Source organism: Pseudoalteromonas nanhaiensis, assembly GCF_051235485.1.
GTDB lineage: Bacteria > Pseudomonadota > Gammaproteobacteria > Enterobacterales > Alteromonadaceae > Pseudoalteromonas > Pseudoalteromonas lipolytica_C.
In genome coordinates this window covers 115,343-171,459 of sequence record NZ_JBPNYQ010000007.1, presented here as the reverse complement: position 1 = coordinate 171,459, position 56,117 = coordinate 115,343, and the positions used below count along the sequence as shown (strand labels likewise).

Annotated in this window: 49 protein-coding genes; 11 read left to right on the top strand and 38 right to left on the bottom strand. The window is 40.6% G+C overall.

Translation table 11 applies throughout. The features are described 5' to 3' along the window. Nucleotides 1–136 precede the first annotated feature (136 nt). Both ACSFVZ_RS09150 and ACSFVZ_RS09145 read left to right on the top strand, forming a co-directional pair. Nucleotides 137–1,342: an EAL domain-containing response regulator gene (locus ACSFVZ_RS09150; protein ID WP_199526961.1), complete on the top strand. Its 1,206-nt coding sequence runs from the start codon at nucleotides 137–139 to the stop codon at nucleotides 1,340–1,342. Between the two features lie 26 nt (nucleotides 1,343–1,368). Beyond that, the gene (locus ACSFVZ_RS09145; protein WP_435558663.1) at nucleotides 1,369–2,592 is read left to right on the top strand and encodes a response regulator; all 1,224 of its coding nucleotides are present in this window, start codon (nucleotides 1,369–1,371) and stop codon (nucleotides 2,590–2,592) included. 49 nt (nucleotides 2,593–2,641) lie between these two features. Here ACSFVZ_RS09145 and hutU read toward each other — a convergent pair whose 3' ends face one another. Then, nucleotides 2,642–4,642: a urocanate hydratase gene (gene hutU, locus ACSFVZ_RS09140; protein ID WP_435558662.1), complete on the bottom strand. Its 2,001-nt coding sequence runs from the start codon at nucleotides 4,640–4,642 to the stop codon at nucleotides 2,642–2,644. Then, a complete protein-coding gene (gene hutH / locus ACSFVZ_RS09135) occupies nucleotides 4,642–6,147 on the bottom strand; it encodes a histidine ammonia-lyase (RefSeq protein WP_199527693.1) in 1,506 nt (501 codons plus the stop codon). The genes hutU and hutH overlap by 1 nt, the downstream gene beginning before the upstream one ends. Before the next feature lie 119 nt (nucleotides 6,148–6,266). Here hutH and ACSFVZ_RS09130 point away from each other — a divergent pair, with 119 nt between their 5' ends. Continuing rightward, on the top strand, nucleotides 6,267–7,163 hold the full coding sequence (locus ACSFVZ_RS09130) for a LysR family transcriptional regulator (RefSeq protein ID WP_435558661.1): 897 nt from the start codon (nucleotides 6,267–6,269) through the stop codon (nucleotides 7,161–7,163). Nucleotide 7,164: 1 nt separating this feature from the next. Here the strand turns inward: ACSFVZ_RS09130 and ACSFVZ_RS09125 are convergent, their stop codons facing one another. From ACSFVZ_RS09125 to ACSFVZ_RS09095, 7 genes are all read right to left on the bottom strand, one after another. Beyond that, complete coding sequence (locus ACSFVZ_RS09125; protein ID WP_235384009.1) at nucleotides 7,165–7,557, bottom strand: DoxX-like family protein; 393 nt, start codon at nucleotides 7,555–7,557, stop codon at nucleotides 7,165–7,167. Nucleotides 7,558–7,612: 55 nt separating this feature from the next. Beyond that, complete coding sequence (locus tag ACSFVZ_RS09120; RefSeq protein WP_199527695.1) at nucleotides 7,613–8,026, bottom strand: DUF805 domain-containing protein; 414 nt, start codon at nucleotides 8,024–8,026, stop codon at nucleotides 7,613–7,615. A gap of 213 nt (nucleotides 8,027–8,239) precedes the next feature. Continuing rightward, nucleotides 8,240–8,767, bottom strand: a complete 528-nt coding sequence (locus ACSFVZ_RS09115; protein ID WP_235384008.1) for a DUF4240 domain-containing protein — start codon at nucleotides 8,765–8,767, stop codon at nucleotides 8,240–8,242. Continuing rightward, complete coding sequence (locus ACSFVZ_RS09110) at nucleotides 8,764–8,958, bottom strand: YwbE family protein (RefSeq protein WP_036971837.1); 195 nt, start codon at nucleotides 8,956–8,958, stop codon at nucleotides 8,764–8,766. The genes ACSFVZ_RS09115 and ACSFVZ_RS09110 overlap by 4 nt, the downstream gene beginning before the upstream one ends. A 59-nt stretch (nucleotides 8,959–9,017) precedes the next feature. Next, nucleotides 9,018–9,458 (bottom strand): hypothetical protein, encoded by a 441-nt coding sequence (locus ACSFVZ_RS09105; RefSeq protein ID WP_135926473.1) that lies wholly within the window; start codon nucleotides 9,456–9,458, stop codon nucleotides 9,018–9,020. A 2-nt stretch (nucleotides 9,459–9,460) separates the two neighbouring features. Continuing rightward, a complete protein-coding gene (locus tag ACSFVZ_RS09100; RefSeq protein ID WP_135926472.1) occupies nucleotides 9,461–9,733 on the bottom strand; it encodes a hypothetical protein in 273 nt (90 codons plus the stop codon). Beyond that, nucleotides 9,726–9,932: a hypothetical protein gene (locus tag ACSFVZ_RS09095; RefSeq protein WP_135926471.1), complete on the bottom strand. Its 207-nt coding sequence runs from the start codon at nucleotides 9,930–9,932 to the stop codon at nucleotides 9,726–9,728. Before ACSFVZ_RS09095 ends, ACSFVZ_RS09100 begins: the two co-directional genes overlap by 8 nt. Nucleotides 9,933–10,020: 88 nt before the next feature. On the opposite strand from ACSFVZ_RS09095, the gene ACSFVZ_RS09090 reads away from it, so the two are divergent. Beyond that, nucleotides 10,021–10,827, top strand: a complete 807-nt coding sequence (locus ACSFVZ_RS09090) for an ion transporter (protein WP_171040467.1) — start codon at nucleotides 10,021–10,023, stop codon at nucleotides 10,825–10,827. Between the two features lie 73 nt (nucleotides 10,828–10,900). Here ACSFVZ_RS09090 and ACSFVZ_RS09085 read toward each other — a convergent pair whose 3' ends face one another. The 17 genes from ACSFVZ_RS09085 to ACSFVZ_RS09005 form a co-directional block, all read right to left on the bottom strand. Further along, nucleotides 10,901–11,281: a VOC family protein gene (locus ACSFVZ_RS09085; protein ID WP_199527702.1), complete on the bottom strand. Its 381-nt coding sequence runs from the start codon at nucleotides 11,279–11,281 to the stop codon at nucleotides 10,901–10,903. A gap of 152 nt (nucleotides 11,282–11,433) precedes the next feature. Further along, nucleotides 11,434–11,637: a hypothetical protein gene (locus ACSFVZ_RS09080; RefSeq protein ID WP_199527703.1), complete on the bottom strand. Its 204-nt coding sequence runs from the start codon at nucleotides 11,635–11,637 to the stop codon at nucleotides 11,434–11,436. 14 nt (nucleotides 11,638–11,651) lie between these two features. Further along, nucleotides 11,652–12,086: a GNAT family N-acetyltransferase gene (locus tag ACSFVZ_RS09075; RefSeq protein ID WP_435558660.1), complete on the bottom strand. Its 435-nt coding sequence runs from the start codon at nucleotides 12,084–12,086 to the stop codon at nucleotides 11,652–11,654. Next, nucleotides 12,083–13,621 (bottom strand): EAL domain-containing protein, encoded by a 1,539-nt coding sequence (locus tag ACSFVZ_RS09070; protein WP_435558659.1) that lies wholly within the window; start codon nucleotides 13,619–13,621, stop codon nucleotides 12,083–12,085. The genes ACSFVZ_RS09075 and ACSFVZ_RS09070 overlap by 4 nt, the downstream gene beginning before the upstream one ends. A 130-nt stretch (nucleotides 13,622–13,751) precedes the next feature. After that, nucleotides 13,752–15,710, bottom strand: coding sequence for a methyl-accepting chemotaxis protein (locus ACSFVZ_RS09065; protein WP_138558685.1), 1,959 nt, complete (start codon nucleotides 15,708–15,710; stop codon nucleotides 13,752–13,754). 349 nt (nucleotides 15,711–16,059) lie between these two features. Further along, the gene (locus ACSFVZ_RS09060; protein WP_138558686.1) at nucleotides 16,060–16,683 is read right to left on the bottom strand and encodes an FMN-binding negative transcriptional regulator; all 624 of its coding nucleotides are present in this window, start codon (nucleotides 16,681–16,683) and stop codon (nucleotides 16,060–16,062) included. Nucleotides 16,684–16,744: 61 nt separating this feature from the next. Next, entirely contained in the window at nucleotides 16,745–17,887 is a 1,143-nt protein-coding gene (gene asd / locus ACSFVZ_RS09055) for an aspartate-semialdehyde dehydrogenase (protein WP_138558687.1), read from the bottom strand. A gap of 122 nt (nucleotides 17,888–18,009) precedes the next feature. Beyond that, nucleotides 18,010–18,906, bottom strand: coding sequence for a lipid kinase YegS (gene yegS / locus ACSFVZ_RS09050; RefSeq protein ID WP_138558688.1), 897 nt, complete (start codon nucleotides 18,904–18,906; stop codon nucleotides 18,010–18,012). Between the two features lie 137 nt (nucleotides 18,907–19,043). After that, a complete protein-coding gene (locus tag ACSFVZ_RS09045; RefSeq protein WP_435558657.1) occupies nucleotides 19,044–21,734 on the bottom strand; it encodes a TonB-dependent receptor plug domain-containing protein in 2,691 nt (896 codons plus the stop codon). Between the two features lie 65 nt (nucleotides 21,735–21,799). After that, nucleotides 21,800–25,900 carry a beta-helix domain-containing protein gene (locus ACSFVZ_RS09040; protein WP_435558656.1) on the bottom strand — a complete coding sequence of 1,367 codons (4,101 nt, stop codon included), beginning with the start codon at nucleotides 25,898–25,900 and terminating at the stop codon, nucleotides 21,800–21,802. A 290-nt stretch (nucleotides 25,901–26,190) separates the two neighbouring features. Beyond that, on the bottom strand, nucleotides 26,191–27,498 hold the full coding sequence (locus ACSFVZ_RS09035) for a tetratricopeptide repeat protein (RefSeq protein WP_235383876.1): 1,308 nt from the start codon (nucleotides 27,496–27,498) through the stop codon (nucleotides 26,191–26,193). Between the two features lie 17 nt (nucleotides 27,499–27,515). Then, entirely contained in the window at nucleotides 27,516–28,121 is a 606-nt protein-coding gene (locus tag ACSFVZ_RS09030; protein WP_065979085.1) for an energy transducer TonB, read from the bottom strand. 12 nt (nucleotides 28,122–28,133) lie between these two features. After that, nucleotides 28,134–28,547, bottom strand: a complete 414-nt coding sequence (locus tag ACSFVZ_RS09025) for an ExbD/TolR family protein (protein WP_036971869.1) — start codon at nucleotides 28,545–28,547, stop codon at nucleotides 28,134–28,136. A gap of 45 nt (nucleotides 28,548–28,592) precedes the next feature. Continuing rightward, entirely contained in the window at nucleotides 28,593–29,120 is a 528-nt protein-coding gene (locus tag ACSFVZ_RS09020; protein ID WP_054552070.1) for a MotA/TolQ/ExbB proton channel family protein, read from the bottom strand. A 3-nt stretch (nucleotides 29,121–29,123) separates the two neighbouring features. After that, nucleotides 29,124–30,491 (bottom strand): MotA/TolQ/ExbB proton channel family protein, encoded by a 1,368-nt coding sequence (locus tag ACSFVZ_RS09015; protein ID WP_199527713.1) that lies wholly within the window; start codon nucleotides 30,489–30,491, stop codon nucleotides 29,124–29,126. A 10-nt stretch (nucleotides 30,492–30,501) separates the two neighbouring features. Beyond that, nucleotides 30,502–31,254, bottom strand: coding sequence for a DUF3450 domain-containing protein (locus tag ACSFVZ_RS09010; protein ID WP_062565605.1), 753 nt, complete (start codon nucleotides 31,252–31,254; stop codon nucleotides 30,502–30,504). Between the two features lie 176 nt (nucleotides 31,255–31,430). Continuing rightward, complete coding sequence (locus ACSFVZ_RS09005; RefSeq protein WP_435558654.1) at nucleotides 31,431–31,634, bottom strand: hypothetical protein; 204 nt, start codon at nucleotides 31,632–31,634, stop codon at nucleotides 31,431–31,433. A 105-nt stretch (nucleotides 31,635–31,739) separates the two neighbouring features. On the opposite strand from ACSFVZ_RS09005, the gene ACSFVZ_RS09000 reads away from it, so the two are divergent. Beyond that, nucleotides 31,740–32,549, top strand: coding sequence for an alpha/beta fold hydrolase (locus ACSFVZ_RS09000; protein ID WP_435558653.1), 810 nt, complete (start codon nucleotides 31,740–31,742; stop codon nucleotides 32,547–32,549). 98 nt (nucleotides 32,550–32,647) lie between these two features. On the opposite strand, the gene ACSFVZ_RS08995 is transcribed toward ACSFVZ_RS09000, so the two are convergent. From ACSFVZ_RS08995 to ACSFVZ_RS08970, 6 genes are all read right to left on the bottom strand, one after another. Further along, nucleotides 32,648–33,118, bottom strand: coding sequence for an RES family NAD+ phosphorylase (locus tag ACSFVZ_RS08995; RefSeq protein WP_435558652.1), 471 nt, complete (start codon nucleotides 33,116–33,118; stop codon nucleotides 32,648–32,650). Next, entirely contained in the window at nucleotides 33,118–33,570 is a 453-nt protein-coding gene (locus ACSFVZ_RS08990) for an Xre family toxin-antitoxin system antitoxin (RefSeq protein WP_135926452.1), read from the bottom strand. Before ACSFVZ_RS08990 ends, ACSFVZ_RS08995 begins: the two co-directional genes overlap by 1 nt. A 102-nt stretch (nucleotides 33,571–33,672) precedes the next feature. Further along, nucleotides 33,673–34,278, bottom strand: coding sequence for a DsbA family protein (locus tag ACSFVZ_RS08985; RefSeq protein WP_435558651.1), 606 nt, complete (start codon nucleotides 34,276–34,278; stop codon nucleotides 33,673–33,675). Continuing rightward, entirely contained in the window at nucleotides 34,279–35,358 is a 1,080-nt protein-coding gene (locus tag ACSFVZ_RS08980; RefSeq protein ID WP_435558650.1) for a GGDEF domain-containing protein, read from the bottom strand. Between the two features lie 21 nt (nucleotides 35,359–35,379). Beyond that, complete coding sequence (locus ACSFVZ_RS08975; protein ID WP_138558693.1) at nucleotides 35,380–37,269, bottom strand: methyl-accepting chemotaxis protein; 1,890 nt, start codon at nucleotides 37,267–37,269, stop codon at nucleotides 35,380–35,382. Nucleotides 37,270–37,619: 350 nt separating this feature from the next. After that, entirely contained in the window at nucleotides 37,620–38,891 is a 1,272-nt protein-coding gene (locus tag ACSFVZ_RS08970) for a sugar MFS transporter (protein ID WP_138558694.1), read from the bottom strand. Between the two features lie 137 nt (nucleotides 38,892–39,028). On the opposite strand from ACSFVZ_RS08970, the gene ACSFVZ_RS08965 reads away from it, so the two are divergent. Further along, nucleotides 39,029–40,246, top strand: a complete 1,218-nt coding sequence (locus ACSFVZ_RS08965) for an AGE family epimerase/isomerase (RefSeq protein ID WP_138558695.1) — start codon at nucleotides 39,029–39,031, stop codon at nucleotides 40,244–40,246. Then, nucleotides 40,246–41,199, top strand: coding sequence for a carbohydrate kinase family protein (locus ACSFVZ_RS08960; protein WP_435558649.1), 954 nt, complete (start codon nucleotides 40,246–40,248; stop codon nucleotides 41,197–41,199). The genes ACSFVZ_RS08965 and ACSFVZ_RS08960 overlap by 1 nt, the downstream gene beginning before the upstream one ends. Nucleotides 41,200–41,250: 51 nt before the next feature. Here the strand turns inward: ACSFVZ_RS08960 and ACSFVZ_RS08955 are convergent, their stop codons facing one another. Continuing rightward, nucleotides 41,251–42,936, bottom strand: a complete 1,686-nt coding sequence (locus ACSFVZ_RS08955; RefSeq protein ID WP_435558648.1) for a M1 family metallopeptidase — start codon at nucleotides 42,934–42,936, stop codon at nucleotides 41,251–41,253. 199 nt (nucleotides 42,937–43,135) lie between these two features. Between ACSFVZ_RS08955 and ACSFVZ_RS08950 the strand changes: the two genes are divergently transcribed. Further along, nucleotides 43,136–44,872: a hypothetical protein gene (locus ACSFVZ_RS08950; protein ID WP_435558647.1), complete on the top strand. Its 1,737-nt coding sequence runs from the start codon at nucleotides 43,136–43,138 to the stop codon at nucleotides 44,870–44,872. A gap of 26 nt (nucleotides 44,873–44,898) precedes the next feature. Here the strand turns inward: ACSFVZ_RS08950 and ACSFVZ_RS08945 are convergent, their stop codons facing one another. The 3 genes from ACSFVZ_RS08945 to ACSFVZ_RS08935 all read right to left on the bottom strand — a co-directional run bounded on the left by ACSFVZ_RS08945 (nucleotide 44,899) and on the right by ACSFVZ_RS08935 (nucleotide 47,808). Then, nucleotides 44,899–45,423, bottom strand: a complete 525-nt coding sequence (locus tag ACSFVZ_RS08945; protein WP_435558646.1) for an RNA methyltransferase — start codon at nucleotides 45,421–45,423, stop codon at nucleotides 44,899–44,901. Further along, nucleotides 45,423–45,920 (bottom strand): YcgN family cysteine cluster protein, encoded by a 498-nt coding sequence (locus tag ACSFVZ_RS08940; protein WP_054552059.1) that lies wholly within the window; start codon nucleotides 45,918–45,920, stop codon nucleotides 45,423–45,425. Before ACSFVZ_RS08940 ends, ACSFVZ_RS08945 begins: the two co-directional genes overlap by 1 nt. A gap of 64 nt (nucleotides 45,921–45,984) precedes the next feature. Beyond that, a complete protein-coding gene (locus ACSFVZ_RS08935) occupies nucleotides 45,985–47,808 on the bottom strand; it encodes a DUF885 domain-containing protein (protein ID WP_435558645.1) in 1,824 nt (607 codons plus the stop codon). Between the two features lie 147 nt (nucleotides 47,809–47,955). Between ACSFVZ_RS08935 and ACSFVZ_RS08930 the strand changes: the two genes are divergently transcribed. Together ACSFVZ_RS08930 and ACSFVZ_RS08925 are read left to right on the top strand one after the other, a co-directional pair. Next, nucleotides 47,956–49,224 carry a Xaa-Pro dipeptidase gene (locus tag ACSFVZ_RS08930; protein ID WP_435558644.1) on the top strand — a complete coding sequence of 423 codons (1,269 nt, stop codon included), beginning with the start codon at nucleotides 47,956–47,958 and terminating at the stop codon, nucleotides 49,222–49,224. 195 nt (nucleotides 49,225–49,419) lie between these two features. Continuing rightward, nucleotides 49,420–51,831 carry a TonB-dependent receptor gene (locus ACSFVZ_RS08925; RefSeq protein WP_435558643.1) on the top strand — a complete coding sequence of 804 codons (2,412 nt, stop codon included), beginning with the start codon at nucleotides 49,420–49,422 and terminating at the stop codon, nucleotides 51,829–51,831. Between the two features lie 234 nt (nucleotides 51,832–52,065). Here ACSFVZ_RS08925 and ACSFVZ_RS08920 read toward each other — a convergent pair whose 3' ends face one another. Then, nucleotides 52,066–53,886: an ATP-dependent nuclease gene (locus ACSFVZ_RS08920; RefSeq protein WP_435558642.1), complete on the bottom strand. Its 1,821-nt coding sequence runs from the start codon at nucleotides 53,884–53,886 to the stop codon at nucleotides 52,066–52,068. A gap of 402 nt (nucleotides 53,887–54,288) precedes the next feature. Next, the gene (gene adhP / locus ACSFVZ_RS08915; RefSeq protein WP_435558641.1) at nucleotides 54,289–55,299 is read right to left on the bottom strand and encodes an alcohol dehydrogenase AdhP; all 1,011 of its coding nucleotides are present in this window, start codon (nucleotides 55,297–55,299) and stop codon (nucleotides 54,289–54,291) included. A gap of 250 nt (nucleotides 55,300–55,549) precedes the next feature. Here adhP and ACSFVZ_RS08910 point away from each other — a divergent pair, with 250 nt between their 5' ends. Beyond that, a complete protein-coding gene (locus tag ACSFVZ_RS08910) occupies nucleotides 55,550–56,107 on the top strand; it encodes a GbsR/MarR family transcriptional regulator (RefSeq protein ID WP_135926439.1) in 558 nt (185 codons plus the stop codon). Nucleotides 56,108–56,117 lie beyond the last annotated feature (10 nt).

The following is a 56,117-nucleotide window of genomic DNA, read 5'->3' as shown; positions in this document are numbered from 1 at the left end:
TTTACACCCAAATTTGTATGCTTATTAGCATAACATTTCTTTCTTAATGGGTGGCCAAATTAACTATGCCACTACAACAAGATGAAATTACATCTATACTAATTAATACTGATCAAGACACCCAAGGGTAGAACGTATGTTGGAGCAACCTCCTTTGATTCTAGCCATCGACGATAGTCAACTTGTATTAACGCAATTAGAGTTTCTAATTTCTAATCAAACACCGTGTAAATTCATTGGTTTTGATTGCGGTTATAAGGCTTTATCAAGCCCCGAGATCCATCAAGCTTCTCTAATCTTATTAGACATGAATATGCCTTCTATTGATGGTGTAGAAATGCTAAGAAAGCTAAGCGAGTTAAACCTTCAGCAACCGTTAGCTCTATTAAGTGGTGAGAACAGCCTTTTTCTTAAAAATGCCGCTTCACTCGCCTCCCTGCACGGCTTGAATATTATATCATGCATTGAAAAACCATTATCAGTTAGTAAGTTGGCAGAGTTATATAAAGCACTATGTCAGTTTAATAAAGCTCCCCCTTCACAAAAGAAAGATATCACTTACCCTAATGAAGAGATAATCAACGCACTTTATAAACACGAATATATCGCTTACTTCCAGCCTAAAGTATGTAGTAGAACTGAGAAGATTATTGGTGTTGAGACGCTTGCAAGATGGAATCACCCACAAAATGGTATTGTTTCACCATTCTACTTTATTGAGACACTAGAAAGTGCAAATCATACAGCTGAGCTCACCAAGCAACTCTTAAAACAAACTGTAGAATTTTGGTCTATCAACAGAACCTTATTATCGAACCTTCAATTTAGTATTAATATTAGTGCCAATGAACTCAGTGATGTTAGTCTTCCTGAAAAACTTGAGCGCATATGCACCGATGCTTCCATGCCCACTTCACAGATCACCCTAGAGCTAACGGAAAGTAATATTATTAACAATATACGTTCTTCGTTAGATGTTCTTTTACGGTTTAAACTAAAAGGCTTTAAATTATCAATTGATGATTTTGGAACAGGCTATTCTTCAATGAAGCAACTTAATGAGCTTCCCTTTGATGAACTCAAAATTGATCGCTGTTTTGTCAACGGAAGTGCCGAAGATCCCAGTAAAAAAGCGATAGTAGTAAGTACCTGTGAAATCGCCCATAAACTCGGTTTAGATATTGTAGCCGAAGGTGTTGAGAAGTTTGAAGATCTTCTATTGATAAAAAACCTTGGTGTTAAGTCAATTCAGGGGTTTTATTACTTTAAGCCATGCACTCAAACTGAGTTTTTACAACTATTTCAGCAAAATAAAGAAGTTACTTACTCAAATTCTTTATAAAACGACTAGTAAATGAGCCACTATCAATGCAAATAAAAGTCGACCACGCGCAAAGAAGACCAAAAGTTATCATTTTATGTGACAAACCTACAGAGTTAGCAGGTGCAGTAGAAGTACTTTCTTCTCAAGTTGATGAATTTAGAACACTAACAAGCCATAAAGATGCTGAAGAGGTTATCGCTACCACAGAGCCAAAGCTCATTATTCTTGCCAGAGAGAGTGTCTCAAGAAGCATTGAAAGTTATAAATTACTTGCTGAGTCAGGATTATTAAATTATCCGCACGAAAATATTCTACTATGCGAAAATAAAGAGTCAGGGATCGCTTTTAAATGTTGTATTAAGGGTATTTTTTCTGATTACTTTGTTTATAAACCTATGTACGAAAATTATCGCTTTAAGATGATTTTACATAACGCACTAAAACGAACTCAAAGCCAAACTGAAGTCAATAAACTCAGAGATGAACACTTTGGTAAAATTGACGACGATTTAAAAAACTTAATTGATGAAGCTGCTAGTTATCGCAGTCAAGCCACTGAGACTTTAAATAATGCCCGTGAAAAGCTGAATAATCATAAGGGTATAAATGTCTTACAAGACCAATTACTACAAGACCTACAAAAAGAGCACCTGTCACCGTTAATCGACTCTTTAGAGTCTCAGCTTGAAAAAGTAGCTGAGGAGCTTAAAAAGCGGTTACAAGAAAGACGCTTTTCTCTTGCTGAACTTGCTGCGTTATTAAATGAAAAAGATAATTCTGACACAGCTGAAACCGTTCAAGAAACAAAAAATAAAACTGCTGAAATGAAAGATAAACCTTCTCCCATTCCATCAGAACAGCATAGTACCCTCTCTGAGACGCCACAAAAAAAGAGCGATATAAAAATTATGGTGGTAGAAGACAACGAATTTTACAGGGAAATGGTATCGAGGATTTTGATTGGAGAGGGATATCAGGTCGTCAGTGTTGAAAGCGGGCTAGATGCAATAAAAAAACTGAAAAAACAGCGCTTTTCACTCGTGTTACTAGATTTATTCATGCCTAATTTAGATGGGTATAACACAACTAAAAACTTACGCAGTATCCCAAATTGCAAAAACCTTCCAATTGTTGCAATTAGTGCCAACAAAAATAAAGAGATCATTCGCAAGTGGGCAACCCTTGGCTTAACTGCCTACATTACCAAACCTTCCACAAAGTCTTCTTTGTTAAAGGCAGTTGATAAAGCATTACTGCAAACAATATAACCAGCCCGTTTTTAATCAAAAACGAGCTGGTTTAGTTTTTTATGCAAAATTAGAAATCTAAGTTTGCTAAAATTTCATCATCAACGTTATTCGATAAGGTCACTTTAAGTTTAGGTGTACGAGCCATTTCACGTTTAATCGCAAAATTAGCTTCTTCGTTACGCGCCCAACTACGACGAGCAATACCGTTATTTACGTCAAATAATAGCATAGATTTCAAACGGCGCTCGGCAGCTTCACTACCGTCTAGTAGCATACCAAAACCACCGTTGATCACTTCGCCCCAACCTACACCGCCACCATTGTGGATAGATACCCAAGTAGCACCACGGAAACCATCACCAATTACGTTATGAATAGCCATGTCTGCTGTGAAGCGGCTACCATCATAAATGTTTGATGTTTCACGGAAAGGTGAGTCCGTACCACTTACGTCATGGTGGTCACGCCCAAGTACAACTGGCCCTATCTCGCCACGATTAATGGCATCATTAAAGGCTTTAGCGATTTCAGCGCGGCCTTGTGCGTCAGCATAAAGAATACGAGCTTGCGAGCCAACAACGAGTTTGTTTTGCTTCGCATCTTTGATCCAAGTGATGTTGTCTTGCATTTGCTGTTGGATCTCTTCAGGCGACTCCGCCATGATTTTATTTAAAACATCTGCAGCAATGGCATCTGTTTTATCAAGATCTTCTGGTTTACCTGAGGTACATACCCAGCGGAACGGGCCAAAGCCGTAGTCAAAACACATTGGGCCAAGAATATCTTGTACGTACGATGGGTATTTAAAATCAATACTATTGTCGGCCATTACATCGCCACCAGCGCGTGATGCTTCTAACAAGAACGCATTACCGTAATCAAAGAAGTAAGTACCTTTTGCAGTGTGCTTGTTAACAGCATCAGCGTGGCGTTTAAGTGTCGCTTGTACTTTTTCTTTAAATACTTCTGGCTCTTCACGAATTAAACGATTTGACTCTTCATAGCTGATATCAACCGGGTAGTAACCGCCTGACCATGGGTTATGAAGTGAAGTTTGGTCTGAACCTAAGTGAATGAAAATATCTTCTGCTAAGAAGCTTTCCCATACATCAACCACGTTACCGATAAAGGCAATTGAAACCACTTCTTCATTTTGCTGAGCAGTACGTACACGCTCAACAAGCTCTGGCATGTTATCGATTAGCTCATCAACCCAACCTTGTTGGTGACGCTTAATAGCCGCCTTAGGGTTAACCTCAGCACATACGGTTATACAGTTAGCAATGTTACCCGCTTTAGGCTGCGCACCACTCATACCACCTAAACCAGCAGTTAAGAAGATCTTACCTTTTGGTGACTCGCCTTTTTCAAGCACTTTACGGAATGCATTCATTACCGTAATAGTTGTTCCGTGAACAATACCCTGTGGGCCAATATACATAAATGAACCCGCAGTCATTTGACCGTATTGAGTTACACCCAGTGCATTGAATTTTTCCCAATCATCCGGTTTTGAATAGTTCGGGATCATCATACCATTTGTTACAACCACGCGCGGTGCTTCAACTGATGATGGAAATAACCCCATAGGGTGACCCGAGTACATGTGTAGCGTTTGGTCTTCTTCCATTTCGCTTAAGTACTTCATGGTTAATAAGTACTGCGCCCAGTTTTGGAATACCGCACCGTTACCACCGTAAGTGATAAGCTCTTCTGGGTGCTGTGCTACTGCGGGATCAAGGTTGTTGTCGATCATTAACATGATAGCGGCAGCTTGCTCACATTTAGCCGGATAATCGCTAATAGAACGCGCTTTAAGTTCATAGTTAGGCTTAAAACGATACATGTAAATACGGCCAAATTGCTTAAGCTCAGCTGCAAACTCAGCGGCTAAGTCGGTGTGCCATTCTTTAGGGAAATAACGCAATGCGTTACGAATCGCTAATTGCTTTTCGTCAGCCGATAAAATGTCTTTACGTTTTGGAGCACGGTTTGCATCACTTGGATACGGTTTTGGCTCTGGCAATACGCTTGGGATACCTTGCTTAATTTGTTCTTGAAAAGTCATTATTTGCTCCCTAAATTTACTGTGAACGCTTGCGATTTAACAAGTGCAACCATGGCATCAATGTCTGGTTTAAGTAAGCGGTCTTCTTCTAGTTTGGCAACTTTACTGCGGATTAATGCAAAGTTTTCTTCAATAATGTCTGAACACTTGTTAGGACGTCTAAATTCGATTGCTTGTGCGGCATACATCAACTCAATAGCAAAGATTTTATCTAGGTTACCTAAAATCTGGTTTAACTTACGACCAGAGATACTTCCCATAGATACGTGATCTTCTTGGCCCATTGATGTCGGTACGCTGTCTGCTGATGGCGGGAAACACAATGACTTATTTTCTGTTACCAGTGCTGCGGTTACATATTGCGGGATCATCATGCCTGAGTTTAAGCCACCCGATGTGGTTAATAAGCGTGGTAAGCCGTGTAAACCTTCAAGCAATAAATAACAACGACGATCAGCAATGTTACCAAGCTCAGCCGCAGCTATAGATGCATAATCTAAAGCCATAGCTAATGGTTGACCATGAAAACCACCACCCGAAATCGCTTCTTCCTCACTAATAACAATTGGGTTATCAGTCACTGAGTTCATTTCTATCTCTGCAAGCTCTTTTAAGTGGTAATACGCATTGCGTGACGCACCATGAACTTGAGGAATACAACGCAGTGAATAAGGGTCTTGTACACGATCACAATTGGTATGTGAGGCCATATTCTCAGAATTGGCAAAAAAGCTACGCATACGCGCGGCAACTTCAACGTTACCTTTAAAAGCACGAATAGCGTGTAATTCTTCACGGAACGGTGATTGGCTACCTTGCATACCTTCAATGCTCATAGCGCCTGCAATATCTGCAAGGTCTAATAAGTAGCGCATTTTAGTAAGCGCTGTAATGGCGTGCGATAAAATAAACTGAGTACCGTTGATTAACGCAAGACCTTCTTTAGCATGCAGATCAAGCGGCTCTAAGCCATGCTCTTTTAATACCTCTGCCGCGGGTTTGATTGTGTCGTTTACCCAGAACTCGCCTTCACCTAAAAGAGGTAAAAATAGGTGTGATAATGGTGCTAAGTCACCCGATGCGCCAACTGAGCCTTGCTCTGGTACAACCGGGATAATATCTAGTTCAATAAACTTAAGCATACGCTCAACAACAGTTAAACGAATACCTGAAAAACCTTGGCTTAATGCATGTACTTTGGTGATTAGCATTAACTTTGAAATAGGCTTAGCAATTGGCTCACCCACACCAACAGCATGTGTGATCAATAAGTTCTTTTGTAATAGGTTTGTTTCTTGTGGAGAAATTTGTGTATCACACAGTGGACCAAAGCCCGTATTGATACCATAAATGGCTTTATCTGAGGCAGCCATTTTATCTACGTTTTGGCGGCTTTTATTTATTTTATCAATGGCTTCTTGGCAAAGCTCTGCCTGTAACGTACCGGCTGCAATCGCATTAACGTTATCTATCGTTAATTGGTCAACACCATACTTAAATGTCATTTATAACTCCTAAAAACAGGATTAAGTTTTAATTAGTGGCAGTCTAGCTTGCTCTAGTTGTTTTACAAATGCATAATTATCGTTATTCATTCCAGATTTATCGAACTAAAAGAGCCACTATGCAAGTTCATGATGTAGACCTACGATTATTGCGTGTTTTTGTAGCAATTGTTGAGTGTGGCGGGCTTTCAGCCGCAGAGTCACGTTTGAATATTGGCCGCTCAACGATCAGTGCGCATTTATCAGATTTAGAAGTAAGGCTTGGTATTAAATTATGTAAACGTGGCCGCAGTGGTTTTGAAATTACAGATGCAGGTGCTATTACCTACCAAGCATCAATTGAACTGCTTCAGCAATGCGAAGCCTTTGCTAATACCGTCGCAAGCTCTAAAAACGAGCTATCGGGGCGTTTAAGTATTGCTATGATAGATACCATGGTAAGTGACCCTCGCTGCGCCATTCCCCGCGCAATTGCAAGGTTAAAAGGCAAAGGTAAAAACATTCAGTTTGATATTAACGTCTGTGAAGCCCGTGAGGTAGAAACCGCAGTAGCCAATGGCCGCTCGTTGGTGGGTATTGGTGTTAGCCGTCATCATATTCGCGGATTAGATTACACTGCCCTACATAACGAAACTAACTTTTTGTATTGTGCAAAAGGTCACCCACTGTTTGAGTGTGAAGACAAACAAATCAATGAGCTTATTAAAGAAGCCGAAGTTATTACCAGTAACTACATGCGCGATAAAGAAAGTAGAAACGATGGCTTAAACTACCAAAACAGTGCGGTAGCCTACCATGATGAAGGTATCGCACATTTGATTTTATCGGGTGAGTTTATTGGTTATTTACCCGACCACTATGCTCAGTTCTGGGTTGATAAAGGCATTTTTAAAGCTATTCAACCAAACAAATATCACTACGATATTCCTGTTGTATTAATAACCTCTAAAACAAATGCCAATTCACCACTCGCAAGCGCCATGATCAAAGAAATCAAAGACTGCTATGGTGTTTAATTCACTTATTGCTAGTTTCGCTATTCTTGAGCTCGATTATTAGTACAGTACTAAACGCGATCAGTGCAAGATTTGTAGTCACCGGATTGAATGCTTCTATCAATAGTGCTGGTTGTAAAAAAGCTACAAACAGTATTAAACCTATTAACGATAAAATATTGACTATATTGATTAAAATTGAACGATAGAAAATAAAAAACAACACCGCAAAGACGATTTCACCAACCCCAGCAGCTCGTGTTATGAGCATTGAAATTTCGGCATTAAAACCAAAACTGGCTGTCATCCGTTGTTCAAGTGGAGAGATATGGATAATTTTTGGGAAAAGGCCATGGTAAAGCCAAGTAAAGCTAATAATAAACCGTGAAATTTGCACTGCCGTTAGATTTTTCATAATACCCTATTAAACGTGTTGTGTGTTCTTTAAAAGAACACACAACAAATAAGTATTATACTGTTGGTTTTCCAAAACGGTTCTCACCTGCATCACCTGCTAGGAAACCATTTTCTATAAGTGCCCAGATCCCACCGATTACAGGAACAAAACCAATTAGTACCCACCAGCCTGATTTATTACGGTCATGCCAGCGTTTAATTTGAATAGCTAGCGAACACCATATAAGTGGCACATATAAGATAAGCATAATTATAGAGATAGCTGATTCGCTACCACCCGAAAGCAATGCGGCAATAAACATTAAAACGAATGAAGCAGCAATCATTCCTAGTACTGAAAACCAATAGGTTTTGCGAGGAATGCGGCCGTTAAAAGAAAATAGTATTTCTTTTACACTAAGGCTTGTTGTTTCTGTTGAAGTTGATACTACATTTGATTCTGGGGCTTGATATACGTTTTCTGACACTGTCATTTCCTTTGAATTGTGTTTTAGTAAACTACTATTATTTGTTAGCTCACTGATTTATAACATTAACTAAACTAGTATTAGCAAGAATAAGATAACATAAATTTAGTTAATTTGGGTACTAATAAATTTCTTAGCTCTTTTTTATGTAACCTTTTACCCTAAGTTAGTAGCTTACAGAGCATAAAAAAAGCACCATGAAGGTGCTTTTAATTAACTCGGTTGTTGCCAATATTTGGCATATAAATTTGGATAGGTTTGTTTTAAATACTTGGCTTTATCTTTAAAGCGTTTACCTTTTGGTTGCTCAAGGCCAGATGGAATAAAAGGTAACTCGTCGTCATTACGTTCTTCGTAAAGCATACCGGCAATTAAATCGTATTCATCTAAATACGGGTAAGGCTGTTCGTTTAAATGATAAACCGGCGTACACTCTGCAATTGAGTCTGGGTTTTCAAGCGCCTTTAAAAACGCCTGTTCACCACGTGAAATAAGCCAACATAAAAACTCAGAGAAACCATAATCGTCATTACAACCGGCCATTACATAAGCGGCACCAAATAAGTCCCAGGTATAGGCTTTGCGCATACGTAGGTTAAACTGCTTATCAAATTCCATCAGCTGTTCGTCAGATAAATCAGCCAGCTTTGCTTTTAATGCATTACAAACCGACTCAGGCTCAGCAGTTTTATCTTCGGCGGTCACGAGTTGCCAAAATTCACTTTCGCTTAAAACACTCATGATAAAATCTCTTTCACGCGCCCTACTTGACCATCATCAAGTTGAACTTTAATGCCATGCGGGTGATTCGGTGATTTAGTTAAAATACGTGACACCACGCCTTGAGTTAACTGACCTGTTCGTTGATCTTGTTTTAATACAATGTTGACTTCGCAGCCAATTGAAATTTGTGAACGCGTAGGCACTGCCATTGCAAAATCTCTTTCAATAATTTTTGCCGATTATAGCTATTTGCGGCTGGCTTACCAAATTAAACCTGTTTGATTGGGCTGTTTTTAAGCAGCTCCTTTGGCAATATCTCATTTAAGCGTTTAATGATAGCATCAGCCTTGCCTTTAATTTGAAAGTCGTAACCTTGGCCGTTGCCATCTAATATGACGGCTAAATAGTTATCAGCAACTTTCAGTTGGGTAATACGGCTTAATTCAAGTGTCTCTTCTTTATCACCATAATAAACCTGCTTAACCGTTAGGCTTGTGTCTGTTGTCGTGAGTGTTTTACTAAGGGCTGTTTTGGCTGCGAATTTTTCTGTTGAGCGATAGGCCTGCACCATAAAACCGATTGCAAATATAAACCCGTTATAAGATACAAGAGTATGTGGGCCTGATTGCACACTATAGACACCGAACCCAACACATAGCACAGCCAGTGCTAAATTTAGAGTAACTAACTTTTTTGAAGTTAAATTCATCATTATTCCTTTAAAAATGAAATTGCTTTTGCATTAATAGCTAAATCTACAGCGCTCAATTCTTTGATAATTAGATTGGTAATTAACTGGGTTTGCTCAGCGGTTAACGGCAGTTCTTTACAATAACAACTTACTTTTAGTGATTGCGGTAGCTTTTTTAGATCAGCAGTATGAGTTAACCATGAAAATTCGTGTACCTGATCTTTTGCTAGTTCACACGCTTGTGTTAACGCAACTCGAATTGCTTTGTCTTGACGTTTTTCAGTTTTAGTCATGTTCTGCTTGTTGTTTTTTAAACTCTTCGTAACTGTCCTGCTGGCGCTTTACACACTCGTGATACTCTTTATCAGCCATATAATTGCATTCACTTAAACGTGCCGATTGAATTTCATGATAACGGGCATCTGAGCTACACGCTGATAAACACACAGCAACAGTCGCGATTACGGCCAATTTTAAAGCATTAAAAAACATTTAATTTCCTTTATGTAGTTATACATTGGTGCTGCATTTTCCTGTATATTGCGTGGGTTTAAATATTATTACCAAAGGGTTCTATATGATGTTGTCGCAGTTACAACAGCTGTTTCAGCGTATCGATAAAAGTAAAATTTTTCAATCATTTGTTATTGCTGTTATTGTTATTTCGGCATTAACAGTCGGGGCACACACCTATTCACTTCATCCAACGGCCGAGCTTGCCTTACATTGGATGGACTTAGGCATCACGGTTTTCTTTTTAGTTGAGCTAGTGATCCGCTTTATTGCCAGCCGGGGCTTTAAAGATTTCTTCAGCAAAGGTTGGAACATTTTCGATTTCATAATCGTAGTTGGTAGCCTTTACCCTGCAGCTGGTTCAACAATTTTTATCGCTCGATTACTACGTATTTTCCGCGTGTTGCGACTTGTATCAATGATCCCAGAGCTTAGACTGCTGGTTAACTCACTTTTAAAAGCCATTCCACAAATGGGCTATATCGCCCTACTCATGTTTGTGATCTTCTATATTTATGCCGCTATGGGTAGCATGTTATTTGCTGATATTAACCCGGTATTATGGGGCGATGTATCTATTTCTATGCTCACCCTGTTCAGAATTGCCACGTTTGAAGATTGGACTGATGTTATGTATGAAACTATGGCTGTGTATGAGCTCAGCTGGATTTTCTACCTAACGTTCATCTTCTTAACAGCCTTTGTATTTTTAAACATGATGGTTGGTGCAATTTTAGAAGTTATGTCTGAAGAGCATCGCAACGCCCGCGAAGAGCAAACATCTGATGCCGACATGCCAGCAACCAAAGGGCAAATTGCTCAGCTACAAGCTGAAATGGCCGAACTAAAACAATTACTGAAAGAAAAGCAGTAAAACGTTTAGAGCTTACTTTTTAGATAATAGCTTTTAGATATTAGGCGCTAGGGGCAAGACCTTAGCGCCTTTTTTATCCTCGTTTTTCTACCTTCCATGGTGGATTTAAGCGGTTCTCTCCTGCCCAATACAATTTAATTTTATTCCCTGATGGGTCTTTTAGAATTGCTTCCGTCCATAAATAGCGCTGGGCGGTTGGTGGCTGTTCAAAACTAATGCCTTTTTCAACAAGGCTTGCATAAAGCTCATCGAGCTGCTCATGTTCAAAATAAATGACCGCATCATTACTAAACTCTTCAGTTTCTAATGACAACGAAAATGTGGCATCACCATCTGGGCATTGAAAGCGTGCGTAATGCGGGGTATCCACAATCTGAATCATTCCCAGTGTTAAATAAAAGGCCACCGCTTCGTTCATATCCTTTACAGGCAACGTCACCTGATTGAGATTCATTAGTCACTCCAATGTAATGCTTTATTCGTTGCTTCAGCATATCGCGTTCATTAAATTAAGCAAAAGATAAGTGACGAAAGTAAAGTTAGCGAGTTTCAAGTTTCAAGGAGGAAAGTTAGAAAGCTACAAGGTGAAAGTTTGTAGGAGGCGTTTTAACGCCGAACATCTAAATTCACGGCTGAAGCCGTTCCTACGTGATTCGTCGTGGGCGTGAAACTTGTTTCGCGCGTTTGTAGGTCGTGCTTTAGCGCGTAATTTGAAAAATGTTCAAGGTTTTGTCGCCATAAATGACGACCTACACCAATATCACCTTTCGGCTTGGGAGCCGTTTCAAAGCCTAATATTATATTGCTCACGGCTAAAGCCATTCCTACACAAGTTCCATATGCAATATTGGAAAAGGCTTGCCCATATCATCTAAAGGGGAACGTGAGACAACTTTAAAACCCATGTGCTGATAAAACCCAACTGCAAGTGGGTTTTGCTCATTTACATCCACTTTGTTGGCAGCTAATTGCTCAATTGCATAGTTCAGAAGTGCTTTACCAATCCCCTTACCTCTTGCGGCATCTAAAATGAACAGCATTTCTATTTTGCTATCGTGTACACCAACGAAGCCTAAAATTGTTTTATGTTCACTCTTAATGCACTTTAAAGTTACGTTGGGAAAAGCTTGCTCAATAATAATTGGCTTAAAAAAGGCGATGTCGTCTTCTGTTATAAAATCATGGGTCGCTCGTACTGAGTTTTCCCACACATCAAGTAGCTCTGGATAATCATCAGAGTTCACACTTTCTATTTTCACTGTAATCCTTTTTTATCATCAAGTACTTTATGTAGTTCGGTTAATGATAGAGACTTATAAAAGTACCAACCTTGGACTTGATGATCAGAATTATATTCTTTTATAAAGCTGTATTCTTCAACCGTCTCAACACCTTCAAAAATGACCAGACGATTTAGATTTGAAACCAGAGACATGATGGCTAATACCATATCCTTTTTGAATTCATCTGTGATCGATTGGGTAAGTATTTTATCAATTTTAATGATATCGAAGTTAATCTCTGTCAGCCAAACAAGGTTAGATACCCCGGTTCCAAAATCATCAAGTGCTATGACGAAGCCAAAATCTTTTGCCCTTGTCGCAAAATCAGATAACTCATTTAGAGGCAAACCTATACGCTCCGTTATTTCAATTTTAACTTGCTGAGGTTTTATCTGATACCTATCACAAAGCTTATTCAAGCGGTCTAAATATTCTGGAGTCTGAATTTCATAAGCATTTACATTAATGGCAACTGTGAATTCTGGGTCACGATGCAAAATCGGGGAAAGCTCTATAAATGCACGTTTAACTGAGTCATATGCCAACTTTGAGTACAAACTTAACTGCTCTGCAATACTTAAAAATAGTTCAGGTGATACGTTACCATGAACCGCGTCTTTCCACCTAACCAAGCTCTCAACACCGACAATTTTACAATTTTTTAATTCAATAATTGGTTGATACTCTAAATATAAATCGCCGCTTTGAATGGCCTTACGCAGCCTAAACTCGATTGAATGATTCTTATCTAAAAATGAAATAATAGAGTAAGCAATTAAAAAGCTGACTAACCCGATCAAACAAATAAGTAATGCAGATACGTACAGAGGTAAATAAAGTAATCCAGGACGATTATTCGTTGTTTCAACACAGTATTGAAACTTTTTACTACATATTTCTAATACCTGAGATTTCAAAAAAGTATTGTTTTTTAATTGGTACTGCGACGAGTAATTATGAAAAGTATGCTGCTTATTTTTTGACACAATTTTATAAGAAAACCCCTTATCTAAATGATCAAAACTCTTAAATGGCTGATTGATAGTAAAAGCAATAACGTTATCTTTTTTTGTAATGTCATATTTAGCCGGAACAGGGAAAATACCACCAACTTTAGCAGCAAATTGATAACCAGAAGGTGAATGATAAAAAACCCCTTCAAGTAAAAAAGGAGCGTCTAATAATCCCCAGTTAGCTGAACACAAAACCCTATCATCAAAAATCAATCCTAAATCATGGGTGTATTCATATTTTGAAAGAATTATACGAAGTTCGTTTATTGTCGTTGCATCACACTGACTCGGGGATATAGCAGAAACATCTCGCATCGAAGCCGCTAAATCACTCGATATGCTTTCTGCTTTTAATAATAAAGAATTGGCAAACTGTTTTTGGTAATTTAGTTGTAGATAACTAACAATGAGGTGAAAGGAAAAGATAAAAAAAACCATGATAAAAACTATATAGATAGTTTGTTTATTATTGTTTGTCTTTAATGTTTTTCCTTTCATGCGTAACTTATCTTTTAGTTATATTATTACAAAAACTAAACCTTAATTACCATTAAATCAACAAATTCCAATAAAAAAGGAACAGAAAATCTGTTCCTGATATAGAAAATGCATTTTGACCCAATTTTAACTACACCTTAAACTTACCGACTAGGTCGGTAAGTAGATGAGATAGCTGATTCAACCGCTCGCCATTTTCACGCGCTCCCTGTGCAATATCACTAACATCGTCAGCGGCGTTTTTAATTTCTACAACATTACGATTAATATCTTCAGCTACGTGCTGTTGTTCTTCGGCTGCGGTCGCTATTTGTGTGTTTAAATCACTTATATTAACGATTGAAGCAGTAATTTCGCTAAATTGCTGCTGTGCAGAATGCGCCAACTCAACTGTTTTATTTGTGCGGTTCAAGCTGGTTGTCATTTCTTTAGACACCTGATCAGACATCTTGCGCAACGTATCGAGTTGACTTGCTATTTCTTCTGTTGACTCTGATGTTCTTTGCGATAGCGCTCGGACCTCGTCTGCAACAACAGCAAATCCTCGACCATGGTCACCGGCACGTGCAGCCTCAATAGCAGCATTTAGCGCTAATAAATTAGTTTGTTCAGCAATGCCACGTATAACACTGAGAATCGACATGATATTTTCACTTTCAGCATCGAGTTGGTTTATATCTTGAGTTGCTTTGGTGATCACTTCTGACAAAGATACAACGCTATCAACCGTCTCAGTAATAACACTTTGTCCAAGTTCAGAGGCTTGTTGAGTTTGCGAAGCAAGTTCGGCTGCATTTGCACAACTGGCAGAAACCTCATTTGCTGTTGCCGCCATTTCATTAATAGCTGTTGCCGCCATTTCAAGAGCTTGCTGTTGTTGAGATGTTGAACCCGATAATTGAGAAGCTTGTGACGAGGTGTGTGCAGAAGTCTCACTAACATTCTGTGCGCAGTCATTAATTTGCTTAACCAAGTCCGATATCAAGTTTAAAAATAAATTAAAGCTGTTTGCTAGTTTTGCTGTTTCATCGCGTGTTTTAATAACTAAACGCTTAGTTAAATCACCTCCACCTTGGGATATCTCCGTAAGGCCATCACTTACCTCAACAATAGGTGCAGAAATTAATTTAGAAATATAGCTAGCAACAAGAATGAATACAGCAATCAGAATTGCACTGATGACTAAAATGGTAATAGTCGTTGCGTTTGCTGCACTCATTACTTCAGATTTTTCAACTAGACCGATAAATTTCCAGCCTAGCTTTTGCGAAGTATAAATATTAGCCAAGTAATCTTTGCCATTAATGTCTATTTCAAACTGACCATGATTGTTATTGGCAAGCTGTTTGTATTTACCATTATCAATCTGGCTTAATTGTTTAAACCGATAATCAGCATTTTTAACATCAACCAGCACATTGCCACTATCTTCAATCAGCATTAGATAGCCGGTTTCACCAAGTTTAATGTTAGCAATAATATCTGTAAGGCCCTGCAAAGAGACGTCCATGCCCTGTACGCCAATAAACTCGCCAGCTTGTTTAATGGCTTTTACTGTGGACACTATAACCATGTCATCTGCCGCCCAATAATAGGCATTGGTTCTTACTGTTTTTCCATTTGCTGCTTTACCCGTTTTATACCAAGGCCTAACTCTTGGGTCATAATTTGCTGTCACTTCACCCTCTGGCCATTGAATATAACCACCTTGCTCGTTCCCCATGTAGATGTAAGCAAGGCCTGGATGGGTTTTGCCAAAATGATCAAATAAGTTAAATGCGGTTTTTTCTGTGTTACTGCCATTTGCGTGATCAAGTTTCACTGAATTAGGCGATTGCATATGGGTTTTAACGCCTTGCTCGGCGTCTAAAATAGCGGAATGAGAAGCAAGATAATCGACGTTTTTCTCTATTTCGTCAAAAAACATACTAATGCCGTTATCGACTTGTCTCGCCTCTCGTTCGCTTAGTTCAGCGAAATTATCTAATGCCTGCTGTCTTAATTGAGTAATGACTAAAACGGCAATAATTATAAGAGGAAGCGCAATGGCCGATGCAAAAGATAACTTTAATTTTTTAGAAATGTTCATGGAGAGTTCTCAGCTAGGTACTTACGAAAATATAGTTAATCACTTAACTTTCAGCAAGCTATTTAACTTATATTCAATACAACTAAACCACCATTGATAGATTAATAAAATAAGCAATAAGAATTGATATGTACCTACACTTTATATTGACACAAACTTGTAATGTACTAACTTTAAATATTGTGATTAACACGATTTTAACAACAATGGACTTAGCGGTTTCCAACCAATTGGCAGCATTTGCAGGAAGCAAAATTGCTGCCTATTCTTCTCTTGATTTAATAAACAGCAGTGCAGTATAGATAGTATTAAAACAACTTAGCGTAGTAAGTCTTACTGAATCGATAAATCAGCTAGCGTCTAAATTGCCTATCCCTACCCCATATTTAAGCATATAGCTAAGTAAAGCCTGAGCATCTGGGTGTTTATCTGCTTTTAACCCTGTTACAACACCTTGTTGATCTTCATCCGATTTATGCTGGCCTAACTTCTCTTTTGCCTGAATTGAGTCAAGTTCAATTTTAATACCCACTATGCCACGTAGTAACTTTGCTTGGTAATCGGCTGGCAACAAACTAGTGTCGTTTAAAATACTCGGCTCGTATTGGCTAATTAGCTCATCGAGGCATGCTAAGGTGTTGTCATCATCGAGGTACTCTACTTTCCCAATGGCATGAACCGCAGCGTAGTTCCAAGTCGATACAGCAGGTTTTTCTGCATACCAAGTGGGTGAAATATAACTATGCGGGCCATTAAAAACCACTAATACACGCGTATCTTGCAAGCTTTTGCCATGACGATTCGCTCGTGACACATGACCATATAAAGTGCCCAACTCGCCTTCATCAGGTTTATAAACTAAAGGCAAATGTGTTGCCTCAAATTCACTATCAACCATCAATGCAAAGCTGTAGTTTTTGATAAACTGCGACACTCGCTCTGGTGTCATTTTCCATTTATTGGGGGTGTGCATTACTTTCCTTTAGTGCTAAAAAAGGCCAGCAAACTGCTAGCCTTAATATTGAAATGTGTAATTAATGTTGGCCATCAACAATAATGCGTAACATGCGACGAAGTGGCTCTGCTGCACCCCATAACAATTGGTCACCAACCGTAAACGCACTGATATATTCAGGGCCCATCGCTAATTTACGAATACGACCTACCGGAATAGACAAGGTGCCGGTTACTTTTACAGGTGTTAAATCAGTTGAAGTAATGCCACGATCATTCGGGATCACTTTCACCCACTCGTTGTGAGAGGCAAGGATCTCTTCAATTTTCTCAACACTAATATCTTTGCGTAGCTTAATTGTCATTGCTTGCGAATGACAACGCATTGCACCAATGCGCACACATAAACCATCAACAGGGATAGGCTGCTGGCTGCTACCTAAAATTTTGTTCGCTTCTACCTGCGCTTTCCATTCTTCTTTACTCTGACCGCTTGGCATTGGTACATCAATCCAAGGGATAAGGCTACCAGCTAAAGGCACACCAAACTGATCTTGTGGTAAATCGCTTGAGGCAATTTTTTCGGTAACTAATTTATCAATTTCAAGAATCGCAGCATTAGGATCAGCAAGTTTGTCTGCCACTGTTTCGTGAATTGCACCCATTTGCGCAATTAACTCTTTCATGTTGCGTGCACCAGCACCTGAAGCGGCTTGATATGTCATTGGGCTAACCCACTCAATCAAGTCTTGTTCAAATAAACCGCCTAGCGCTAGCAGCATTAATGATACAGTACAGTTACCACCCACATAGGTTTTAACACCTTGCTCTAAGCCTTGATCAATCACGTCTTTATTGACTGGATCAAGAACAATAATGCTATCGTCACTCATACGCAGTGCCGATGCTGCGTCAATCCAATAACCTTGCCAACCTGATTCGCGTAATTGCGGGTAAACGGCTTTGGTATAGTCACCGCCTTGGCAAGTGACAATAATGTCCATCTTCGCAAGCTCAGCGATATCATTAGCATCTAAAAGCGGTTTAGCAGGACCCGCAAGATCAGGACCTAATTGACCGGTTTGTGAGGTGGTGAAAAAAGTGGTGTCGATTTTAGAAAAATCATTTTCTTGTTGCATACGTTCTAATAACACAGAGCCAACCATGCCCCGCCATCCGACTAATCCTACTTTTTTCATTGTTTGTTCCACTGTTTGATTCATTCCAATTACCTAAACTGTTAAAAATTAAAGTCCATTGCGTGAGAGTTTAATTTTTACAGGGATAATCTAGCATTGCGGCCAAAGCAAAACCAGCGCAAACCGAGTAACATCAAAATTTTTCATCATCGTATTAGCGGACAAGCATCTGGTAGCACCATGTTTAGCGCACCAGCATGCACTTCAAAACGTTGTTGTTTTGAAGTGATTGGCTCGCCATCTAAGTTTATTGGCATTTCTGTTTGTGTTTGCCATTCAAGCCATGGCACTTGAAAACGTTTTACCCACTGTTGTGATGAATTAGGATAATTGCTGAGCTCTTCTATAACCGCTGGTACATCTGAAATTGCAAATGATGTAAACGCAACTAAATCAACCAAGCCATCGTTTATGTATGCATGTGGTGAAAGTTGCTGACCACCACCTGCTTGGCGGCCGTTACACACGGCTGCAGCAATAATATCGCCCGAAGTTCGCTCACCATCAGGGAGGGTAAGCTCGCCACTGTAAGGTACAAAGCTCAGCGCTTGAACAAGCCCTGCCAAGGTATATGCGCCACCACCGAGTAAGTTTTTCAGTGCAGGTGGTGTGGTTGCGGTAATTTTTGCCCCAAAGCCCGCACTGGCTACGTTTACAAAATAACGCTTATCAACCTCAACTGTATCAATTGCATACGGCTGACCCTGTGCGGCAAGTTCAAGTGCTGGCAAGTACCCGTCAGGAATCTTAGCGGCTGTGGCAAAATCATTTGCCGTGCCCATAGGTAAAATAGCAAGCTCTAAACGCTGTGATTTTTCCATTTTCATTAATGCATTAACGGCTTCATTAACAGTGCCATCGCCACCAGCCACAACAACACGTTTCACGCCTTCGTCAGCGGCCTCATTAATAAAGCGCTCAATGTCACCCCCTTCATAGGTAACACGCACAGCAAGAGACTGACTGGCTCGAAATTGACTAATTGCTTCACGAAGCTGCTCATCAGCCGCTTTTTTGCCATTTAAAATTAATCGTAAGTCCATTTTTAATCCCTGTTTAACACTTAGAACTACCATAACACGCAATGGTTTATAGACACTACAGAAACAAAAAAGCCCTGCTAGTGCAGGGCTGAATCAACGTTAGGATTTATTATTGTATCCTTCCTTGGGGAGTTTAATTAAAACTCGTAGCTGAAGCCTAAGCTAAACTTAGTGCCTTCTTCTTTCTTCCAAAGCGATAAACCTTCTTGTTCAATTTCTTTATCTTGACCAAGGATGTTTTCAATTTTGAACTTAACTTTTGTGTTGAAGTTCGGGAAGTAAGAGTAAACTAGATCAAGCGAATGGAATGGCTTCTCTTCTGCATCTTCATTACCGCGAGTACCCGGTACAATAATACGCGGACCAAACACGTTATATACAAGCGATGTCGAGTGGAAACCATCAGCAGAGTCATAACCCATCTGTAAGTTTGCTACCCACTCAGAGTGACCTACTAAACGGCGCTCATCATTAGTGACAATGTTAGACACGGTATCGGCATCAAGTGCATCTTTTAATTGCTGCTCAAACAACGAATCAACGCCGTCAGAATCATCAATACCTAGTTTCACACTTGAGTCAGATAGCGTAACGTTACCCGACAAGAACACACTCGACCAATCGGCACTGATAAAACTAAAATCAGTCAAGAAATCAACTTCAATACCTGTTAACTCACCCGATTCAGCGTTTGCAGTTAATAGCTGTGGCGCAGCACCACCTACACCTGCAAGCTCTACCATTTCGATAGGGTTTGTAATGTCTTTGTAGAACAATGCAACTGATAAGTTATTGCCCGATGCCATATACCATTCAAAACGGAAATCAGCATTTTTAAGTTTTGAGCTTTGTAATGTCGGTGAACCACGAACTAGAAATTCAGTTAACGGATCAACGAAGAACGTTGAGCTTACATCACGCATATCTGGACGAATGGTTGTTTCGCTTAAATTTAAACGAAATTGCATTTCTTCATCCATAATATAAGTCACAGCTAAAGATGGATAGAAATCATCTTCTTTAATTGCTACTTCAGCTAGCTCTTCTGTTGTCGCATCAAATAAATTACTGTGAGCCTTAAATGGAACCGATACTTGAGCAAAATCTTCCCAACGTACACCACCGGTAATACGCCAAGTGTTGTCTAGGAAATAATCAGCCATAAAGTAATATGCATCTAACTTATGGGCTGCACTGTATTTATCGCCGTCTGTTGTTCTGTCATCAAAAATGCCAGAACCGGTTGAACTTGCGTAAAAAGCATCATTGTTGATGTTATCGTAAGCAAAAATTTCATCTAAACGTGAGCCATAGGTAAAATCATCAGCAATACCACGGTGTGTAATACCAAATGTCGTATTATTTGCAGTACGTGTTTTCTCTGAGAAATCGCCACCCACTTTTAGTTCAAGCTCATAGCCTTCACCATAAAATGGCATGCCCATGTTCCAACCCCAAGTATCAACTTCATCATGAAGAACTTGGAATTCACGGGTTACGTTAGTAGCAGAAACATCTTGTAATTGCTCAGAAACAAACGAACCATCGTCGTAGTTACGTTGGAAAACAGCATCTACACCACCTGGTGCATCACGATTTGCACGACTTGTGCCGGCATACCAATCAACAAACAAGTTGTTAAAGTCGATAAAGTTGTGTGTGCCTTTTAATTGGCTAGAGAACATTTCACGCTCTTCGTACACAACATCAACGCGACGAAGGTCACGAACACCTTCTTCAGTTTCGTTGGCATCATAGAAATTACGATTACGAACACGGTCACGCATGTCATGCAGTGCAATGTTTGTCATCTCAATTTTATGGTTTGAATTAAACTCATAACCAATATTGAATGTACCACTCCAACGCACATTTTGTTCTGTTGATGTGCCATCGTAATACTGAGCAAAACACTTGTCTTCACAACCTAAGCTGCCAAGGTTAGTACCACTTTTTTCTTGTGCTACTTCCCACTCATTTTCGTAAGAAACAGCGGCAAGTACACCAAACGTACCCATTTCACTTTCAAAGCGGTCGCCTAGCGACACTGAAAAGCTCATTTCAGGATCAACGTCTTTTTCAGTTGCTGAAATGTTCCAATCAAGAGCCGACATCAATGCTTGGCGCTCAGCCAATGTTGTATTGATATCACCTTCAAGGCCAGTGCCATAAAAGGCATTAATTATTTCAGTAGGTAACGCACGAGTACCATCATCACGGCCCATCCAGTCATCATCGCCACCTTCATAAAAGTAGCCTGTATCACTGTTATTGGTGTTGTAAGAAGTACCAATGTCGACTTTAAACAAAAAATCAGTCGGGATTGACTTTGTTCTAATATTTACGTTACCACCACCAAAATGCGCAGGCATATCGGGTGAAAACGATTTTTGAACGCTTAAACTTTCAATAATATCCGATGGAAATAAGTCAAGCGGTACAACTGAGCGAGTTGGATCTGGACTTGGCACATACATACTATTGAGCTGAGTACTCGAATATCGCTCACCTAAACCACGAACATAAATGAACTTGCCATCAACCAGTGTCAAACCTGTTACACGACGAAGTGCTGATGCAGCATCGCCATCACCAGTACGAGAGATTTGCTCTGCACCCATGATATCGGCAACGAAAGCTTGATTTTGACGCTCTTGAAGAACCGCGCCAGCACTCCCTTTTAAACGCTGTCCTACAGCAACCACTTCTTCAATTTCTTGTGCTTCATCCGCTGCATAGGCAGTATTCACTGATAATCCAACTAATGCTGCAAGCACTGCATGGTTTATCTTTGAACGCACAAGTTTAGAGGGGGTAAAAGATTTCATTATTATACTCCGAAAACAAAACTAGAAGCTGGCCGGGGTTGCCCCCGACCATGGATTAGAAGGGCTTAGTTAAGACCTACTTTTACCCAACCTGCTGTCCAGTCTGTTTGCGCATCCATTGCACCGATGTAATCTACTTGGTCGAAGAAGCTATTTAGGCTTGAAGCATCGAAACCGTTACCAAGTAGTGCTGATTCTGCACTTGGTTGATAACCGTTGTCGCTAAGACCTAACATAGCTGCGTCCATGATAGAGTTACCTTCTTGGCCTTCGAACCAAGATTGAACATTACCCGTGCCAATTGCTTGGCTTGAGAAGTTATTATCTGCTGTACATGCAACTACTGAGTGGCTGATTGTTAGTGAACCATCTTCAGCGCGAGGAGCTGAATCCGCACCCACTCGTAAGCAGTTTTTATAACCTTCACCACCTGTTACTACTACGTTTTTCAGCATACCCGCAGTACCTGCACGTAAACGGATACCGTTTACACCATCTGCACCGATGATAGTTACGTTAGAGATAGTAGGTGTAGTTAAAGGTGATGCATTTGAATCAAACTCTGAGTTATCAGCTTCAATTGCATTATCACCTTCTGAAGAAGACTGCTTGATTAATACATATTGTGCATTACCAGTCCAACCGAATGACCAATCTAGCGAGTCATCACCGATGTTTGTCAGTACTAAGTGGCTGATGCTTGCAGTACCACCGAAGAACTCAACACCGTCATCCAGGTTTTCGTGAACGTGGATATAATCAAGTTCAGTTTGGCTACCAACACCTGCAAGTGAAATACCGTTAAGCTCATCACCGTTACCAAGTGTTTTACCTGCTTGTTTTACAACAACATACTTAAGTGTACCTGAGTTATCTTCTGGTTGGTTACCACCGAATTGACCAGCATCACCTTCTGCAGCAACACCACAGTTTGCAAGTTCATCGGCTGTTGTTTCACCCACTTGGTCACCACAAGAGTTAGCTGGTGCGTTACCAAGAAGTACCACACCACCCCATTGACCAATGCCCGTTTCAGCACCTGTCATATCTTGGATTGATGTCATCACGATTGGTTGAGTTGCAGTACCTACCGCTTCAATCTTAGAATCACGACGAACAACTAAGAAGTCATCACCGCTTTCACCGATTAGCGTTGTACCAAATTGAACATAAAGAGTAGCACTATCAGTGCGGTCACCACCCACTGCTGTACGACCTTTAAGGATCCAGTGAGCATCGTTAGTTAGAGTTACGTCAGATGTGAAAACAACATCTTGTGCTAACTGATACACAGGCTTATCGGTAATTTGTGGGAAGCTTGCAGAAACATCAGTCGCTAGACCTTGTTCCATTGCGTTTGTGATATCTGTAGGGAAGCTAGGGTTAACAGCAACTGTCCAACCTTCCATCCAGTTATTGTCACCGTCAAATGCACCAATGTAGCTTGTTTTAGTGAAGAATGGGTCAAGCTCTGACGCATCAACACCTGCACCTAATAGCGGCGAGCTTGATTTAGGTGTGAAACCATCTGTAGCAAGGTTTAATGTCGCTGCAGTTAGCGTTTGGTTACCAGTTTGACCTTCGAACCAAGATTGAACATTACCAGAACCAATTGCTTCAGTACCGAAGTTATTCTCTGCACTACATGCTACCACTGAGTTTTCGATAGAAAGCTCACCAGACTCAGCATTTGCAACAGAGTCAGAACCTACACGTAAACAGTTTTTGTAACCTTCTGGGCCTGTGATAACCATGTTACGGATAACACCCGCTGTACCTGCGCGAAGACGAACACCGTTTTTACCGTCAGCACCAACAATCGTTACGTTAGAAAGTAATGGCTTAGTTAATGGTGTAGCGTTTGAATCGAATTCTGAGTTATCAGCTTCGATTGCATTGTCACCTTCAACTGATGATTGTTGGATATATACGTTTTGTGCACGACCTGTCCAACCAAATGACCAGTCAAACGCGTCATCACCAATATCAGTTAGTACAACGTTACGAACGTTTACAGTACCACCGAAGAACTCGATACCATCGTCAAGGTTTTGGTGAACTTGGATGTATTCAACTTTTGTTTTAGAACCAACACCCGCGAATGAAATACCATTTAGCTCATCGCCGTTACCTAATGTTTTACCTGCGTGTTTAACAACAACATAACGAACAACACCTGAGTTGTCTTCAGCATCGTCACCACCAAATTGACCTGCATCACCTTCAGCTGCAACACCACAGTTTGCAAGCTCCTCCGCTGTTGTTTCACCTTGTTGGTCACCACATGAGTTAGCCGGTGCATTACCAAGTAATACTAAACCACCCCATTGACCGATGCCTGTTTCTGCACCTGTCATATCTTGGATAGATGTCATAGTAATTGGTGCTGTTGCATTACCATTAGCATTGATTTGTGAACCACGACGAACAACTAAGAAGTCATCACCTGTTTCACCGATTAATGTAGTACCTGCTTGAACATATAATGTTGCGCTATCGGTACGGTCACCACCCACTGCTGTACGACCGTTTAAGATCCAGTGAGCGTCATTTGTTAATGTTACATCTGCTGTGAATGTTGTATCTTCAGCTAAACGATAAACAGGCTTGTCAGTGATTTGTGGGAATTCAGATGAAACGTCTGTCGCAAGACCTTGCGCCATTGCATTTTCGATATCAGTAGGGAAGCCACCATTGATAGCAACAGTCCAACCTTCCATCCAGTTGTTTGTTGCACTAAATGCACCGATTTGACCATTTGCTAATAATGGTGAACCAGCTAAAGGCATATAACCATTATCATCTAGCATTAAATCAGCCGGTGTTAGAGTTTGGTTACCATCTTGGCCTTCAAACCATGCTTTTACAGTACCGCCATTAATGGTTTCACTACCGAAGTTATTCGCAGGTGTTTGACAAGCAACAATAGAGTTAGTGATAGTGAGTGAACCATCTTCAGCGCGAGGAACTGAATCAGAACCAACACGTAAACAGTTTTCATACGTTGCAGGGCCTGTAATGAAAACGTTTTTCAGCATACCTGCAGTACCTGCACGTAGACGAATACCATTGTTACCTTCAGCACCCACGATTGTTACGTTTTCAATTGTAGGGTTAGTCAGTGGTGTAGCGTCTGAATCAAACTCTGAGTTATCCGCTTCAATCGCGTTGTCACCTAAGTTCGCAGCTTGTTGAATATATACGTTTTTCGCAGTACCAGTCCAACCAAATGACCAATCTAGTGAGTCATCACCAATGCTTGTAAGTACCACGTTGCTTACGTTTACTGTACCACCAAAGAACTCAATACCATCATCTAAGTTTTCGTGTACTTGAATGTAATCAACAGTAGTTGCAGAACCAACACCTGCAAATGAAATACCGTTTAATTCGTCACCATTACCCAGTGTTTTACCTGCATGTTTAACAACTAAGTATTTCAATGTACCTGAGTTATCATCTGCAACGTTACCACCGAACTGGCCTGCATCACCTTCTGCTGCAACACCACAGTTTGCAAGTTCGTCTGCCGTTGCTTCGCCTTGTTGGTCACCACATGAGTTTGCTGGTGCATTACCAAGAAGAACTAAACCACCCCACTGACCGATAGACGTTTCAACATTAGTCACATCTTGAATCGAAGTCATTGTGATTGGCTGGCTTACAGTACCTACCGATTCGATTTGTGAACCACGACGAACAACTAAGAAGTCGTCACCCGATTCGCCAATTAATGTAGTACCTTGTTGGATGTAAAGAACAGCATTATCTGCACGATCGTTACCAACCGCTGTGCGACCATTTAAAATCCAGTGAGCGTCATTTGTTAACGTTACATCTGCAGTAAAAGTAGTATCTGCTTTCAAACGGTAAACTGGCTTATCAGTGATCGTTGGGAATTCTGAAGAAACATCTGTCGCTAAACCTTGTGTTAAGGCATTTTCGATGTCAGTTGGAAAACCTGTTGTCGCATTTTGAGAATCATCACGACCTGACTGATCGCCGCCGTTATCACCATTGTCACCACCGTTATCGATGATATTAGTGATGTTATCGCCTTCATTTACAGTGGTGTCGCCTTCTTTAACGACTAAATCACCACCACAACCAGCTAAAGAAACTGCAGCAGCTACCAGACTAACTTTAAATAAGTCAGATAATTTCATTGTTCACTCCGTTAAGATAGATATTTAATTATTGTGTTAGCGCATAAACTCAAGTCACCAAAAAGCACTGAAACTTAATGCTTTTGGGTCACTTGAGTTTTAAACTGCGACTACCTTACGGGAGCTGTATGACAAACTAGTTACACTTTAATAAACATAAAATGACAATATTAATTAATTAAAAAAGAGGAAGTTAGTTAATTTCAAGAACGGAAAAAAGCCGCCCGAAGGCAGCTTTGGTGTTGCGATTATAAATTAGTTCTTTTGTACGCTTACCTGTTGAATACAATTTAGAGTAAAGCGGTACGTAATGTTTCGGCGTGCACTTTTTCACGCTTCACATACTTGATCCATTGCTCAGCTAAACGCTGTGACTTTTTGTGCTTTTCAGCTTGCTCAAACGCTAAAATCGAGGCATCAAAGTTTTGTAAATTGTACTGCGCCATACCTAAGGCAACATACACATTTGATTCAAACTCTAAACCGCCTTTATCGAGCGCTTTACGCGCTGCATCCGCTGCTTCTTCGTATTTTTCAAGGTTGATACTCACCTCGGCAATACGCTGATCGTACTGGCCATGTGTTACTAAATCAGCTGCTTTTGCAAAGTATTGCAGCGACTTTTCGTCTTCTTTAGCTTGCACCATTGCTTCTGCAACAAAGGCGTAGTTTTTTGCTGATTTTTCAGCCACACCATCTTGCATTGCTTTACTCATCACTTTCGCAGCTTTAAAAGCCAGGCCGTTGTATAAATACACTTGTGATAATTGACGTAAATCTGATTTAGATTTCATGAAACCTTGTTGATAGGCCGCTTCTAAAATCGCTAATTGCTTTTTCTCTGCGCCCGTTTCACCGTACATGCCACCTAACTGAACCCAGTACTCTGGCTTGTTATAAAGCTTCACTAAGCGTTCAAGTACCTCGACCACTTTGTCAGACTGATTAAGTGAGTAGTACATTGCACGCTGTAAGATTAACCAGTTTTCTTTTGGCATTTCGCCTTTACTGTCGGCTTCTGCGATAGCAAGGTTAATGTTTTCAATGCCTTTTTGGTACTCTTTAAGCTGATAATAAGCTTGTGATTTCAATACGTAATAAGCATCTGTTTTAGGCTTGTCGTTAATCGCATCCCACTGTGCTAAATATTTGATTACCTTTTCGTAATCGCTATTAGCCATTGCAAGTTGCGCCAAGCTAAAGGTGGTGCTTACACGTAATGTTTCTGGGATCGCGTCTTCGTTTACTACTTTTTCAAACGACGCAATTGCTTTATCTAAGTCGTTTTCGTTGTAATAAATAAAACCGTAGAAATTATGCATCATGGCAATTTCATACGAGTTCATGCTTGAAGAGCGCTCTTGGATACTATCAAGTGCTTCTAGCCCTGCTTTTGCATCTCCATCATCAGCCAGCTTTTGTGCTCGTGCTAATTGGCTATACACTTTTTCGCGCAGTGCAGGTACTCGTTTGGTTTTTTGCTCCTCAGCGTAAGCTGTTGCCAGTGTGACACCTGGTAACATGCTAACAACGCTTGGGACTACAAGGCTGCTTGTGAAAGCAGCCGCGCAAATCACGGCAACTTTTAAAGGTTTCATAATCGCATTCCTCTTTTCTAACCGTTAATTTGGAAAGAAATTTTGTTCTGTACGCCCGCTACTTCAACAGCTTCACCGTTAACAACGCGCGGTTTATATTTAAATTTAAGTGCTGCATCCATCGCAGCGCGGTCAAACAATGACTCTGGTTCAGCTTTAATCACTTTTGGGTCACGTACTGTGCCTTGCTTAGTTACTGTAAACTCAACAATCACATAGCCTTCGATTCCACGTGATAAAGCTCGGCGCGGATAAACAGGCGCTACTTTTACAATCGGTAGGTATTCACCGTCGCTTGATTCAAGCGCTAACCCCCCGGATAAATTAACGTCGGCTTCAACACTGGCACCAAAGTCAAAATTGGCATTGCTCGCGTTAGGATCACTGTTTTGCATTTGCGGTGATTCCATTGGCGGAGGTGGCTCTTTTGGCGTTGGTGGCTTTTGCGGTTTACGTTCTTTCTTTTGCACTGTCTCTTCTTTTTTCAGACGAACAAAATCAAGTACGTTTCCTTTTACGGGCTCAGACATGGCCCCTTCACCACCGGTGATCAGTGCCTGCATGCCTAAAAACAGCATGACAGTCACGATACCCGCGATGATTAATGCAACTATATAACGCATCGCTCACATTCCTTATGATGCTTCTTGCGCAGCAATCGACACATCAAATGCGCCTGCAGCACGCGATGCATCCATTACTTTGATAAGTACATCGGTTGTGGCTTTCTTATCAGCTTGAATAACCACGCTACCTTGTGGGTTTTCGGCTTTTAAGCGCTCGATATTTGCTTGTACTGCACGAACATCGACTTGGCGTTTGTTGATCCAAATTTCACCTTTGTCAGAAATAGCAACTAAGATGTTGGCACGCTCTTTTTTCACTGCCGTTGCCGCTTCAGGGCGGTTTACATCAATACCGGCTTCTTTTACGAATGATGCTGTTACGATAAAGAAGATAAGCATGATGAAAACAACGTCTAGCATTGGCGTCATGTTGATTTCTTCAGCGTCGTCTTCTTGAAATAAATTACCTAGTGGCGCTCTCATTGTTAGTCTCCTAGTGGGTGATGCTTACATCACCCTAAAATTCGTTTAGTGGTCTAAGACCATGTTGTCTTCAAGTAATTGCACTTCGCGTTTTGCACGACGTTGTAAGAACGTTGATGCGAATACCCCTGAAAGTGCACCCACCATACCGGCCATTGTTGGGATAGTGGCTTTAGACACCCCTGATGCCATCGAACGTGCACTGCCTGTGCCTGTGATTGCCATTACATCAAATACTTCGATCATGCCGGTTACGGTACCTAACAGACCTAAAAGAGGACATAACGCAACCATTACGTTAATTAGCGCAAGGTTATTATTTAGTTGCATGCCAGCGCGTGAAATCATCGCTTGGCGAATTTGCTCTGCGTTCCAGCTGTTACGCTCTGCTCTATTGCTCCAAGTGCTTTTTACGTCTTTCTTGTAGCGTTTAAAGCCACCAAAAAAGTACATAAAACGCTCAAGTATCAATAACCACATCGCGAAGATGAGGACCCCGATGACCAAGAGAACTTGGCCACCTGTGTCGAGGAAATCACGTAGAGCATTGATTGCATCAATCAATAGCACCATGATTTATGCTCCTTTCTCGCTTCGCTCTGCGATGATACCTGCGCTTTGCTCTTGTAAAATCAACAGCATGTTTTTAGAACGCGTGTTAAGAAGTGTGTATAAGAATACTGTTGGGATAGCCACAACCAGACCAAGTACCGTTGTTACAAGTGCCTGAGAAATACCACCCGCCATTAGTTTAGGGTCACCTGTACCGAACAAGGTAATTGCTTGGAAGGTGTTAATCATACCGGTTACCGTACCTAGTAGACCAAGTAATGGTGCTACTACAGAGATAATCTTAATTAGCGTCAGGTTACGGGTAATTTTTGGCATTTCACGAATGATTGCTTCGCTTAATTTAAGCTCAAGTGTGTCGTACGCAACATCTGGGTACTGATCTTTCACTTTCATTACACGACCAAGTGGGTTGTCATCACGTGCCACTGTGTCTTTAAGCTGACGACGGATTTTGCTACCCATAATCATCAGAGATACAAAACGCTCAAGTGCAATTAGTAAAGCGATTAAGCCAACACCTAAAATGATGTAACCAACTGTACCACCTTGGTGAACTTGCTCTTCAGTATCTGGTGCTTGTACTAAAAGACCTAAGATTGAACCACCTGTTGGGTCAAGTGCGAACGGTACAACGCCTGATTTTGCTTGTTGTAAGTCTGTAGCAGTTGCTGTGTAACGGCTGCTTGGCTGACGCGTAAGCTGGCTGATTGTATTTGTAGCCGGTGTGTACTCTAGGTACTTACCATCTGCGATTAAGTTAAATGCACCAACACGTACCACTTCTTTTTGTGCTTTGCTGCCACCTTCAACGATAACATCAGTCGTAAAGCGAGATACTTTACCTTGTTCAGTCATTTCGCGTTGTAATTCAAACCATACTTTTTCGATATCATCGATTGAAGCAAGCTTTGACGTTGAACCCATTTTTTGTGCTAGCTCATCCATGAAGTTACTACGACCTGGAAGCTCAGCAGAAACAACTGACGTCATGAATTTATTGCTTGAATCGCCTGCTACTTGTTGTAACACACCGAATAGCTCTTTAAGTGAACCCATACGGTTTGAAAGCGTGTCTGTTAAGTTAGCTAGCTTTACTTCGTTTTCTTCAAACTGAGTTTCTAAACGCTCAGACTCGTTAAGCATTGCAGTACGTTTTGCTTGTGTATCTTTAAGCATTTGTACTTGTTCGTTTTGACGCGCCATGAACTCTTGTTCACGTTGCTTATTCTCAGCGCTTTGTTGTGCTTTACCTTGCTCTAATGTTTTTAGTAATGAGTCTAAATCCATTGGCTCAGCCGCTAGGCTGCTACCAGCAAAACCAAGGCCAGCTGCAAACACGGCCATTTTTGTCATTTTCGTTAATAATTTCATCTCAAACCTCTTATTCAGCAGCGTGGACTGGCAGTGTTAACATATCTGGGGCAAGTTGCTTACGTGCAATGCGTAAACCTTTGTTGATTTGGCTGATTGCAGAATCTGGTAATTCAACAAACGATTTTGTTTCTTTATCCCAGCTACCTGCTTTTTTGCCATCGCGTGTTAAATAAATAAGTTCTAAACGACCAATGCGTAAGAAATCCACTTCGCGCTCTTGGCCATCTACATTAAGTAATGCTGTGTACGCTTCGATAGTGCGACCGTAATCAACTTCTACTTGGTAAGCTTCAAGTAAGCGGCGGAATTTTTCACTTGAAGTGATGTCTGCGCGGTCCATCATTTCTTTTAATGATGCAATACGCTTGCTACGCTCTTCAGTTAAGAAAGGTACGTCTAGTGCAACAAATTGCTCAAGACCTGTGATCATACGCATCATTAACGGCGTGATTTGACGCTCGATAACCGATACCTGATCCATTGACTCGTTTAACGCGTCCATTTCAGCAATTTGGTTGTTTAATTGCTTAGTAAGTTGCGCGTTATAAACAGTTAAGCCGTCAATTTCTTTATTAAGGGCTTTGAATTGTTGTAAACGACCTTGCATTGAATCGGCAATCTTGTCGATTTTAGTTTGTGATTGCGCTGCAGATTTGTTTATCTCGCTGCTTTTATCAATTACTTTATCTAGATCGTTTGCATGTACTGCTGCAGATGCCGCTACAATACCTGCTAAAATCAGTGGTTTAACGCCTTTCATCGCATACACCTTTACTCGTTAAGTTAGCTTAATTTGCTAGTTGGGTTGTTTTATTGTGCGAAAGGATAACGATGAAAAATGACAAGCATGTTGCGCAAAAAATACAAAAATATGACAGCTGTAACAATTAGTTTATATTGCGCAAGAATAAGGCAAAAGTTGCAGGGTTTCCGGGACTAAATATGGGATAGTATTTGCTGATAAGTGCTTTGCCAGTCTTGATAATTAACCGGGATAGCAGCATACTTCCCTTTATTTTCAAGGACTAACGACGGAAAACCTTGAATGGGTAAGCTTCTGGCTTGGTTTATTTCGGCCATAAGCAATGAATTTATTTTTTTACTTTCAATTTCTTTAATGAATGCGTTTTTTTCTAGCAATTAGTTAATGACTCTGATACTAATTTAGCAGCACTTGGAGCCCGAAAAATATTTAGATGCACATATTTTTCTCATGGTAAATAAGTCAGTTTTATGGATGAGCATATGAAAGTCACCATTTTTTTAATTTCAGCCTATTTTGCAATTGGGGCGGCTTTATTACGCTTCGCGATTCCATTTTTTCTTTTCCCAACCATAGAGCTTGAGCAACCCACATTCGAAGTCGAAAAATATACAATTCAAGAAAATGGTTTAGAAATCATTGCACGATCATACGGTATGAAAGGAACTCCTTGCCTTTTTTTCTTTCCTGGCCAACATGGTGGCATAACTAGATATGAGAGAGAAATAGCAAATAACACCAAATTTAAATCTTTTAATACAATTATCCTTTCTTATCCATCTCAAGATGGTGCTTCAGGTAAAGTCACAAACTTGGAAGCTTTTAATGACTTAGTCGTTCAGCTTATAAATAAAACTAAAAATGATAGTGACTGTTCAAAAACCTTTTTTTATGGCCGCTCTTTAGGTGCGATGTTAGCTGCAAATGTTTCGGTGAATGTAAATTCTCAAGGAATAATTCTTGAAAGCGTAGCTCTCTCCCTTGATAGAGCAATAGAAACTAAACTTCAGAATAAATGGTATTTATACCCCTATCAGATTTTACCGATTAAGCTGTTATTACCACATAACTACATTATTGAAGACTTACTACAGAAACAAAAAACGGCAAATATATTAATAGTTCAAGGGAATCAAGATAGCATCACGCCATTAAATCAAATTGAAGATGTTGTTACGCGTAATAGGATAAGTTTATTAAAAATTGAAAATGGCAATCATTCTTCAACGTTTTCTTTAGCGCAAAATCAGATCAGCTCAATCATTAGCCATTGGTCTCAACAGTCTGAATGAAATTCAAAGCTTAAATCAAATTGATACAGTGAAGTTATAAAGCGTTAGCCAGGCGCAGATATAAACTTGCTCAATAAAATTTTCGTTAATAATAAAGGCTATTTAAAAATTCGTGGATCGAACTCAAACTCAAGCTTTTCAAAATTTTTAAAACTTTCTTTCATTGCGGGATGGTTTGGATTTACAACATAGTTGTTATCTCTAGGAGAGATTATAGATGGCACCTGGAGTGCCGCAAATTGGGGCTGTGACACATTCAGAAATTCATCTCCAATTTCCTGTGTCTCCTCACTAACTGGTATATTTCTCCACGTGTTTGGTAAGTCTTCTTTATCAAGTTTTGCTATAAATTCGTCTGGAACTTCAATTCGGTAAAGATCATATTTATCGACAATATTTGGATCATTGTTTACATGAACAAAGACTTCTAATGAACAAAGGGATTCTGATTCAGCGAAATACAATGCTTCAGTCCCTTTTGAGTTCCATCTACCACCAAATAACTTTGCTCCAGCAGGACTAAAAGGTGTATCTGCAAATTTTTTTTGTGTTAAACGGTACATTTTCATTATGAAAATACACCGTGCTCAACTCTACCGATAAGATCTTTTACAATTTCAAAGTCTACAGTTGTAGACACCATATCTAACGGCCTTTTGCCTCCTAACCCATAGACACTTTCACGCATCCATTCTAATGCACGTTTCTCATCATTAAATAATTCAGTAGCTAACTTAATAAGCATTGCTAGCCTATAAATCGCGTCACTTTCCTGGGTGTTAAAGCGTTCTCCGTTTTTGAGTCGGCGCTTAATAGTGCTCACTGGTATATGAGTAACACTATGAAACTCGTTCTGAGACAACTTTGTTTTTTCGATAATATTGCGATATACCTTAGGTTTAAATCCTTGGTGTACCGCATCCATACGAGCTGTTTTGGCGTCTTCAATGCCTAGAGCAATCCAAAAACTAGATTTGTTATCGCGACTCGGTTTAAAACTTTTTAATTCAGCATTTGCCATAACAGCTCCCAAAAAAAATAGACCATATGAGCTTACAATATTGGCTCAAATGAGCCCAACTTGCAATAGCTGATCAAAAATAAGCCAAATGCAAAAACGAGATTAAATAGTATCAATTAATTGCTGATAAGTGCTTTGCCAGTCTTGGTAATTAACAGGAATAGCAATGTAGAGTCCTTTATTTTCAAGGACTAACGACGGAAAACCTTGAATAGGTAAGCTTCTGGCTTGGTTTATTTCGGCCATAAGCAATGAGTTTATATTTTCACTTTCAATTTCTTTAATGAATGCGTTTTTTTCTAACCCAATTTGCTCTACAAGGCTTACAAGGGTGCTGATGTCCGATGGATTTTGTGCATTTAAGTAGTAAGCTTTTTGAATGGCGTAGAGCATTTCGTGCTCTTTATTGTGTTGCCTTGCCACAAGCACTGCGCGGCATGCTGGGTAAGTAGAGCGACGTGGTTGAGCGGTTTGCCAAAACTCATAATTAAACGGTGTGCCAAGTTGCTGCTCTATTCGCTTCCATGTTTGCTGTAAAAACTGCTGCATATCTTTTGGCATTGGCTCATCTGAATCGGGAGCAAGGCCACCCACTTTATATTCAATAGCAAGTTTACCACCAAGGGCTGCTTGGAGTTTTAACCAAGTTTCTCTGTAGCCCCAACACCAACTACACATGGGGTCGTAAACATAAATTAGCTTTGCCATTTAGCTTATCTCACTCAATTCCGACACTACTAAGTTACGCCCTTTTGCTTTCGCTTTATAGAGGTTGTCATCAGCTTGCTTAATTGTTTTACTAAACTGGCTTCCACGGTCTAGGCTAGCAATACCAATGCTGCAAGTAATGGTAACAGACTGCCCAACATCATAGGGGATTTGCTTTTGCGCAACATAAGCACGTAACTTTTCGGCTACAGCATGAGCAATCTGAATCCCTGCCTTAGGCAATAAAATGATGAACTCTTCGCCGCCATAGCGTGCTTTTATATCTGTGCCACGCAATTTATCGTGCAACATAGCAGTAAACGCTATCAAGACCTGATCACCAAAGTCATGGCCATAACTATCGTTGAGAGATTTAAAGTTATCCAAATCAATCAATAATACCGACATGGGTAAGTAGTTTGCCGCTTCAGCTTCAAGGCGAGGCTGAATATGTTCATAAATATAACGACGATTCGCAAGGCCTGTAAGAGGATCGGTCAAGGCATCGCGCTTTTCAATTAAAGTGATATCAGCAATCTTTTGATGGCTTTTTTGTCTGAAGTATTCACTAATTGCAGAAAACAAAATCACCATGGTAAAAGAAGCTAAAAAACGCGACATTTCGACTGGCCCGTATCTAGCTTGACCAATATCTGGCCCGAGTAATAAAACCAATGCACTTAAGTACATGCTACCGACAAGAATACTGCCCGTTCTTAAGCCTAATGTGACATAGCTGACAATAGGGTAAAACATCAACCAATACAGTGCCGTATTTTCTTTGCCACCGGTATAAACCAAAGACATGCATAACAACAAAATAATAGACAAAATGATACTGGTTACCAAAACCAGCGCACCAGTACGGAAGTAATACAACATACATAAAACAATGGTTATATCACTTACCAATAACATCACTGTCAATTGCACTGCGTAAATATGGTAGTTAGACAACACTAACGAAGTGATCAATACGATGGCAAAAAACGCCATAGTAAATAACGTGAAAGCACGGCGTTGTTTATCCGCCGTGTCGACACTGTTTATGGTGATGGCACTAAGCCAGTTTTGTTCCAATTGTAAATGCTCGGTGTAAAATTAAACTTTAAATTTCAAAACAAGTTTTTCTAATTCATAAAACTGTGCTTTTAGCTTAGTGCATTCATTAAGTGTATTGTTAAGGTTACTTTGACCTTGATTAGATAGTTCGCTAATCGAATGAATGTCACTGTCTAAGCTCTGGATCACGTGGTTTTGCTCAGTCGTAGCATTGGCAACACTGTGATTTACGTCGTCAATTGATTCAATAGCTCGTGTGACTTCAGCCATTTTATCGCCGGCAATACGTGCCTGCTCGACACTCTTTTCGCTATCGCGAATACTGGCAGTCATTACTTCTACCGCCGAGGCTGAGCCTTGTTGTAACTGAGAAATAGTGTCTTCGATTTCTTGGGTAGATTGTTGTGTACGATGGGCTAGTTGACGCACTTCGTCAGCAACAACCGCAAAACCACGACCCGCTTCACCTGCACGGGCCGCCTCAATTGCAGCATTAAGCGCTAGTAAGTTAGTTTGTTCACTAACACCTTTTATCACTTCGAGAACTTGGCCGATGCTTACTGTGTGTGCATCTAAACTATTAATAGTTTTTTGTGCTTGCTCCATATTACGAGACAAAGCATTAATAGCCTCTAAGTTATCAGCTAAGGCAGATTGGCTTTGTAAAGATTGGCTATTAGCACTGGTTGCTAACGTTGATGCATTACTAGCACTATTGGAGATTTCTACCGCGCTAGATGTCAGCTCATTGATTGCGGTGGCAACGTTATCAGTGCGTTTTGTTTGGTCTGCATACATGTCGAGGGTGCCTTGAGTTTGATTAACTAAACTCTCAACTAGGCGTTCAAGTTCAACGGTGGTATTTTTAACTTGCTCGATTGATGTATGAATTTTTTCGATAAACGCATTAAAGTAATGGCTTAGCTCGCCAAACTCGTCATTGTTTTCAACCTCAAGGCGGCGGGTTAAATCGCCCTCACCTTGCGCAATGTCTTTAATTGCATCGTTTAAGCGCTGCATTGGACGCATTAAATAGCGAAGTAAAAACTGCATCATTAATACAATCGCAACTATACCCATCAGCATGTAGATAGCCGCCATATTTCTAAATGAAGCAACTGATGAATAAGCAATTTCTTCGTTGATCACCACTCCTAAATACCAATCAACGTTTTGAATCCCTTTAATTTTAGTGAACGAAACAAGTTTATCTAAACCACCTACCTGTACTTCTACAAATTCAGATTTTAACGACAGGCTTTTGCCAAATAAGTCGCGCATGTTTTTATCGTTAAATTTAGTTTCTGGGTGGCTTAAAATTCGCCCTTCACTATCAAGTAAAAAACCATAACCGAAACCTAAAAAGTCAATTTCGTTGACGATTTTAGTTATGGTTTTCATATCGATATCGGCACCTGCAACACCACTAAATACGCCGTTTGCTTGCATTGGTGCTACAGCCGAAATTGTCAGTTCATTAGTTGTTACATCAATATAAGGGGCTGTAAATGCAGTATTGGTTTTGTTCTCAACCAGTTTGTACCATGGACGTGTTGTAGCGTCGTAATCGGGTGGCAACACAACAGATTGGTCATTCAACACAAAGGTGCCGTCAGTGATACCAATATAAGTATTTTTGAAATTACCGGCTTTGTCAGCTGTATTGAGTTGTGTGAGTGTCAGTTCTTTACTGTCGCCAAGTTGATATGTGTCTGCAACCGACGAGACAATCGCTAACTTAGCATTCAACCAGTTGGCTATGTTTTGCGACACTGACTGAGAAATCTCTTGTAGAACCAGCGAAAGCTGCTCCTGCGTTTGGCTGCGCATAGAGATGAAGTTGTTAATCGTGAATAAACCGAGCACGATCACTAAAACCAGTGATGCAGCCACAGTTACCTTGGTGGTAAATTTAAGAGTGCTTTGCATGACAAACCTGTTTGTTATTTTTTTCGTTGTTAGCGCATTTATATTTAACAAATTTAGAGCTCTTTGTCTTATAAATTTAAGCTAAAACTAGAAAAAACGTTCATTATTGAAAATAAACGCTTTCCATAAAAATCAATTACTTTGTTAACGGCAGCAAATCCTGCATCTAAAGTAAATTATTAGATCAATTTAAAAAACACAGTACTGGAACGTTCCTAAAAAACAGGTAAAAAATACATTCTGAATACGTATTCATTAAATCTATTTGTCATTTAACTTTGTTTATAAGACTGAATTACAAACATAAAAAACCCCGCATCTCAGTGCGGGGTTTTTTATTAAATAGCTATTTAAGCTATGCGTTTCTTCCAGCTATCAGCCAAACGTACAACGTTTAAGCCATACCAAGCGATAAATGCATAACAAATCACTGGTACAAAGAAGCTTTGCTGAATACTAACCGTATCTGCAACCACACCTTGTACTAATGGTACTAAGGCACCACCAACGATTGCTAAGCATAACCAGCCCGAACCTTTACTAGTAAGTGAGCCTAAGCTTTCGATTGCAACAGAGAAAATAGTTGGGAACATAATTGAATTGAATAAACCAATCGCTAGTACTGAGTAAAGCGCTACATCACCTTCAGTGAAAATAGTCACTAATAGCAATACAATAACCATCATGGCATTAAAGAATAACGCTTTTGAAGGCGCAATCTTTTGCAGTGCAGCAGAGCCAATAAAACGACCCACCATAGCACCACCCCAGTAGTAAGCAATTAGGCTTGCAGCCGCATGCTCTTCAAGGCCAGCAATATGCTCTTCACCAAAGTAATTTACTAAGAAGCTACCAATTGAAACCTCAGCACCTACGTAACAGAAGATACCCACAACACCCATCATTAAATGAGGTGCTTCAGCTAGGCTGTGGCCTTTCGCTTTACAGTCTTGCTCTTCTGTATGCTCTGCAATTACTGGTAATTTAAAGAAGGCAAATACCACAGCAATAGTCAGTAATGCTGCTGCAAGCATAAGGTAAGGTACTTTAACCGACTCAGCGGTTGCTGCGTTTGCAGCTAACGTACCCGCTGTACCGAAGAATAAAATACCACCCACATATGGGCCAACTGTTGTGCCTAGTGAGTTAAGTGCTTGTGCTAAATTTAAACGTGACGATGCCGTTTTTTCAGGACCTAACGCCACAACATACGGGTTAGCTGATACCTGTAATACGGTAATACCGGCTGCAAGTACAAATAATGCACCTAAGAATAACCAGTACTCATGCACAACAACCGCTGGGTAAAATAACATACAGCCGATTGATGCCACGACTAAGCCAGTTAGTACACCGTTTTTGTAGCCCATTTTTTTAACCAACATACCCGCTGGTAGCGAAACGATAAAGTAAGCACCAAAGAAACAAAACTGAACCAGCATTGCCTCTGTGTAGGTTAGATCGAATACCCCTTTTAAACGCGGGATTAAAACGTCATTTAAAACTGTAATGAAGCCCCATAAAAAGAACAGGGTTGTCATTGCCGTCAGTGGTAGCAGGTAGTTTTTATTTTGCTGCGAACCATCGGCGACAAACGATTGGTTTGTATTTATTTCACTCACGTGGTTTTCACTCCGTTAACAAGTTACCCTTGATTCTACACATTGAAGCAAAAATAGCACAAAGATTTACTAGGAACGTTCCAATATTTTTATTTCCTGCTATAGTTGCAAAACGAACATAGATTTATTGATACACCATGGCCACAGTTGACTTTAAAAGCCCTGTTTTTCTTAAACAGCACATAAAAGACATCCTTGCTTTTTATCATCCTCATTGTGTTGATCATACAGCCCATGGCTTAGCTGGGTTTTATCAGTATTTTAAAAATGATGGCGCAATTTACGATAAACAAACTCGTCATTTAGTATCGAGTACCCGCTTTGTTTTTAACTACGCGATGGCGTATATCGAGTTCAAAGAACCTGAATATTTAAGCCTTGCTAAACATGGTTTAGCCCACCTTGAACATGCGCATAAGCAAGCATCCGGGGGTTATGCTTGGCTTATAAAGCAAGATGAGAGCGGCAAGGTAACTGTTTTAGACGATACCAACCATTGCTACGGGCTTGCCTTTGTATTGCTTGCAAACGCAGTTGCGTTAAAAGCAGGCATTAGCGATTGTAAAAATACCATTTCGCAGGTATGGGACTTATTAGAGCAGTACTACTTTGAACCCCAGCATAATGCCTACTTAGATGAACAAAATGCCGACTTTAGCCATGCAGATGACTACCGAGGCCAAAATGCCAATATGCATTTATGCGAAGCCTTACTCATGTGTTTTGAAGCAACCAACGAGACCCGTTATTTAAAGCGTGCTAAACAGCTTGCCGAGACCTTTACAGTAAAACTAGCTGCACACAGCCAACAGTTTGTCTGGGAGCATTACAATAAAAACTGGCAAATCGATTTAGATTACAACAAAGATGACCCACAGCATTTATTTAGACCTTGGGGATTTCAGCCAGGTCATCAAACTGAGTGGGCAAAACTGTTACTTATTTTACACCGCCATATTGATGAACCTTGGTTGGTAACGCGCGCCAAAAGCCTGTTTGATGAAACCCTAAGCATTGCATGGGATCAGCAACATAGTGGCATTTTCTATGGCTTTGCACCAGATAAGCAAATTTGTGATAGCGATAAATACTTTTGGGTGCAGGCCGAGTCATTAGCGGCAGCGGCCCTACTCGCTGATGCCACAAATGACGAAAGCTATTGGCAATGGTACGAAAAAATTTGGCTGTACAGTTGGCAGCATATGGTAGATCACCAATATGGTGCTTGGTATCGTATTTTATCTGCCCAAAACCAACCTTACAGTAACGAAAAATCGCCAGCAGGCAAAACTGACTACCATACTATGGGTGCCTGCTACGAAGTATTAAGAACCTTAACCTTGAGGAATGCATAATGAGTTTAGTGTGTTTTGGCGAAGCATTAATCGACTTTTTATCAGATGGTAAACAACCAGAGTCATTTACCAAATACGCAGGTGGCGCACCTGCCAATGTGGCTGTTGCAGCAGCAAAACTAGGCCTAAACACCAGCTTTTGTGGCATGTTAGGCGATGATATGTTTGGCCACTTTATTAAAGATGAGCTAGATCAACATAGCGTTAATACATCTTATTGCCGCTTTACTGATGCAGCCAAAACAGCGCTTGCATTTGTATCACTTGATGAAAGTGGTGAACGCTCATTTAGCTTTTATCGCCCACCAGCCGCTGATTTACTTTATAGCGTAGACGACTTCGACCATGCAATGTTTGCAAATCACGCCATCATGCATGTATGCAGCAACAGTCTGACTGAGCACAACATCTATCAAACAACAATTTATGGTTTAACTCAGGCGAAAAAAGCCGGCGCGATTTGTAGTTTTGATATGAATCTGCGCGAAAACCTCTGGCCAAGTATGCGCCATACACTCGATAGAATGTGGCATGTTATATCTTTGGCAGATATCGTAAAACTCTCATTTGAAGAACTTGAGTTTTTAAATCAAAAAAGCCATCAAGCAATGCCACTTGAACATACCATTGATGCCATTTTAAAGGCCGGTGTAACCTGCTTGCTGGTAACCAATGGCGGTGAAGCTATTAGCTTCTATCACGCAGATTTTAAAGGCCAAGTTAGCCCACCAGCTACAAAAGTAGTTGATACCACAGCCGCAGGCGATGCCTTTATCGGTGGTATGCTGTCAAAGATTGGTCAGCATTGTGAAAACAAACAAAGCTTTAAAGCGTTTTGCCAAACCCCAGCAAATATTGAACAAACCATTGCTTATGCAGCTAAAGCTGGCGCTTTTGCAGTAAGCCGCTATGGTGCATTTGCTTCATTGCCGAGCGCGGCCGATTTAGCCTAAGAATGTTGAGTTTAAAGCCCAGCATTAAGTAATTAATGCCGGGCTGATTCGCTATTGCTCAGTTGTACATTTATCGATAATTGGTAAATACCTAAACACCTTCATGTTTGGATCGATCACCACATGATCCCCCGCTTTTAAAGCAATGCTAATCTCGCCACTTTCAACAGAATAAGTTTCCAACGAGCCATTTATTTGCACTGGAACTGGCATAGGGAATGACTTTCCTTGCAAAGAGTTCTTGTTCCATTTAAGTGTCAATCTGTTAGCTGATTGAACAACATCAAGTTTAGGTAATTCAGCCTGCTTAAGATACATATTAAAAAACCATTGATAGTCTTTACCCGTTAAACGATTAACAATGCTAATAAACTCGTCGGTATTTCGATAGCGCGGTGAAATTGGATAAGCCAATTGCTTAGTGTCGTTCAAACCATAAAGTAGCTCACGTGTTGCTTGCCAAAATATATCTTCACCAACTAGCCAGCGAAGAGTGTGTAATGTCCAGCCACCCTTGCCATATATATCAGAGTTAAACGCTTGGTCAGATGTTACTTGTCCATCAAGCACAATGGCTTTACAGTTTTTCAGCCCTAAAAACGACTTATACATGCTGTGGTTATAAGCTGCGTCACCAAACTTATATAGGCTGTAACTTGGTTGCATATAAAAACCAAACCCTTCATGAAGCCATGCATCATTGAGCTTCTCATGAGTCATTAAGTTGCCAAACCATTCATGAGCTAATTCGTGTTGCAGTAACCAATCATAACCATTAGGGTCGCGTTTGTATTTTTTACCATACGCGTTGATTGTTTGATGTTCCATGCCTAAGTGTGGCGTCTCAACAAAACCTAACTTTTCACCGCCCCATGGATATGGACCAAGCATCTTTTCAAAAAACATAACCTGTTGGCGTAAATCATTTTCGATAAGCTCGCGTGCTTTTTGCTCATTTTTTTTGAGTGACCAAAATTCGATGGGTACAGTCGCGCCGTTAACACTGGTGTAATCGGTTTGAATTCGCGTATAGGGGCCAATATTAATTGCAATGTTATAGTCACTGGCTGGCACTGATAACAGCCAATCAAACTGCTGTTTATTACCATCAACTGGCTTCACTTCTTGTAAAACGCCATTAGTCACCGCACTTAGTCCTTCTGGTACTGTTAGACGAATGCGCATACTATCTGCTTTGTCTGCAAAATGATCTTTACATGGCCAAAATAAGTCGCAGCCTTCACCTTGTACAGCCGTTGCTATCCAAGGTTCACCTTCCTCTGTTTTTGAAAATACAAAACCGCCATCCCAAGGAGCATTTTTAGCTATATGAGGAAACCCTTGATAGGCTATAGCAATGCTTACCATGCTGTCTTTTGCTTGTTGTTCACCTAAGTCAACCCGAATTACACCGCCATCTCGTTCATATTTAAGAGCCTCCCCTTTTGAGCTCACTTCATTAATTGTAAAGCGGCTATCCAATTTTAATTCTACAAATTGAGTGGCTTCTAGCACTTTAAACTCTGTTCTAGCAACACCTTCAATACGTTGGTTATCTGGAAATACCTCAAGTGCCAAATCGTAGTGCTTAACATCACTTTTAAGTGCAATTGTCGATAAAGCTTGCCCTGTATCACCAATAACAGGATCCAACGCAACAGGTTGTGAACTACAAGCGGCTAACACAGCCGATGCTACGAGGGTTGTTGCTACTTTAAAAAATTGATTTAGTTGCAAAATCCTTTTCCTTATCGTTATTTTTATTTATTCAAAATGACATGAGCAATTATTTATTACTAAGATTTGCGATGAAATTCAGACATAATTTGAAACAAACAAAAATAATGATCTCACTCTAAGAGGTATCTAAACCTAGAACTGTTGATGATAATCATGGTATGTTTTTCAACTAATTAAAGAAAAAGGAATTCATCCTATGAATAATAAGCTTCTTGCTGGAGGCGCGATTGCCATTGTTGCAGGTGCATTGTTGTACTCTCAAAATAAAGCCAGTGTTGATGTAGATTTACCTGAGCTTGCTTACGTGCCTGCCGATACGGCGGTTTTTTATGGTCAACTTAAGCCGTTTCCGTACAGCAAATACTTTGCCCTTATGCCAGATGCAATGAAAGGCACGAGCGATTTAACGCCCATCATTGCTGAGCTTAAAACCGTTGATGATAAGAATGCCCTATTCCTTGCATCACTGATGGAAAAATACCAACAATCACTGAGCTCTTACGATGCCTTCAAATCGATTTGGGGCTTTGGTGATGACTACAAAGGCATGATGTATGCGCAAGGTTTAATGCCGATTGTACGTTTTCAGGTCGCTGATCAAAGCAGCATTATCAATAGCATTAAGCAATCTGCTGATGAAACAGGTATTGCGTATACAACAGAAAGCCTTGAAGGCGTAAGCTACACCCGCTTTGCGATTGAACTTGAAGGCTTAGATAACTTCAACCTAATTGCATCAACTCACAACAATTGGGCTACCTTAACACTGACCACTGCGCTTTCTAATGATCAAGATTTACGTATTGCCCTTGGTGTAGAAAAGCCGGCTCAATCATTGGCTGAGACTAAAAAACTGCCTGAGCTTATTAAAACTTTCTCGCTTGATGGCAACTCGGTTGGCTTTGTTGATCATCAACGTATCGCCAATGCAGTAACTGGCAAAGAAGACTCTCGCTTACACCAGATGCTCAAAGAGCTACTTGATAAAGCCCAGCAATCAAACGCATTTGCAGCGATTTCAACTCCTGAGTGTCAAGATGATATTGCAGCCATTGCCGCAAAATGGCCTGCAACAGTATCTGGCACAACAAAAACCCGTATTACCGCCGACTACGCCGACTTTGACGTAAAAGCAATATTGCAAAGCACAGATCAAGACTTACTAAATACCCTACAAGCCGTGCGTGGTTTTGTGCCAAAACATACCACTGGGCTTGACGGGCAAATGATGAGTGTTGCTTATGGTATTGATGTAGCAAAAGTCCTGCCGCTAGCGAATACATTAACGGGTGCAATTAAGTCAGCTGAGTTTAACTGTGGCCCAATTGTCGCACTACAAAATGAAATGCAAGAAGTAAGCACCGCTGGCCTTGCTATGATGTCGGGTTTTGCAAACGGCGTGCAAGGTATGAGTGTGAGTGTTCAAGACGCTGCATTGACCATTGATGACTACAACGGCCCACAAATAGACAAACTTGATGCCATCGTTACCCTATCTGCGACCGACGCCCATGGCTTGTATTCAATTGCGCAAGGTTTTGTGCCGCCACTTGCGAACATAAAACTACCAGCCAATGGTGATGCAGTGCTGATCAATGAATACATTCCATCGCCTGTGCCACTTAACTTTGATATTAAAATGGCCCTTAAAGGAAATCATATTGTGATTTTCACGGGTGATAAGTCAGCGCAGATAGCCGAGACTTTAGAGTCGCAAAGTGTCACTAAAAATGGCTTTGTGAACATGGCATTCGACGTACAAAAAATCTTATTACCTTTGCTTGATACGATTGCATCAATGGGTCAATTAAGTGATGAAGAAATGGCTGAGCTTGATTCGCTACGCGACCAACCTGTAGGTGTGTATCTTGCCACAGACATTACCGACAACGGCATTGGCCTTGAAAGTAACGTACAAATTACTAAAAAGTAGTTTTGAGTTTGAATCTAAAAAGAGCGCTATTTAGCGCTCTTTTTTTGTTGCCATTTAAGTGAGTTGTTAGTGTCTCGACTATTACAAATGGTGTCGTTTGAACTCTCAATACCACCGAGTTTGGCAAGTCGGTCGTACAGCACAACATTGCAGGTTGCGGCTAGGTTCATACAGCCTATAGTTGGTACATACACTACTTCATCACACCATTTCAGCACGTCTTTACTGACCGAGCCATCTTCTGGGCCAAATACATAAAATGCGTTTTCAGGGTGCTTAAATTCAGGCAGCGGCGTTGCACCTTCAACAAGCTCAATCACCACCGTTGTGGCACCGTCAGGCTTAGCTTGCTCTAGGCTTTCAACTTGCGTAAGTGGAATATGCTCAAGCACATTTTTGGTATCGGTGTGATACTTATTAGCGCGTAAATAGCGGCTACCAGTAAAAAACACCTGCTTGGCGTTGTAACAACCCGCGGCACGTAATACGCCACCCACATTGGTTGGGCTTTTTGGGTTTAACAAGCCAATGCTGGCTTTAAGTGTGCTCATTAATCAATGTCTCTGGTTGGCCACTCGGCCACGTAAAGGTCAAAGTCATCTAGGTCTACATCACAGTCTTTCACTGTTTTGTCACGCACAGAAATACCCAACTCATGCATCATGTCTTTACTGCCACCGTTTAGTAGCGGGTGCCAAGACGCAAGGCCACGGCCTTCGTAAAGGCGGCGGTAGCTACAGCTTTGCGGCATAAAAAAGATATCTTTGAGGTTTTCTTTAGTGAGCTTTACACATGAAGGCACCAAGGTTTGGCGGTTCGCATATTCGCTACACCCACAGGTGTCGTTGTCTAGGTATTGGCAAACGATATTAGTGAAAATAAGTTCTTCACCCTCGCGAAGTTGATCCGTTGCGGTAAATTCATCTTCGTCTTCACTGTCGATAAATGTGTTTAAACAACATTTACCACAGCCGTCACAAATGGCTTCCCATTCAGGTTGTGACATTTGCTCAAGCGAGCGCTTAAGCCAAAATTGATCTTCTAACATGGTATTACTCAAAGCCCCTAAACAGCGCGCATTCTAGCGTAAAGCCAGCATGCGCGCAAAGGTGCTACTTTTGCTCGTTAACCCAACGCTTAATTTTCTCTTCAAGAATTGGCATAGGTAATGCGCCATCAATCAGAACTTGCGTATGGAAAGCTTTAATGTCGAACTTATCGCCTAGCTCTTTGCTCGCGTAGTCACGTAGTTCTTGAATTTTGAACTGACCTAACTTGTACGACAGCGCTTGGCCCGGCCATGCAATGTAACGCTCAACTTCGGCGATAATGTCGCTTTCGGCCATTGATGAGTTAGCCAACATGTAATCAATACCTTGTTGACGTGTCCAACCTTTTGCGTGGAAACCAGTATCAAGCACTAAGCGCATTGCACGTAATTGCTCATCTGATAAACGGCCGTACCACATGTAAGGGTCGGTAAATAAGCCAAGCTCTTTACCTAAGCTTTCTGCATACAATGCCCAACCTTCTGCAAATACCGTGTAACCACCAAATTTACGGAATAGTGGTAATCCTTCAATTTCTTGTTGCAAGGCAATTTGAAAGTGGTGACCCGGCGCTGCTTCGTGAATAGACAAGGTTTCAAGCAAAAACTTAGGCTGTGCTTTTAGGTTAAAGGTATTGATATAGAAAATACCTGGGCGTGAGCCATCTGGCGCTGGCGACTGATAAGATGCACCCGCAGCAGATTCAGCGCGGAAATCTTCAACAGCTTTTACAACGTATGGCGCTTTTGGCGCAATATCGAACATTTGCGGCAGCTTAGCATCAATTTTTTCTTTTACTGCTTCGTACGCGGCAATTAACTCTTCTGGCGTATCGTAGTAAAACTCATCTGAGGTTCTTAGGTGTTCAAAAAACGCTTTTAAATCGCCTTCGAAACCGACTGTCTCTTTGACTTTTTTCATCTCAGATAAAATACGCGATACTTCGCTTAAACCAATGTCATGAATTTCATCGGCGTTTAAGCTCAGCGTTGTATGCTGTTTAATTTGGTACTCATACCAAGCTTTACCATTTGGTAGGTCACTGTAACCAATGCTTTCACGGGCATTTGGAATGTACTCATTCGCTAAAAAGTCAGCCATTTTTTGATACGCAGGCACTAAACGCTCGCTGATCATCGCCGTGTACGCGCTTGTTAGCTGTGCTTTTTGCTCGTCGCTGAAAGACTCAGGTAACTGAGCAATTGGCCCCCAGAATAATGACTCTTCTGGCTTTTCTACGATATGAGTTTGAAATTGTGGTAATAGTTTTTCAGCAAGCGGTTTAGGAAGAACCACTTTGTCTTTCATGCCTTGGCGCATTGATTGTTCAACACTGTCTAACCAAGCGATGAAACCATCAGCTCGTTTTTCAAATGCTTGATAATCTTCGACCGTGTTAAAAGGTTGTGCACTTTGCCCAGAACCTAATGCAGCAAAGGTATTATGCGCCCCGCCCATTTGGTTAATTGGCATTAAGTAACTTGGAAACTGAGCGCCTTCAATCGCAAGGTCTAAATCGCGGGCTAGAATTTCGTAGCTCAATAATGACTGACCCTTTAATTGCGCTTTGTCGATATTTGCTAGTTTGTTCTTGTATTCTTTAACAAAGTTAAGCTGCTCATCGCGGTTTGCTTTACTAATAGGTGCAATAAATTGGTCGTTAAATTCGCTACGGCCAATGTAAGTACCACCAATTGGATTAAACTTTAAGCCTGCTTCAAAGTAGTCTGCTAGTAATGTATCTAGTTGCTCTGTGGCTGACGTTGCGCTTGGCGCTTGTTTGCTTACTGCCTGAGTTGGTTTTTCGTTGCTTGGCGTTGATTCATTACAACCAAGTAATGCAAACATCACTGCCGAACTAAGTAGTGCTAGTTTTACGTTTTTCATTCTTTCCCTGCCCTTATATTAAGTACGCGTAAATTATGAGGGTTTAGTTCCCTATTTAGCAAGTATCGCTGCAACTTATCGCAGTTTATTTACACTTTGCAAGCTGATTGCTAGAGTGGCGGCTCGACTTACCAATTTTGAATAAAAATGAAAAAGACAGCCCTTGCTATTAGCCTAGGCCTAGCTTGCCTAACCTCTCTAAATACCTACGCAACCACCTACTTATCGGCAAAAGCCATGGTAGATGTAAATTCAGGTAAACTGATTAAATCACCACTTATCAGTATAGATAATGGTCAAATTACAGCTGTACAAAGCAATAAACAGCCAAACTTAAAAGACGGCGATAAGCATATTCAATTACCAGAGCTGACTCTGGTACCAGGTTTAATGGATATGCATGTGCATTTAACAAGCGACCCTACCGTGCCGCGCAGTGAGCGTATTGGTCAATCGATTCCGCGTAAAGCTATTAAAGCGGCGCACTTTGCCGAAAAAACACTGTATGCAGGCTTTACAACGCTGCGTAACTTAGGCGCAGAAGGCTACAGCGTGATTGCAGTACGCGATGGCATTAACTCAGGCGATATTGTTGGCCCACGTATTTGGGCGGCTGGCCCATCTTTAGGTGTTACTGGCGGCCACTGTGATAACAACCGGTTACCACCAGAAATGAAATACACCGCCGAAGGCGTTGCCGATGGCCCTTGGGCAGTGCGTGCTAAAGTACGTGAAAACATTAAGTACGGTGCTAATGCCATTAAGTTTTGCGCTACAGGCGGGGTATTCTCAAAAGGCACAAAAGTCGGTATTCAACAATATAGCCAAGACGAAATGAACGCCATTGTTGACGAAGCTCATTTACGCGGCCTAACCGTTGCTGCTCATGCGCATGGTACCAGTGGTATTAAAGCGGCCATTGTTGCCGGTGTAGACAGTGTTGAGCACGTTAGCTTTGTTGATGACGAAGCCATTAAACTTGCCAAAGAACACGGCACTTGGTTCTCAATGGATATTTACAACACTGAGTACACTCTTACCTTTGGTGAACAAAATGGGGTTGCAGAAGAAAACCTCAATAAAGAACGCCAAGTGTCTAAAAAACAACGCGATAGCTTTAGCCGTGCAGTAAAAGCAGGCGTAAACATGGTATTTGGTACCGATGCAGCCATTTACCCGCATGGCGATAACGCAAAGCAGTTTTCGCGTATGGTTGAATTTGGTATGACCCCACTGCAAGCCTTACAGTCTGCCACCATCAATAGCGCTAAACTGTTAAAAGTGGATGATCAACTTGGCCAAATCAAAAGCGGTTTCTTAGCCGATATTATTGCCGTTAAAGGCAACCCGCTTGAAAACATTGCAGTACTTGAAGATGTACAATTTGTTATGAAAGACGGCAAAGTTTTTAAATAAGCTATTTTGCTGGCTTTGCATGAGTGAAGCCAGCAACCCCTCTTGTATCTATATCGTAAACAAGATTACCAACCATAAAACCAGTTGTTAGCAACCTGTATACAAAAAAGGAAATTACCCAAAACAGATAAATAAAACTTGAAATGAAAACAACTCGCATTATCATTGCCGAAAAACATCGACAATTTACCTATAATGACGACACATAAATACTCAATTTTAGCCCTAGCCTGCTTAAGCGCATTCAATGCAAACGCCAACGATTTAGACTCAGTTGAACGTATTACCGTATACGACAAACAAAACCGTGTAGTACTTGATTCTGGCCTTGCCACTAAATCAAATATGAGCCTTATGGAAACACCAGCTCCTGTAGTGGTTGTAGACCAAGAGCTTATCAACTCGCAAGGCGCTACAAACTTACAAGACTTAGTGCGTAACATCAGTGGTGTAACTCAAGCCGGTAATAACTACGGCATTGGCGATAACTTAGTGATCCGCGGTTTAGGCGCTAACTATACTTATGATGGCATGTACGGTGGTGCAGGCCTAGGTAACACCTTTAACCCAACACGTTCAATGACCAATGTTGAATCTGTAGAAGTACTTAAAGGCCCTGCAACGGGCTTATATGGTATGGGTAGCGCAGGTGGTGTTATCAACCTAATTGAAAAGAAACCACAATTCACTGAAAAACACACCGTTAATGCCGAGCTTGGTCAATGGGATAGCTACTCATTAGGCTTTGATAGCACAGCAGCATTAACCGAAAACCTTGCTTATCGCGTTAACGCAAAAACTGCTCGCAGCGATGGTTACCGCGACTTAAAAGACGACCGTGATGAAATTTATGGCGCATTAAAATACGTATTGAGCGACAAGCAAGACATCATGATTTCTGCCGCTTATATTAAAGATGCCATTGCCGTTGATTCAATTGGCCACCCTATTCGTATTTTTAACAGCGACTCAGTGAATGGTAAAACCGCAGGTGAAGTAACCGCTGCCGATTTAATTAACGATGCAACTGCAAAAGGTCTGCAACTAACCGATCAGCAACGCCAACAATTAGCAGACTCACTGGCAGCAAATGATGGCCTAACACCTTATACCTTTGGTCATAACGGTATTATCTCGCCAATGGCAAATGACAACGAAGGCGAAGAGCTACGCTTTAAGTTAACTCATAACTACTTTATTACTGATAATTTATTTTTAAATCAGCAACTACAATACCGTAATTACGAATCGAGCTTTGCCCGCCAAACGGGGGCTTATAACTATGTTTATTGGAACCGTAATGGCGTGATCAATGCCGATCCGCGCGCTCCTTTAGTGGTTGATGACGTACTTTACCCATTTGCCGCGCGTCGCCAAGAGTACCGCCAAGTAGAAGCAGACGAAAAATCATGGCAATACTTTGCTGACTTGCGTTATGACTTTAGCTTTGCCGGTATTGATAACGAACTACTTGTAAACGCCAACTACGAAGACCGCGATATTCGTTTTAAACAATACTCAATTTACGATGCTGATCAGGTCATTAAAAACAAAGATGGAGAGGTTATTTACCAAGGTCAATTACCTTACATTTTTGATATTCGTAACCCAAACTGGGGCGAAGGCAGCTTTTTTGATTACGACCCGCTAAAAACCAGCGATTACAACAAAAAGGTTCAAGCTTGGGGTGTGGGTATTCAACATGTTGCCTATATTCACGACACTTTCACAACCCGTGTAGGCGTTGCCTTTAACCGTATTAAACAAAGCTACGAACACTTTGGTGTTGATGCACGCTACCGTGCTAGTGCCGCCGAGCCAACGCCAGAAGCAGATACATCAGACAGCGGTATGACCTACAACCTAGGTGCAACTTACAAACTGAGCGATGATATCTCGTTCTTTGTAAATCACTCTAAAGGTCGTACAGCCTACAGCGTACTTGGCAGTGTATCGGGTAACGAAGCAGACCGAGATGACGCAGAGTCAGTCAGTAACGACATTGGTATGCGTGTAAAAGCCTTTGACGATCAACTACTAGCATCACTTGTGGTATTTGATAGTGCTCGTACAAACCTTGAGTATGCCAACCCAGATTACGAAGCCGGTGTATCTGATCCATCAGTACCAAAAAGCTTTTACGATGGGGAAGAGCAAACCAAAGGTGTTGAGCTTGATTTAAATGCCGATTTAAACGAGCAATGGAAACTTAACGTAAACGCGGTTTATCAAGACGCGCGCGATAAGCAAAATCCAAATTCATCAAGCTTTGATTCTCGCCAAAAAGGTGTGCCTTATGTAACAGCAAGCAGCTGGTTAAGCTATGACGCTAAATGGTTTGATTTAGCCGAGCCACTTACAATTAGCGCAGGCTTACAATATGTTGATGACCGCAGCACTCATTCAACCTCGTTCGGTATTCCTGATGGCTACGTACCAAGCTACACGGTGTACGACGCCGCAATTCAATACCAAACAGATGATTGGAAACTACAGTTAAACCTAAATAACTTGTTTAACAAAACCTATTACTCAAAAGCAATGTTCTTAGGCGGTATGCCAGGTGAAGAGCGTAATGCTAAATTAACCTTTAGCTACACACTTTAATTGTGAATAAAGAGCAAAAAGCGCGGCTTAAGTAAGCCGCGCTTTTTGTGTCTTGAGGGTTCGTTATAGTTTTGAATTTTACAACAAGATTTGAAAAACAGGGTTGCTATGAATCATTTCGAGTATTTTTATAAACATAAAAGAACGATTTTTGAGAAAATAAGTAGTTATTACATAAAGCATCTAGCAGGAGCACAGATTTGCTGACCCCTGCTGTTTGCCTTTGTGATATCTTTATTTGCAGAATGCAAAAGTTACTATTTCTTTTAGCGTTGACTCACATTTTTCAGTTAAATCCTGTTTACCGTCGATATAATCACGCACTCTTTTCCATGAATTAAAAGGCTTGTCAGTAGACTTAACCGATTCATTTTGCTCTTGATCCCAAAGGACATGTTCAAAAGTATCTTCAACTAAAAAAACTCGATCTACCGTTGCTATATTCGATATTTTAGCGTTAGCCTTGAATGGATGAATTGCTGCTTTCTCTTCCAATTCTGCATCAGAAAGACCTTTCCTGTCGGTATCATGAATAACCCGATAATCAATATCAAGAGCATTTAGAACTTTAGCCAATGCAGGTATTGTCCATTTGCCTCCAGCCGAAACTACGGTGGTATCTTTATCTAGACTACCTTCAACTCCTAATTTTTGAGCTAATTCACCAATCATGCTAAATACTGCCACTTCCGTATCGCCTTCAACTATGACAACACGCTTCGCAAATAAGCTTTCACACACTGTAGGGTGGAAATCTAATGCAGCTCTTAAGATTGTACGTTCATCATATTCTTCATTAATTTCAAAAATATTACTTTTTACTTCATGAACTTGACGTTCATTTCCCATATTTCTTTTTATTAACTTTAGTGACTCTGGTTTCTCTGCAAGATTTATTAGGAAAGGAGAATATGTAGAACAAATAACTTGCCACTTAGGAGAATTTGACCTTTCTTGCAACGTTGATTTTAATCTCCGCATTAGGTGAGGGTGAATATAAAGCTCTGGTTCCTCATAGAGAACAATAACTGTTCTTTGTTCACCGGAAACTTCAGATTCTATCGCAGCGTTACTTTCCAGCATTGCGAAAGCTAATGCCCTTTGAACACCACTGCCCTGATATTGAAGGCTTGTTTCAATTTCTTCGTCTACGAGAAAAGTTGCTGCTTTCATAAATAAAGGTTCGATATCAATATCACCAACTGCAAGCCTTACCTTTGAATCAAAATCTAAAATCTGATTCAGCGTACTTGAAACCTGCTCTAGTGCATCTCCCAACCCTTCTATTTCACTACCGTCCTCAGCTTGTCCCTTCAACTTATTCTGTAATAATTCAGCCTTGGTGATGTAATCTTGGTAAGTATTATCATTCTTAACTTGTGGGAATAGTTTGTTAGTAAAAAGAAATGAAAAAGGACTGTTATTTGTTGCTTTTAGCTCATCTTCTATTTTGAAGCTTGCAGGAACATACATTACATGTGGGACCGCTTGTTGTAACGAGTTTGCAAATTTCTTAACGTGCCAATCTTCCGACTGAATAACATGCTCTGAATGATTAGTTAGAGCGTGTGTTTCCAATTCAGAAGCCCTCTCTTTGAAAGCAGCAGCAGAAGTAATTCCCAACTCGTTAAATATCGTTTTACATGTAGCATCTTTTTTTGCATTAGTGAAACTTTCGTCAGACCATGGAAACTTGTTTTCTGTATTATAAACAGAGTATTCGTAACTATAATCTGTCTGCTCTGCATTCCATTCAGCAGAAACACGAATTTTTAATCTGTCTCCGAAAAGTAATTTAGATATTGCAGGTTTGTTCTTTTCCCATTCTTCGAGAGTACCAAATTCACATATAATTTCCATTATTTGATCTGATGCCTTTTGACCAGGCCAATCTTCTAATTTTGGTTTTTTATTATCAAGAACCAAATGGATAGCATTTAGTATTGTCGATTTGCCAATATTATTTGGCCCAACAAGGGTTGTGAAGTCGTTGATATCAATTTCAGCAAATCCAATCCCTCTAAAATTGCGTATGATAAGTTTTTCTAATTTCAAGATTCTCTCCTTGATTCAAAGTTATTATAAAAATTAAATTTTAGTATTTAGTAACCTGTAGTTTATGTCGAATACTCACTTTTTGGACTGAGATGCTACTTGCCTGTTATGCAACATATGCTGTTGTTTATGCTGTGGGTATACTAAAATTAGGCTTTATAGAGGTTCTAGCTCTCTTAGCTAGTTTAATTTGCTCTATTATTATTTTAGCTTTCCCTGAATTGCTCAGCTTATAATCAGCTTTAATTACACCTAACCTTAGCTAGATAAACAATTTTATTCTAACCATTATGTAAAAATTAGGCAGAAACTGAACAAGTTAACTTATTGATCCTATGTGTAATGTGACTGTCAGATTTAATTGATCACTCAGCTAAACCTGACAGCCTTAACTGACTTAGCTTAAAGCGTCATCACGATTCGGCCTGTGATATCGCCTTTTAGCATGTCGTCGAATATATCGTTGATATCTTCGAGGCGTTTTTCTTCAATAATGGCTTTAACTTTACCTTTCGCTGCAAAGTCGAGGCATTCTTGTAAGTCTTTACGCGTACCAACGATTGAGCCTACAACAGACACACCATTTAACACGGTATCGAAAATTGGTAATGGCATATCTTCTGGTGGTAAACCTACAAGCACGCATTTACCGCCACGGCGCACGCTTTTATAAGCTTGCTCAAAACCGGGTTTTGAAACGGCCGTACACACAACTGCATGTGCGCCGCCTACTTTTTCAAAAATGGTTTCTGAGGGCACTTGCTTCATAAAATCTATGGTGATGTCTGCGCCAAGCTCTTTGGCTAGTGCCAACTTGCTCTCGCCGGTATCAACAGCAATCACATTAAAGCCCATTGCTTTTGCGTATTGCACTGCTAAATGGCCAAGGCCGCCTACACCGACAATTGCCACCCAATCACCCGCTTTGGCATCGGTAACTTTAAGCGCTTTATAGGTTGTAACCCCCGCACAAAATAGTGGTGCGGCTTCTGCAAACCCTAATCCTTCAGGAATTTTAACCACGTAATCACCATGGGCTACACAGTACTCGGCGTAACCACCATCAACTGAATACCCAGTGTTGTGCTGCTCAAGGCATAAGGTTTCTTTACCTTCTAAACAAAACTCACAATGACCACAGGCGCTATATAACCAAGGAACACCGACACGGTCGCCTACTGATAAGTGTTTAATGTTTGCGCCTACTTTTTCGATAGTACCTACCCCTTCATGGCCCGGTACTAATGGCATTTTTGGTTTGACTGGCCAATCTCCATGACAAGCATGTAAATCTGTGTGGCACACTCCACATGCGGCAATTTTAACTAGCACATCGTTAATTCCCACCTCTGGGCATGGAATATCTTCGATAGTTAATTTACCCTTGTACTCTTTATTTACTGCAGCTTTCATAACGTTCCTCCATGGTATTATTAGATTTCAGCCTATACGATAAACTTATTAACTGTCACTATTATTGATCCACATCAAATAGCTAATCACTGCGGCATTTAATTAAACTATTATTTAAATTCAATAACTTAAATTTAAAATGTGGCGTATCTACACTTTAGTAGTAGCAGATTGCATAGTGGCTATTTCTTTTAGTTATACCCCGAGCGTGCTAGCATTTAATTTCTGAAATTTTTGAATACTAAAAATTATGAGCCTATCTGAAAAAAACTTAGCTTTTGTTATGCACTGCGGTGAAATGGGTAGCCGTTGGGGCTTTAACCGCACCATTGGTCAAATGTGTGGATTATTAACCATTACTAAAGAACCAATGACCGCCAATGAAATTGCCGATACCTTAAGTATCTCGCGCGGAAACGTCAGTATGGGTATTAAAGAGCTACAGTCTTGGCGCTTAATTAAAGTGCATCATATTCCGGGTGACCGTAAAGAATACTACGGCCCTGCTGGCAGCATTTGGGATATGGCCAACCGTGTATTCGAAGAGCGTAAAAAGCGCGAGATAGACCCAACCCTTAGCCTGCTTCGCGATAACATTTTAGAAGAAGCCCACACTGATGATGAGCGCTTTGCTCAGCAGCAAATGCAAGAAATTCACGACCTGCTCGAAACTGTAACCAAATGGTCTGCAGAGCTACAACGTTTAAGCCCTGAGCAACTTCAAAGCCTAATGAAACTAGGCTCTGGCATTGGCAAGGTACTTGATTTTAAAGATAAGATTTTGAAAAAGCCGGCGAAGAGTGAGTAAGTTACCAAGT

Coding starts and splice junctions, on each gene's coding strand:
- ACSFVZ_RS09150 (WP_199526961.1), top strand. CDS start 137: ATGTTGGAGCAACCTCCTTTGATTCTAGCCATCGACGATAGTCAACTT.
- ACSFVZ_RS09145 (WP_435558663.1), top strand. CDS start 1,369: ATGCAAATAAAAGTCGACCACGCGCAAAGAAGACCAAAAGTTATCATT.
- hutU (WP_435558662.1), bottom strand. CDS start 4,642: ATGACTTTTCAAGAACAAATTAAGCAAGGTATCCCAAGCGTATTGCCA.
- hutH (WP_199527693.1), bottom strand. CDS start 6,147: ATGACATTTAAGTATGGTGTTGACCAATTAACGATAGATAACGTTAAT.
- ACSFVZ_RS09130 (WP_435558661.1), top strand. CDS start 6,267: ATGCAAGTTCATGATGTAGACCTACGATTATTGCGTGTTTTTGTAGCA.
- ACSFVZ_RS09125 (WP_235384009.1), bottom strand. CDS start 7,557: ATGAAAAATCTAACGGCAGTGCAAATTTCACGGTTTATTATTAGCTTT.
- ACSFVZ_RS09115 (WP_235384008.1), bottom strand. CDS start 8,767: ATGAGTGTTTTAAGCGAAAGTGAATTTTGGCAACTCGTGACCGCCGAA.
- ACSFVZ_RS09110 (WP_036971837.1), bottom strand. CDS start 8,958: ATGGCAGTGCCTACGCGTTCACAAATTTCAATTGGCTGCGAAGTCAAC.
- ACSFVZ_RS09105 (WP_135926473.1), bottom strand. CDS start 9,458: ATGAATTTAACTTCAAAAAAGTTAGTTACTCTAAATTTAGCACTGGCT.
- ACSFVZ_RS09100 (WP_135926472.1), bottom strand. CDS start 9,733: ATGACTAAAACTGAAAAACGTCAAGACAAAGCAATTCGAGTTGCGTTA.
- ACSFVZ_RS09095 (WP_135926471.1), bottom strand. CDS start 9,932: ATGTTTTTTAATGCTTTAAAATTGGCCGTAATCGCGACTGTTGCTGTG.
- ACSFVZ_RS09090 (WP_171040467.1), top strand. CDS start 10,021: ATGTTGTCGCAGTTACAACAGCTGTTTCAGCGTATCGATAAAAGTAAA.
- ACSFVZ_RS09085 (WP_199527702.1), bottom strand. CDS start 11,281: ATGAATCTCAATCAGGTGACGTTGCCTGTAAAGGATATGAACGAAGCG.
- ACSFVZ_RS09070 (WP_435558659.1), bottom strand. CDS start 13,621: ATGAAAGGAAAAACATTAAAGACAAACAATAATAAACAAACTATCTAT.
- ACSFVZ_RS09065 (WP_138558685.1), bottom strand. CDS start 15,710: ATGAACATTTCTAAAAAATTAAAGTTATCTTTTGCATCGGCCATTGCG.
- ACSFVZ_RS09060 (WP_138558686.1), bottom strand. CDS start 16,683: ATGCACACCCCCAATAAATGGAAAATGACACCAGAGCGAGTGTCGCAG.
- asd (WP_138558687.1), bottom strand. CDS start 17,887: ATGAATCAAACAGTGGAACAAACAATGAAAAAAGTAGGATTAGTCGGA.
- yegS (WP_138558688.1), bottom strand. CDS start 18,906: ATGGACTTACGATTAATTTTAAATGGCAAAAAAGCGGCTGATGAGCAG.
- ACSFVZ_RS09045 (WP_435558657.1), bottom strand. CDS start 21,734: ATGAAATCTTTTACCCCCTCTAAACTTGTGCGTTCAAAGATAAACCAT.
- ACSFVZ_RS09040 (WP_435558656.1), bottom strand. CDS start 25,900: ATGAAATTATCTGACTTATTTAAAGTTAGTCTGGTAGCTGCTGCAGTT.
- ACSFVZ_RS09035 (WP_235383876.1), bottom strand. CDS start 27,498: ATGAAACCTTTAAAAGTTGCCGTGATTTGCGCGGCTGCTTTCACAAGC.
- ACSFVZ_RS09030 (WP_065979085.1), bottom strand. CDS start 28,121: ATGCGTTATATAGTTGCATTAATCATCGCGGGTATCGTGACTGTCATG.
- ACSFVZ_RS09025 (WP_036971869.1), bottom strand. CDS start 28,547: ATGAGAGCGCCACTAGGTAATTTATTTCAAGAAGACGACGCTGAAGAA.
- ACSFVZ_RS09020 (WP_054552070.1), bottom strand. CDS start 29,120: ATGGTGCTATTGATTGATGCAATCAATGCTCTACGTGATTTCCTCGAC.
- ACSFVZ_RS09015 (WP_199527713.1), bottom strand. CDS start 30,491: ATGAAATTATTAACGAAAATGACAAAAATGGCCGTGTTTGCAGCTGGC.
- ACSFVZ_RS09010 (WP_062565605.1), bottom strand. CDS start 31,254: ATGAAAGGCGTTAAACCACTGATTTTAGCAGGTATTGTAGCGGCATCT.
- ACSFVZ_RS09000 (WP_435558653.1), top strand. CDS start 31,740: ATGAAAGTCACCATTTTTTTAATTTCAGCCTATTTTGCAATTGGGGCG.
- ACSFVZ_RS08995 (WP_435558652.1), bottom strand. CDS start 33,118: ATGAAAATGTACCGTTTAACACAAAAAAAATTTGCAGATACACCTTTT.
- ACSFVZ_RS08990 (WP_135926452.1), bottom strand. CDS start 33,570: ATGGCAAATGCTGAATTAAAAAGTTTTAAACCGAGTCGCGATAACAAA.
- ACSFVZ_RS08985 (WP_435558651.1), bottom strand. CDS start 34,278: ATGGCAAAGCTAATTTATGTTTACGACCCCATGTGTAGTTGGTGTTGG.
- ACSFVZ_RS08975 (WP_138558693.1), bottom strand. CDS start 37,269: ATGCAAAGCACTCTTAAATTTACCACCAAGGTAACTGTGGCTGCATCA.
- ACSFVZ_RS08965 (WP_138558695.1), top strand. CDS start 39,029: ATGGCCACAGTTGACTTTAAAAGCCCTGTTTTTCTTAAACAGCACATA.
- ACSFVZ_RS08960 (WP_435558649.1), top strand. CDS start 40,246: ATGAGTTTAGTGTGTTTTGGCGAAGCATTAATCGACTTTTTATCAGAT.
- ACSFVZ_RS08950 (WP_435558647.1), top strand. CDS start 43,136: ATGAATAATAAGCTTCTTGCTGGAGGCGCGATTGCCATTGTTGCAGGT.
- ACSFVZ_RS08945 (WP_435558646.1), bottom strand. CDS start 45,423: ATGAGCACACTTAAAGCCAGCATTGGCTTGTTAAACCCAAAAAGCCCA.
- ACSFVZ_RS08940 (WP_054552059.1), bottom strand. CDS start 45,920: ATGTTAGAAGATCAATTTTGGCTTAAGCGCTCGCTTGAGCAAATGTCA.
- ACSFVZ_RS08935 (WP_435558645.1), bottom strand. CDS start 47,808: ATGAAAAACGTAAAACTAGCACTACTTAGTTCGGCAGTGATGTTTGCA.
- ACSFVZ_RS08930 (WP_435558644.1), top strand. CDS start 47,956: ATGAAAAAGACAGCCCTTGCTATTAGCCTAGGCCTAGCTTGCCTAACC.
- ACSFVZ_RS08925 (WP_435558643.1), top strand. CDS start 49,420: ATGACGACACATAAATACTCAATTTTAGCCCTAGCCTGCTTAAGCGCA.
- adhP (WP_435558641.1), bottom strand. CDS start 55,299: ATGAAAGCTGCAGTAAATAAAGAGTACAAGGGTAAATTAACTATCGAA.
- ACSFVZ_RS08910 (WP_135926439.1), top strand. CDS start 55,550: ATGAGCCTATCTGAAAAAAACTTAGCTTTTGTTATGCACTGCGGTGAA.